Source organism: Microcoleus sp. K1-B1 (assembly GCF_036704705.1).
Taxonomy (GTDB): domain Bacteria; phylum Cyanobacteriota; class Cyanobacteriia; order Cyanobacteriales; family Microcoleaceae; genus Microcoleus.
On record NZ_JAUBSH010000017.1, the window covers coordinates 57672 to 101811 of the forward strand.

Here is a 44140-nt window from a genome sequence, read left to right on the forward strand (position 1 = left end):
TAGGTTTAAACACATTTTGCCAATTTTAGCCTAAATTTTATACTTTCTTTAGACGGAACAAATTTTTTTGCTCTTATTTGGACAAATTATGCGATCGCAACAGTTAAGTTTAATGAAAGATTTATTTCTATTTGCTAATTTTCAATAGTGATTTATTAACCTAATAGCATTTCTTCAAATATCTCCTAGTGGGGATACGGCAATGCCCAAAGCGTGTAAATTTAAGCCGAACATCTGCAAGTCCGCGAGTCCGCCAGGGGTTGAAACCCCTGGCTAATAGCGAAAGTCCTCTGAAGAGGACTAATAGATATCTCCAAAAAAGCCAGTATTGAACTGGCAAGATGCCTGTTCCAAAATAAGAGTTTTAAGGAGTTCTTCAGTCCTCTTGAGAGGACTTTAGCTTTGAGACAGGGAATTCATTCCCTGTCGGACTATCGGTTTTACCTGTTTGTTGAGACTAATGGACAAGCCCGTGTCCCTACCGATTTAACCGACTCCAGAAACGATCGCAAAACCCAGAACTGCGACAAACACAATCAGGGCATAAAATTGAGCGCGACCGCTCTCAAAGTATTTCAAACCTTCGCCACTAACCAAGGTGAGAAACCCTGTTAAGTTGACGACACCATCGACGACTCGCAAATCAACTTCCATGACTTGCCGCGCTAAACGGCGGCTGCCTTTGACAAAAAGAAAATCGTTGATATCGTCGAGATACCACTTGTTGAGGGAGAACTCGTAAAGCGGTTTGATTTTTTGGGCGATCGCACTTGGGTCAATTTTACGGCTCAAATACATCAGAGAAGCCAAAGTAATGCCCAGCAAAGCAATACCTACAGAGCTTCCGCCCATAATCAAAAATTCCGTCAAATTGAACTCAGCAGCGTGTTCCAAAACTTCTTCCAGAGACTCGCCTGGAGCGCGAACAAACTGCTCGAAATAATTGGCAAACGGCGTACCGAGAAAACCGATAAACACAGAAGGTACTGCCAGCAAGACTAACGGCAGAGCCATTGTCAGAGGAGATTCGTGAGGCAAATGGTCGTGCTCATCGTGACTGTCGCCAGTTGATGCCAATTCCTTAACGTTCATCGCTCCGGGGCCGAAAACAACACCGGGTTGCAGGAGTTGTCGCTTGATGGCGCTGTCATTGCCCCGGAATTCGCCCTCAAAGGTGCTGAAATACATTCGGAACATATAAAACGCGGTCATCCCGGCCGTCAGCCAGCTCACAGCCCACAAAGCGGGATTTGCTGCGAAGGCGCTGGCGAGGATTTCGTCTTTTGACCAAAAACCAGCAAACGGCGGAATTCCGCAGATTGCCAAATTTCCGATTAAAAAGCAAGAAGCGGTAATCGGCATATATTTCCGCAAGCCGCCCATGACTCGCATATCTTGAGCGAGTGCGGGGTTGTGGCCTACAACTGCTTCCATCCCGTGAATCACTGAACCTGAACACAGGAACAGCATTGCTTTGAAGTAAGCGTGAGTCATCAAGTGGAAAAGTCCGGCACTGTAAGCGCCGACGCCCATTGCCATCACCATGTAGCCGAGTTGGGAGATGGTGGAGTAGGCTAAGCCTTTTTTGATGTCATTTTGGGTAATCGCGATCGAAGCACCCATAAATGCCGTAAAACAGCCGGTACAGGCGATCAAATTCATGACTGCCGGCAACCCTTCAAACACTGGGTACATCCGAGCGATCAGGAAGACGCCGGCGGCTACCATTGTCGCGGCGTGGATTAAGGCCGAAATCGGTGTCGGGCCTTCCATTGCGTCTGGCAGCCAGACGTGGAGGGGGAATTGAGCGGATTTGGCGGCTGGCCCCAAAAATATCAGGACGCCGAAGATTGTCGCCAGAGTCGCCGAAAGAGCGCCGGATTCGACTAAGGAGTGCAGGCGTTCGCCCATCACCTCAAATTCAAAGCTGCCGGTGGCCCAGTAAATGCCGAGGATGCCCAGCAGTAGGCCGAAGTCGCCGACGCGGTTGGTGACAAAAGCTTTTTGGCAAGCGTCAGCAGCGGGTTTGCGATCGTACCAAAATCCGACTAGCAGGTACGAACACATACCTACGAGTTCCCAGAAAATGTAAATCTGAACTATGTTCGGGCTGACTACCAGACCTAACATAGACGCGCTGAAGATGCTGAGGTAGGCGTAAAAACGCACGTACCCGTCATCGTGAGCCATGTAGCCGTCGGTGTAAATCATCACCAAAAAGGCGACCGTAGTGACGATCGCCAGCATCACCGCCGTCAGCGGGTCGATGATATAGCCCATATTCAGCGAGAAGTCGCCAGCAGAAGCCCACTGAATACTGCGGGTGTAGGGTGCGTGGCCCTGTAGTTGACTCCACAGCAATGCGAAGGATAGTACCATTGACCCTCCGAGTGCGGACACGATTAATATCGCATTCGCTTGTCGGAGTTTGTTGGTTGCCTGGTTAAAGGTGATTAAGCCGAGACCTACTAGCATTGCGCCTGCCAGTGGCAGGACAGGAATCAGCCAAGCATATTGATAAAGCAGTTCCATGACTGATAGGTAGTTTAAAGTTTCTACTAGATATTGCCAAAACTGTAAACAATTGTGACACACGCCTGCGCGACCCGGCAGAAATACTTGTTGTAATTCTCAAGCGTTGTCGATCGACAACGCTTGAGAACTACTCCCTATTTTCCTGATCGAGCCGATCGATCTAGTTCGCCTTAAATCTATGCCCAAATATAGATTCACAAGTCGAGACCGTCTTGGACGGACAGAAATCAAGAAACCGGGTTTTTTAACCGATACCCTGGTATTCCACAATATATTTTTGTAAAAAACACTGTTTCTGTTTCTGTATTCAGGACTGCGAGATTTGGCGCTCAGGTGATTGATCGACAAATGAGGAATTGCTTCTGATTTCTACCTAAAAGCAGAATGGCTTCCAGCCGTTACCTGTTGGCTACTTCCTGAAGTTGCAGCCGTTGAGATGGGGAAGCTACGTGAGCCGCGAGCATCCACGAATCCAGAGTCCGCCGCAGTTCCTCGCGTCCTTGGTAGTCTTCAAATCTAAATCGAACTTTATCGCCCTCAAACAAAATCAGCGTGGGCAGAGTTGTCAGCCGATAAGTGTGGGCCAACTTGAAACATTGATCAGCATTCACCCCTACGAGCTTGACTTTTTCTGCCCACTGTGCCTCAAAAGTCTTAAGCGTGGGGTCGATCGCGCGGCACAAACCGCACCAAGGAGCCGAAAAGTGAACTAAAACGGGGGTAGAGGCTTGAAAAACCTCTTGTGCAAAAGTGCGTTCGCTAACCGACAACACCATGAGCCCTCAAAATTTAATAATTTTTTTTCTATCCTAGGGATCATGCTACCAGTATATGTTCCTAGTGACACGCATCAAAAAAGGATGAATTTCCCACAGCAGGCCCGTAAAAATGACTACACCTAGATAGGAAGGGCGCAGAAATTCAAGCAAATCAAGGGTTTGACGCTTTTGGAGGATTGCCAAAAAAGGCATGATTGAGGTTCTAGATTTGATGGTTTCAAAGGATTCTCCAAAACGAGCCTGAAGTCGTCTGTCGCCGTGCCACACTCCGAAGAGGTGGTGAAGTACCAAACCGATGGAAGTGACGAGGGTAAAGCTAGTGCCAATCCACAGGGTGTGGGCCACACACCAAATCACCTGTCCCACCATTTGCGGGTGACGGGTGATGCGAATAATGCCAGTTTCGTAGAGGTGAACTTGGGGCTTTTGGACGGCGGCAATTTCTAGGAGGTTGAAAGTTGCTGGGTACAGAAACAGAAAGGAAATTGCCGAAAGTATCCAAACTGCGGGTTTAACTCCGGGTAATCCCTGTACTTGCCAAAGCTGCACGCCGTCGTAGCGGTGGTTGAAAAAGTAGACAATCAGAATGACGGCTAGCGGCAAACTGACAAGGGCAAACAAAACCCGGTAAAGTCTCGGCCCGATCAGCTTTTCACCTTTGGGCCGGAGGGCTGCTAAACCGCTGTGGGCGATCGCAAAAACCAGTAACAGGCCCAGAATAACTAAGTGGGAGTCGAGCGCCAAGTCGATCGTCATTGCAAATATTAAGAAAAGTTATTGATTCTCGGCCAATTTGTGTCACAAAGTATCTATGGGAGCATTCAGCGGTTATCAGTCAGTTAACTGTTCACTGTTCGCTGTTGACTGTTGACTGTTCGCTGTTCGCTGTTGACTGTTCGCTGTTGACTGTTCGCTGTTTGCTGTTCGCTGCCTACAGTCAACCGTCAACCGTCAACTGACAACTGACAACTGACAACTGACAATTTAGATATATGTCTGACCTTCCTTTCACTTTAGACCAGTTACGCATTCTCAAGGCGATCGCCTCTGAAGGAAGCTTCAAACGCGCCGCGGACAGCCTCTATGTATCCCAGCCAGCAGTTAGCTTGCAGGTGCAAAACTTAGAGAGACAGTTGGACGTGCCGCTGTTTGACCGGGGGGGGCGGCGGGCGCAACTTACCGAAGCCGGACACCTGCTGCTGAGTTACGGCGAGAAAATTTTATCCCTTTGCCAGGAAACTTGTCGAGCTCTGGAAGACTTGCAAAATCTCCAAGGCGGTACTTTGATTGTCGGCGCTTCTCAAACAACAGGAACCTATTTGTTGCCCCGGATGATTGGGATGTTTCGCCAAAAGTACCCGGATGTAGCAGTACAGCTTCACGTTCACTCGACCCGCCGCACGGCGTGGAGTGTGGCAAACGGGCAAATCGATTTGGCAATTGTTGGCGGAGAAATTCCTACCGAACTTGTAGAAGCTTTAGAAATTGTTCCTTACGCTGAGGACGAACTGGCTCTGATTCTCCCTCCGTCTCACCCGATGGTACAACAAGAAACTATCCAAAAAGAAGACCTTTACAAATTGCAGTTTATATCGCTCGATTCGCAGTCTACGATCCGCAAAGTAATCGATCAGGTACTGACTCGCTGCGGCATTGACACGCGCCGCTTGAAAATAGAGATGGAACTAAATTCGATCGAAGCCATTAAAAATGCCGTTCAGTCGGGGCTGGGAGCTGCTTTTGTCTCGGTTTCGGCGATCGAAAAAGAGTTGCTCATGGGCGTCTTGCACAAATCTCAAATGGACGAAGTTTTGGTAACTCGCATTTTGTCGTTGATTTACAACCCCAACCGCTACCGTTCTAAAGCAGCAGAGGCTTTCAGCAATGAAATTTTGCCGCAGTTTGCTACTTATTCGACCATCCTGGAGAAGAAAGAACCCCCAGCGATCGATTTGGGATTCATAGAAATAGGAACTCCCAACTCGGCGGGAAGTTAATCTCTTAGGTCGCTGGCAGTTAGCAGTTCGCGGTTAGTTGAGAAATCGAAATCTGATTTAACCATCACTTTTTCTTCGTTCTTCCCTTTTCCTTCTTCCCTCTTCCTTCTTCCTTCTTTCCTCTTCCTTCTTCTGAGCAAACAAAAATGGAAGTTTACTGCACCCGACCGGGCTGCCCGCGCCCTCAAAACTATTTTCCCGACCTCGATGACAGTTCGCTGCTGAAAACCGTGCAGCAAAAGTTTTGCACGACTTGCGGGATGCCCCTAATTTTGGGCGGGCGCTATTTGCCCGTCAGGTTGTTGGGTCAAGGGGGTTTTGGGGCGGCATTTTTGGCCAGAGACCGCTATACTCCGGCGATGCGGCAGTGCGTTGCTAAACTTTTGCAGCCCTCGGTAAGTCTGACTCCGCCCCAGCTAAAAATCGCTCAAACTCTGTTTGAACGGGAAGCGGCTGTGCTGGAAGAACTGGGAAACGAACATTCCCAAATTCCGAGTTTGCTGGCTTTTTTTGAGCTTACTATTACGAGTTTGCAGCCGGGAAAAAACGATCAGTTTTTCTATCTGGTTCAAGAATTTATAGACGGTCAAAATTTGGAGGATGAACTAACTGTTAAAGGCAGGTTTTCGGAGGTGGAAACGGTGGAGGTGATGCGGGAAATTTTGAAGGTTCTCGATTTTGTGCACTCTCGCGGTTCGATTCACCGGGATATTAAACCTGCTAATATTATGCGGGGTAAAAACGGTCGGCTTTATTTATTAGATTTTGGGGCTGTTAAACAAGTAACACAAAGTGTTGGGAGTGCAAAAGCTTCGACTGGTATTTATTCTTTGGGTTACGCTCCCCCAGAACAGATGAGCGGGCAAGAAGTTTATCCGGCAACGGATTTGTATGCTTTGGCTGTGACTTGTATTACTTTGCTGAGTGGTTTGCAGCCGACGGAGCTTTTTGATAGTTACAGAAATGAGTGGAATTGGCATTCGCGGGTGCAGGTAAGTTCGCGTTTGGCTCACGTTCTCGATCGAATGTTATTATCAGCTCCCAGCCAGCGTTTTCAATCTGCGAGTGAGGTGGAAGCGGCTCTGATGTCTCGGCCTCAACAACCTTCTCAACCACCTACAGTCGTGGTGGCGCCGCCTCCCATACCTCTTCAACCAACTATGCCGCCTCCTGTACGGGTTCCTGCAACACCTCCTGGAGGGCTGCAACCTTCGCAGAGAAGGACTTTTTCGATTTGGGAGGTTTTGTCGGGGGCGGCGTTTACGGGTTTTGAGGGGGGGTTGCTGGCGATCGTCCTGACGAGTTTGCTGCCCTCTCCTGGCTTGAGGATCGGATTGTTGGGGATGATTGTGGCGGGTTTGATTTACGGGCAGTACCGCAGGGCGATCGAACAAACTGAGATGTTCGTGATTGGCGCTGGTACTCTGGCTTTACTGGTGTTTTTCCCGGCTTTGCGATCGGTGGCAAATATGATTTATCCTGGTGCTCCGATCACGGGCGTGTTGTTTGTGGGATGGTTGGGTGCTTTGGGTGCGATCGCGGGAACAGCTATTTTTCGATTGATCTATAAGTTACTTTCAAACGTTTTTTAATGTAATAGTCATCTCCAGAAAAGCCTGTTTTGAACAGGCAAGATGCCTGTTCCACAATAATTATGGGAGATGTTTTATTTAAAATGCAGACTCAGAAGTCTATCTACCCTAATTGGGTGATTGCTTGGGGCCCAGAAGCCCGATCGCACCCTGCAACTTGGGAAACGTCCGGTTTTGCCATAATCGGAGCTGAACCCACCTTCAGCCGCGATCGGCGATTTGTGCTGGTAGGTGACTGCTGCTTCGATCGCACTATTCTTCTCAAAGAACAGATTGACACAGATGGATTGACCGATTTGGCGATCGTCGGGCGGCTATGGGAACAGTACGGTACTAAAACACTGAGCTTACTGTCAGGACAATTTGCCCTTGCAGTGTGGGATAGAGACGAGCAAACCTTGTGTCTGGGGCGCGATCGCGTTGGAGCCAAAACCCTCTATTACACCAGTACAGGAACGACTCGCTGGATCGCGCCTCGACTGCGATCGCTCAATCCGTATCACGATCGAGAACTTGATTTAGTTGCTTTGCGCGACTACTTGTGCTGTGCCTTTGTACCCGGAGCACAAACGCTGTGGGAAGCCGTGCGAGAGTTGCGGCCCGGTAGCTATTTGTACTTACCGGATATTGAGGCGCAGAGATACTGGCAGCCACAGGAGCAAATTACTAACGCCGATCGCCCTTTGGAATGGCACAGTCAACAAGTGCGATCGCTTTTGGAACAACTGGTGCAGGAAGCGCTACCAGCGGGAGAACCAGTCGCAGCATATCTTTCGGGTGGTATTGATTCAAGTTGCGTCACGGCGATCGCCGCAAGGCTGCACGATCGTCCGGTACACACTTTCTCGATGCACTTTGGCGCTCAATATCCCAGCGAGATTGAATTTGCCAACATCGTTGCGGCACATTGTGGCACTGAGCACCATATTTTAGAAGTTTCGCCGCAGCAAATTTGGGAGTTGCTGCCGGAAACGCTGGCGGCGATGGATGATCCGGTGGGGGAAGGCTTGACGGTGCCCAATTTGCTGCTGGGGCGATCGGCAAAGCAATTCGCAGACGTGGTACTGAATGGCGAAGGCGGCGATCCGTGCTTTGGCGGGCCGAAAAATAAGCCGATGCTGCTGAATAGTTTGTATGGTTCGATTCAGGGTAAACCAGATCCGATCGCAGCTTACTTGACTTCGTTTCAAAAATGCTATGTGGATTTGCCACGTTTGCTGAAGCCGGAGGTTTGGGAAAAGGTGAAGAATGCGCCTTCCGTCTTTGCTGAGGAATTGCAACAGACAGAAACAACGTTTTTGAATCGGCTGATGCGGCTCAACATTGAGTTTAAAGGAGCCGATTACATTTTGACCAAGGTGAATAATCTCACCGCTGCGGCGGGATTGGAAGCTCGATCGCCTTTGTTTGATTCGCGGATGGTGGCACTGAGTTTGCAAATTCCGCCCGAATATAAGCTTTCGGGCGCGCAGGAAAAAGCGGTTCTCAAGGCTGCTGTGGCGGATTTGCTGCCCGATGTCATTGTCAACCGTCCGAAAAGCGGCATGGTGATGTCGATGCAGCAGTGGTTTTTGAGGGATTGGCAGCGGCAAGCGCGATCGTTGCTGCTGAATCGTCATGCGGCGATCGCGCCTTACCTCGATCGAACACTAATCCGCGAGTGGCTAAACTATCGTGGGGAAGTTTTTCCCCGCTATGGGCTGAAGCTGTGGCTGCTGGTGACGCTGGAAATTTGGTTACAAGTGAATCGCCGTTAGTTATCCCAGAAGTTGGTGAGTTCGATTAATTACAAACTTATGTAAAAAAAACAGACAAAATCTGGTTTTGGACAGCGGTTGACCACTTTCAACCAGGAATTTTAGGATGGTATTAGAGGAGCATATTGCTAAGACATTTGAACCATTATGGAACCAAGCAAGTGCAAGAAAATGCTACTTTTATGTAACTGATGGATGGTCTGTATATCCCATGTTTATTCCTGATGGGTATCAGATTATCAGTAAGACTTATATGACACGAGTAGAAGGGAAAATACAAGACTAAGACATTACGCAAGCCAGACTAGCTCGCAAGACTATTTGTTATTCTAAATGTGAGAAAATGCTCAAAAATTCTATTAAGTTATTAATACATTACTTAAAATCTCACGATATTCCCATTCCTGGGGCATTCATACCTTGATTCAGCAACGCCCAAGGGACGGGTCTACAGTCTTGTAGTGCTTCGTAGACGCTTGACCACTCACGCCGAAATAAGGGATTGAGGGCTAAATCTCCTCGCACATGAGACGTGGCGAGTCGTCATTAGACCTCTGGCAAAATAATTTTGTGCTATTATGTTATGTAAAATTTAGACAATTTTTCAATCTTGCAGGCTGGGCAAGTTTAAGGAGATGCCAATCAACCCAATAATTCAAAGTTTGACCTAAACTTGAGCAGACTTTTAAGGATAGATAGCACATATTTTTTTTGCAAGAGGTCTATTATCGCGTCTGCTAGTTCAAAGGTGGCATATGCAGGCATTGCCGAGACATTCATAAGCAAGTTGACGAAATTCCCGTAATTGTTCAAACAGAGATGGCAGGTAGATTTGAGATTTTTAGCTGAATTCTCCATCTTCTACCCTTACGCTGTCTGTTGAAACTATCGAAGACAGTTTTTTTTCTGTTGCAAGTCTCCGAGAACGTCAACGGTCGCTGGCCTCTATCTTATGGTTGAGCCTGATAGCTGGTCACCAGCGACCATTGCCGTTCTTGAGAACTCTTCGCTAGTCTCAGTGCGATCGCACTTTTTGACCTGCTTAGTCTAAACTCCAAGAGTTATGAAAGGGTTAATTCAATATCTTTATGAAATCAAATTAGATAAAGCTATTCTCTGGTGCTATCTAATTTGGTATATTGTAGTAGTTTGTTTTCATTTTGATCCTTCTGTTAAGATATGGATCAATTCAATTGGTATAAGTGCTGTAATCGGTACGGGTTTGATGCTAAGTGTTTCTTCTAGTAAAGGCAAAAGAGATCATTGGCAGGCATTCAGGTTATATCTCATGCCATTTTGTGTCTCCAGCTTCTCTGCCTTGATTAAAGATCAGGGATTTATCATCTTCATATCACCCAATATCACAGAAACAATAGTGTCCGTATCATGCTGTGGTCTATTTTTATTACTTATTTTAGTAGTCAAAATATTCAAGAATACAGTTATTTAGCGGGACTATAAAATTGGTAAAAGCAGCAGAATTATGACATTTTCGGTTGAAATTACCCCGATCGCCTTTAAGGGCGATCGAGCTTGTATAACTCTTACGCCCCGATGAAGCGATGGAATTGCTTATTGAAATCGCTTTCTTAGTTTCTAGTCCGATCGTTCTTTGAGTGCGATCGCTTTTTGGTTGGGCGATCGCCAACTTGTACTATACTGGCTTCTGTAAAGCAATTACCAAGATCCCCAGACGAATATCGGCGGTAAGCGGGGTGGTAAAATCGGTCGATCGCGCTGGCATTTTTTGCGCTCAAATCACTTTCTTTGGATTAATTGACGTTTTAAATTCTGCCTTCTACTTTCTCCCTTGGGGCTACACAAGCGGGGGGTAATGCCCTCCCTACGGTCAATTGTCAATAACCAATTATTAATTGTTAGGATTCCATGAGGAAGCCAAAAAGATATATCATAATCTTAACCGGATCATTTCTTCCCAGATATGTTCTACTGTTCTAATCCCAAGTGTTCTAATCCTTTCAATCCCGACAACTCTAAATTTTGTCAAAGTTGCGGCCAGTCCGACCTCACGCCTCTCTTCAGAAACCGCTACCGCGTGATTCGACTGTTGGGCGAAGGGGGATTTGGCAGAACTTATGAAGCGGTAGATACGGATCGCATGGACGATCCCTGCGTAATTAAGCAGTTTGTACCCCAATTTCAAGGAACCTCAGCACTTGAAAAAGCCGCACAATTGTTTAAGGAAGAAGCGAAACGACTTTACGAACTCGGTGAACATCCCCAAATTCCTCGATTAATTGCTTATTTTGAACAAGACAAGCGACTTTATTTAGTACAAGAGTTGATTGAGGGGCAAACTTTACTAGCAGAATTAACTCAGCAGGGCGTTTTTAGCGAAGAAAAAATTTGGCAGTTGTTGGCAGATGTACTGCCGATTTTGAAATTTGTGCACGATCGCCATGTCATTCACCGAGACATCAAACTTGAGAATATCATGCGGCGGCGCACCTCTGTTAGCTCATCCCTGCCAAAAGCCGGAAATTTTCGGAATTCAGCTTTCCGAAGGGGAGGGCGGGGAGAGTTAGTTTTGATAGATTTCGGCATTTCCAAACAAGTAACGGGTTCCCTGATGAGCAAAGTAGGCACGACGGTAGGAACGCCCGGATATTCGCCTGTAGAACAAATGCGCGGTCAAGTTTTCCCCGGCAGCGATTTGTACAGTTTGGGAATAACTTGCCTGAGACTGCTAACTCAATGTTTGCCAAAAGTTGACGGTTCCGATGACCTTTATGACCCGATCAAGGGCGGCTGGATGTGGAGAGAACGGTTGCCAGCCGGCACAAAAATCAGCAGCGAGTTGGCAAAGGTTTTAGATAAATTAATTCAAGATTATCTCAAAAATAGATATCAATCTGCTGATGAAGTAATCAAAGCTTTAAATCTTTATTCTTTACCTCCCCAACCCCATTGTGCCAATGGAGGAGAACTTGCTCTAAATTCTTTTCGGACAAAGGGAGGACAACTTGCCATCAATACCCCCCTCAATCAAAGCGGGCAAATAAATAGCAATATCTCTGTCAATCCCAGGGAAAAATTCCGCACCAATCCGCCTCAGAACAAGGCATCGCAGAGAAGTGCTGCTGTCAAAAGCACTTTTGAATTTCAGGTGGTGACAGTAGACAAGCGCGGGAAGCAAATTAATGTTAACAGCGGCCAAGCGCGTTTTTTTGAAGAACATCTCGGTAACAGTACACTGCTGGAAATGGTATCTGTTCCTGGCGGTACTTTCCTGATGGGTTCTCCAAACGATCGCGGTGACAGCGACGAAAAACCGCAGCACCTAGTAACTTTAGCATCTTTCTATATGGGCAAATTTCCCGTCACTCAGGCACAGTGGACAGCAGTTGCCGCGCTGCCGGAAATTCAAATATTTCTCAATCCCGATGCGGCCCGTTTTAAAGGTGCAAATCGACCTGTAGAAAATGTATCTTGGTACGAGGCTGTGGAGTTTTGCGATCGACTTTCTCGCAAAACTGGTAAGAATTATCGCTTGCCTAGCGAAGCCCAATGGGAATATGCTTGCCGGGGGCAAACTACGGGGCCGTTTCACTTTGGGGAAACGATTACCAGCGAGTTAGCCAATTACAACGGAAATTCTAATTACGCTGATGCGCCCAAGGGAGTTTATCGCTTTCAAACAACAGATGTTGGCAGTTTTAAACCTAATGCTTTTGGATTGTACGATTTCCACGGAAATGTTTGGGAATGGTGCGCGGATTCTTGGCACAATAATTATAACGGTGCGCCTGCGGATGGTAGCGTTTGGGAGTCTGACGCGGACTCTTCGCTGAGGTTGTTGCGGGGCGGTTCTTGGAACGATCATCCTCCGAATTGTCGCAGCGCGTGTCGCCTCAGATATCAGCCGGATTGCAAGGCTAGTATTGTGGGTTTTCGAGTAGCTGTTTGTTTTGAGTGATCAGAGTCCAAGGGCAATTATTTATCGCCTTCAAAAATCGCCCACCTTTGTAACTCTAGAAAAAATGACCCAAAATTTAGCACTATTAATTTCGCTAGCAATTGAAGTTCCAACTGTTCTGCTGTTAGCACAGCTTATGGAACCAAGACCTGACAAAAAGCTGCTCTTGCTGCTAATCTGCGCTGGCATTGCTACTCTTGTAACTCATCCCATAGCTTGGATCGGCTCCCAAATGCTGATTCCCTATTTGAGATTTCCAGAACGAGCAGGATCGATCGAAATCATTGTGACGATAGCGGAAGGGGCTTTCTACGCGCTAGTAGGTAAAATAGGCTGGCGGCAAGGACTTTTTCTGTCAGCAATTGCTAATGCCACCTCTTTCTTCGGCGGCTTGGCTATCTACCAACTGCTTTAACTTCGATGAACCCTGTTTCCGCAGGACAAACTATAGCCAGCAACAAAATGGGAATTTCTAACCAAGCATGAATAGCAGCTACCAACGAGTAAACGCTGCGAGTACCTGTAAAAGATTGAGTAAAAGCCACAAATAAAAGTGTTCCCAAGATAGCAACTGTCCCGCGAAACAGCCAGCCCCTTTGCCAAGGAAAGAAAGTACGAGCTTTTGCCCAACTCGCAGCATCATCCCAGTGAGGCAGTACGCCGAGAACAACCGCATAGTGCATACACTGAAGGAACACGGCGGCAGAGAAAGCTCGGTCGCCCATAGCTTCCCCGTGCAGCTCTGGAGGTACAAATACGCCCAAGTGAGAGGAAAGTGACCCTGCTTTCAGCAGCGAAACTGAGGGAGATAGCAGATGAAGTTGAGCTAAGGCGGCGTGTGGCAAGCCGGAAAGAATTAGCAGCGGTATGGTAACAAAAACTAGCAAACAGCAGCATAAAGCGCGCTGTCGCCGTTCGCCTCGTAGTCTTTCGGCGATGAAACCAACTGGTGTTAGGTTGTGCAAGATACTAAAAACCAACAGCAACATAGCAGGCGCGATCGCAATGCCTGCCGTCACTCCCGCCACCACTGCTATGCCAAAAGCACCCCACAGCCAACTACGCAAGGCGAGTTTAGGAACGACTAATCCTGCTAGGCACGCAACGCAAGTTAATTCTAAAGGTGCGATCTGCAAGCTAGAAATCAAGCCCAGCATAAAGCAGGTGCGGAAGCTAACAATTAGCAGCAGGAGCCAAATCATCCCCAAACGTAAGTTGTTTCCCAGGCGAGAATTAAAACGACCATCAACATAGCGCAATTCGGTGATGACGTGAGCTAGTCCAAACATTGCCAGGGCGAGCGTGTAAGTTGCTAGTGGCAAAGCAACTGATATCAGAGCGCAGGCTAGCACAAGCACAATTGCTGCTATTAGCACCAACTTATGTCTTGGCGGTAAGGTTTCCATCGTCTCCATGAGGTGCAAGGATTGCTATAGCAAGAACGGATAGCATTAAAGCGAAACTATTTAGGCAGCTTGCGCCATCTAAAAATTACTATAGCTGTTACGACGAGGCTGGAAAGCACTAAAAGCCCCAAAATAAACATTTGAGAATTACTGCTTTTCTCCCTTAATTCTAGATTGTTGTTACTGATAGAAACAATTTCCAATACATCCGTAATGTCCCCAACGAAGATGGCGGCGACAGATCGCGAGTGCTCAATTTGTAGTTTTGATGGAATTAAACGTCGATCTTTTTCATCAAATTTTTTAAGTTGTTCGGCGAGAATTTCTCCAGGTTTAACCGCTGATTTTGGCAGGGCGTAAACTTGGCTATACATCCGATATCCGCGGTCACCAAAACACAGATTTGGCTTGAGGATTCTATGACTATATGGGAGTGTCGGGTTCCGGTTAACAGAGCGGACGACAGCTATAAATAAATACTGAGGATATTTATTTAAGTTATCAATTTTAAAACAGGCATAAACTTTAGTATATCCTGGTGTCAGCACATCTGCACGCGCAGGCAAAGATAGTCCTAAAGATAAGACTAATGACAACAGTAAAAATGTCGATTTTATGGTTAATTTTTGCATGGCTTTTAGCTAGACTGAATAGATTAGGACTAAGGCAAAAAAACCGGTTTCTATGAAAAATCGTGGATACACCCTGTGTTGGATTGAGGAAGGAAACCCAACCTACAGTATCAACTAATACCAATTATGTATGAAGCTGCATAGAATCGGAAGCCTGAAATCTTTTCTGGTCAAGGATCTATTCTATGCAGCTTCACAGAAAATTGGTATTAGTTTTTCTTCTGTAGGTTGGGTTGGCAGCTCATGTACCTGAGAAAGGCTATACCGTTAAAGAAAAATATTACCTCAACCAGCCTTCTTTTGAGGAGCGACTATGCGTTCCACACTCATAGCAGCCACACTCAACGTCACCACAGCCATGCCGAGAATTGCCACAGGCTGCAACTTCTCATTGATAATTAGAAACCCGAAGAGTGCGGTCATTGCCGGCCCCAAAGTGCCAATTACTGACGCTAAGGCCGCCCCCGCGAACCGGATGGCAAAATTATTCAAAAGATAGCTAAACAGCGTCAGCACCCCTAAAACAACGCCTCCCACAATCAAACCAGGCCAAACATTTTGGTCTATTTTAGGAGAAAAATTTTCCGACAGTGGCACCCACAAACTCAGGGAGGAAAATACAAAAATCGCGGCGAAATTAACTAAACTAAAAGGAATTGGGTGCAGCTTGCCGGCGGCCATTTGCGTTAGCAATACGTAACCTGCAAAGGTAATCCCAGAAGCCAGTGCAGCCGTGACTCCCACCCCGACATTGCCGCCGCCCGGAGGTTGGACCGCAAAACTCGGCCACCCAACTAAAATCAAACCTGCGGTAATCCCCACTATCGCCAAAAAGCCGACTTTGCTAGGGCGAGAACCAAACAAAATCCAAGAACCTAGTACGGTGACGATCGGGTAAATAAAGAAAATCGTAATGGCAATCCCGGCTGGAATATTGCCGATCGCCAAATAAATCAAAACCTGAGACAAAAACAGAAAAAATGCGCTTCCTAAAACCTTACTCCACAAAGCTCGATCGCCCGACTCGAACAACCGCCTAATATCTTTCCACACAGAAGGATACAGAAATGTCGCCAATATCGGCATCAAAGCCATCACCACGATCAGCCGCATCAACAAAATCAACAAAGAATTTCCAAAACCTGGAGTCACCACCCCCGGAAATTCAAACAACCCAAAAACCACCCGAGGATTTTTGGCTTTAATCAAAATTCTTAAACAAACATTAAACAGCGACAATACCACCGCCGAAGACAAAGCCAGCACCAAACCTGTCTGTACTTGAGAAGATGCTTTAACAGTTGCAGCAGGCGCTGAAGAAGGCTGTGGCACTGTTTCTCGCGGCGTTTCCACAGGTGTTGGCTGCAGAAGTTGCGGGCGGACAGAATTAAGAGAATTAGTTGATTCCTCGACATAGGAATCTTGAGCATCGAAAGGATTTTCAAGATATGCTTCTTCTTCTTCGAGTTCTTCCCTGATGCGGTTTACGAGATTTTGTAACAGCTCTTCCCCTTGCAGTTCCAGGGTTTTCATGTTGTTGAGCCGCACGGAAAGCTCGCTCTCGTAACTGGTTAAATCTTGTTCCAGCATCTGGAAACTGCGATCGATCCTTTCATCCAGTGCCGCCAACAACTGCGAGGCCCGTTCGTCGTAGTTGCTCGGTGGCAAGGGTATCGGAAACTCGCCACTGGGAATAGGGCTGCTGAGAGAATTTCCCGAATTAGCACTGAGTTCGTTGAACCGCTGCACCAACAAATCCTGCAAATTGTGAGCCAAAACTTGAGCCAACTGCTTCAGCCACAATTGCTGCTGCTGAATGTATCGCCCCGACAGAGATTCCATTTGCTGAGACTGCAATTTGCGATATTGCTCCCGGAGGTCTTCAATATCTTCAATCAGGTGATTTTTTTCAGTTTGCAGCCGAGTAATGTCTTGATTTAACTGGCCTTTGACATTTTCATGCAAAGCGTCCAGTTCTTGCATTACTGAGTGAAGGACTTCTTCTGCTGATTGTGCATCCTCTGGCTCGCCCTTTGACGAGTATACGTTCCGCTGCGCCATTAGCCTATAACCTCTAATTTAAACTGCACGTTCACTGTTCTTAAGTATTTTGCCAAATCAGACCGCAAGTTCTAGTGAGTGGCTCTAAAAGATTGCGGACACTGTTGAATCAATAGTAGTCGCTAAGCTACAAATGTGAGAAAATTGCGTGAAGCAAAGCTATCCCGCTCTTAATCCCCCCAACAACACTTTGTGCAATTAGAAATCATCAGAAAAATGGGTAGAAACTCCGTCCTAAAAGGACGGCTTTACATTTTTGATTTACTACCGCCTTGGGACTGGTTGGCTCGGTGTGCTTTTGTGTTGCACTTTCAACGGGACAATTACCGCCTCAAACTTCCCAGCCCTGTACGCATAGTGTTTTGCTCTTTCGAGCCTCCCTTGCGGGGTAAAGTTAGCTTCGCCAAGGTTTAATGAGCTTGTTAGGCCCGTAGCACTGTCTCAGTGACCTTAAGACTGTTTAACTACCAGCGACAGAGCAGGGAACTAGCTTCGCATTCTCCTGGTGTCGTGACTCAAAAAACGTAGCCAGTTAAGACTTAGGCTGGTCAGAACGGCTTGGTAGATTTCTCCTTCAAGCCTCATGCCTTTAGGCTGAGGTTCCTGACACTACACCTTGACCTCTCCACGAATTGCTCCCGGTAATTCTCGCATATAACTCACCCGATTGCACCCGACTCACAAACCTAAGAGCCCGTTCCGCGACTAAATTTGATTGGGGGGTGGCACTCCTAGCCCCTCAATGGATAACTTGATGCTGCGGCCAGAAATCCGGTTTCTTTTGCCCGCCTTTCTGCCGCACTCCCACACCCAGGTTTATGATTTTAAAAGTTCCGCTCTTTTGCTCGCGAAAGTTTTAAGAGGCGATCGCACCCTCAAAAATCCACCCCGCGCCATCAAAAAATTAACACATCCCATCCCCGAAGAGCAACAGATATGGCATCCGAAATTTATGACAATTCCTTGACAAATGATATAGAAAAACTGAATATTTCTTCAGAATCCGAAGTGTTTGTCTTTCCGGCATCATTTGCCCAGCAGCGCTTGTGGTTTCTCGACCAATTCGCACCGGAAAACCCTTTCTATAATGTAGTAACAGCCCTGCGCTTAACTGGTTCCCTCAACTTAACAGCCTTAGAGCAAACCTTCAACGAAATAGTGCAGCGCCACGAAACTTTGCGAACCACTTTTGCAGCGGTATCAGGTCAACCAGTGCAGATAATTTCTCCCGCTTTCAATACTCAGTTAAAAGTATTAGATCTGCAAAATTTGCCGCCAGAACAACGGCAAACAGAAGCAAAGAAACTCTCCGCAGCAGAATCTCTTCGCCCTTTCAATTTATCCACCGGGCCGCTGATGCGAGTCACCATCCTGCGGCTGACAGAAACCGAGCATATTCTATTGGTAAATATGCACCACATAGCCTCCGATGATTGGTCGATCGGTGTGCTAATTCGAGAAATAGAAGCTATCTATACAGCTTTGATAAATCAACAGCCATCTCCTCTGCCAGAATTATCACTTCAATATGCCGACTTTGCCGAGTGGCAGCGCGAATGGCTGCAAGGTGAAGTATTAGAAACTCAGCTAGCTTATTGGCGGCAGCAATTGCACGGGATTTCGGTGTTAAATTTGCCGACAGATCGCCCTGCACCAGCTAGGCAAAATTATCGCGGAAAAACTCAATATTTAGAACTGCCAAAAAACTTGAAGGAGGCACTTGTAGCGCTCTCGCAGCGAGAAGGAGCGACTTTATTTATGACATTGCTCGCAGCATTTCAAACATTACTTTACCGCTACTCGCAACAAGAAGATATTGTAGTAGGTTCGCCGATCGCCAATCGCAACCGCAGCGAAATCGAATCATTAATCGGTTTTTTTGTCAATACTTTAGTGCTGCGAACAGACTGTTCGGGAAACCCGATATTTCGAGATTTTTTGGGCCGGGTGCGGGAAGTAACCCTGGGAGCTTATGCTCACCAAGATTTGCCTTTTGAGAAGCTCGTCGAGGAATTGCACCCCGAGCGATCGTTGAATCGCCACCCGTTATTTCAGGTGGTATTCGGGCTGCAAAATGGGCCGGTGGACGAGCTAGAATTGCCAGGATTAAAGTTGAGTTCTTTTCATTTGGAGACTCAAACAACGCGCTTTGATTTAGAGCTGCATTTGTGGGAAGCTTCGGATAAGTTTAGGAACAGATACGGCGAACAGTGGGAAGATTCGGAAGGCATCCGAGGCTTAGCTGTGTACAATACGGATTTATTTGATGAAGTTACGATCGCCCGAATGCTGAGGCATTTTAAAACGCTGCTGGAAAGCATTGTCGCTAATCCAGAACAAAGAATCGCTAACTTACCTTTATTGAGCGAGGATGAAGTGAATCAATTATTCAGAGAATGGAACGATACTCGGACAGATTATCCTCAAAATAAGTGCATTCATCAGTTATTTGAGGAGCGGGCCCAGCAGCATCTGGAGGATGTCGCCCTAACTTTCGACAGCCAGCACCTGACTTACAGAGAACTCAACAGTCGCAGCAACCAACTGGCGCGCTACCTACAAAAAAAGGGCGTGGGGGCGGAGGTTTTAGTGGGGCTTTGTGCAGAGCGATCGATCGACCTAATTGTCGGGATGTTGGCTATACTGAAAGCGGGAGGAGCTTACCTACCGTTAGATCCGAGCTATCCGCGCGATCGGCTAAACTTGATGCTGGAAGATGCTCAAGTTAAAGTCTTGCTAATTCAGGATAAATTGATTGAGAATTTCCGAGACTTCTCAAACTCGGTGATTTACTTCGATCGCGACTGGGAAGACATAGCCAAAGAAAGCGCCGAAAATCCCGCCAACACCGCAACAGCAGACAACCTAGCTTACGTTATTTACACATCTGGATCAACAGGAAAACCCAAGGGAGTTGCTGTCACCCACAAAGCAGTAAATCGGCTGGTACTCAACACCAACTATATAAAAATAGAACCTACCGATAAAATTGCCCAAGCATCAAACGCTTCATTCGATGCAGCCACATTCGAGATTTGGGGAGCCTTGCTTAACGGCGCTCAACTCGTGGGAATTAGCACAAATATTACCCTTTCGCCTCACGATTTAGCCTTAGAACTGCGCCAAGAAGGCATCACAGTTTTGTTTTTAACAACTGCCTTATTTCAACAAATTGCGAGAGTTTTACCCCAAGCTTTTGATTCGCTGCGCTGCTTGCTGTTTGGCGGAGAAGCGGTCGATATGAGATGGGTTAAAAAACTTCTCAAACAAAAGCCAACCACTCAATTAATTCACGTTTACGGGCCTACAGAAAATACCACATTTTCGGCTTATTATTGCGTGCAAGACGTACCCGAAACCGCAACATCTATCCCCATCGGCCGCCCGATCGCCAACACGCAAATTTATCTCCTCGATGCGGATTTGCAGCCTGTGGCGATCGGTGTTATGGGTCAATTGTACGTCGGCGGTGACGGATTGGCGAAAGGCTACCTCAACCAGCCGGATTTAACTGCTGCTGCATTCATTCCTAATCCTTTTAGCAATAAATCTGGTTCTAGGCTTTATAAAACAGGTGATTTAGGTCGCTATTGGGCTGACGGCAACATCGAGTTTTTAGGCCGCGTTGACGACCAAGTAAAAATTCGCGGCTACCGCATCGAGTTGGGAGAAATTGAAGCGGCTTTGTGCCAGCATCCACAAGTGCGCGAAGCAGTAGTAATTGTGAGAGAAGACATCCCCGACGATAAACATTTGGTAGCTTATGTTATTCCTGACGGCATTAATGAGAAATTAGAAATTCCCAATCTAAAATCAAGTCACCTGCGCCAATTTTTGAAAGAAAAGTTACCAGGATATATGGTTCCTGCAACTTATGCAGTGTTGGAGAATATGCCGCTGACTCCTAATGGCAAAGTAGACCGCCGCGCCTTGCCTGATATAGATACAGACAGCGAGGATATAACAGAAAATTATGTAGGGCCTCGGACTGATCTCGAAAAGGCTATCGGGAAAATTTGGGCTAAAGTTTTGGGAAAACAGCAGGTTAGTATCTACGATAATTTCTTTGAACTAGGCGGGCATTCCCTACTAGCAACTCAGTTAATTTCTCGCATCCGAGACGCTTTGCAAGTCGAGTTATCGGTCAGCAGTTTGTTTGAGGCTCCGACTGTGGCGAGTCTGGCAAAATACATTGAAACAATGCGCTGGGCTGCGAAAGGTTTGGATACTTTCAGAACCGACGACAATGAACGAGAAGATGTGGAATTTTAAGGCCTTACATAATTGGGGGAGGATTTTAATTGTTTTGTGGAATTGGCATCTGCCTGTCGGTAGAAATTACCGCAATGGGAACTGATATTCAAGCCTGCTTCACGAGGAGATTTATACCTGTTACTTGCTAACCTTTTAGGATCGCGAATTAAATAATTTACACTCTTGAAAGTGGGGAGTAGGGGTTGGGCTTATAGCCCGCCCTTTCTGGACGGGCGGGACGCCCATCCCACAAGAACCATCAAAATTCTAAGTTATTTAATTCTCATTCCTTAGAGGCTGAGGCGGCTTATATACTTGCAAAACTGCTTGCGGGGCATTATAAATAAGGGAGAAAATCTTCTCTCAACAGCCACTCATCCAGAAAATCAGAAACGATGTCCAACCCAGCGTCTGACCGTCTTAAACAAAATTCTGAAAAAATTATGGGGATGTGGGAGAAGCGGGCGCGTGAGGAAGTCGGTGCATCAACGCATCAAAATTCTCTTGTCTTGCAAGATTCCCTACCTCTGTACTTAAACCAACTGGTAGATGAACTCTCAAGCAGAATTGTCAGGACACCAGCCCGAGTCACAGCCGACGAGGTAGAAAGTACGCGGATTGGCAAGCTGCATGGGCATGAACGGGCGGGGTATGCTGACTACTCTATGACTCACCTAATTTTCGAGTATCACCTCCTCCGTCAAGTAATATTTCAAGTTTTAGAAGAAGAAGCACCTTTAGGAGTGGAGGATAGAGACATTATTATCGGCTCCATTGAGCAAGCCGTTAATGACGCCGCCACTCAATTCTCCGAAACGCTGCGAGATATTCAAGAACTATTTATGGTGACGCTAACTCACGATCTCAGAAATCCCATCAATGTCGTAAAAATGGGAACTCAACTAACTCTGCGGCGGCTTGAACGAGAAGACAGCCATATGGAGGTGGCGACGAGGATGCTGGGTGCGATCAATCGGCTGGATTCGATGATTCAAAATCTGCTTGATGCGAGTCGGCTGCGGGCAGGGCAGAGCTTAAAGATTGAATTTGAAGAATGCGATTTTGAGATGCTAGTCCAAGAGGTAGTACAAGATTTGAGCTTCGCGTATGGAGAGCGGTTTATTGTAGTCTCTGATTCTGATATGAGGACTTTTTGCAGCCGTAAAGAAATACGGCGGGTGATTGAAAATTTAGCAATTAACGCTGTGAAATATGGTGCGCCTAATACGCCGATTACACTCACGCTCCAGCAAACTGAAACGCAGATCAGCCTTACTATTCATAATGAAGGCGATCCGATCGCCCTAGACGCTCAATCCATCCTATTTCAACAATTTCGTCGAACCATCTGTGCCGAGGAGCAAACCGGCTGGGGATTAGGATTATTTTTATCAAAGAGTATTATTGAAGCCCATAAAGGGACACTTGCGGTTGAAAGTGCAGAGGGCAAGGGGACAAGCTTTATTATCACTTTATCAAAGATTCTTCTTTAGTTCGGGACATTAAAACTAAGAAGAAAAATAGGGTATCCCCAGCCAGAACCTACAGAATTTTAACTCACATTTTTAGTCAGGAAATTTCAGTGCAAAATGCTCTGACAGCTTCTGCAAACTGCTGGTTATGCTCGATTAATGCCATGTGTCCTCCTCGCTTTATAGTAACTAGCTCTGCTTGAGGTAATTCTGCTTTCATTCGCAGGCTAGCTGGGGGGGTAGTGGCAATATCTGAATCGCCGCAGATCACCAACACTGGAATGTCAATCGATCGCAAAGTTTTTGTTTCATCATATTTGAGCATTCCCAGTGTGCCGCGAGCGAGAACGCCGGGAGAACCCAAGGCTGATAAGAAAGCGGAGAACTCTAATTGACCGCGCGTTTCAGTGCCTTTAAATCCCGATAATTCTACACTGATGTGCAGTGAACCATTGAGATAGCTCAGCCAAGTCATTCCCCACATAATCGGTTCAAGAGCTATGGTGAGGTAGAGCAGAGGTTGAAGCAGAGGCTTTTGCAAAGCGCGTAATAAACCGCTAAAAATAGCGGTTTTGACGGGATTAGTATAAGTGGTATCTACCAGAATTAAACCAGCTACTCGACTACCGAGAAGTTCTGGAAAAAGCCGACTGAATGTTAGAGAAATCATGCCGCCCATGCTGTGTCCGAGTAGGATAACAGGTTTAGTTCCTGCTATGGCAATGACGGCTTCGAGATCGCGGGCAAATTTTTCTAGGGAGTAGTCGCTGTTTTTTGGTCGAGTGGATTTTCCCAAACCTGGAAGATCCCAAACAATCACTCGGAAGCGATCGCTTAATTGCCGTTTCGCGTAATACCAAACCATACTATTCGGCCCCCAACCATGGGAGAGAATAATCGGCTGTCCGTCCTCTGGGCCGTAGAATTCTACTTGTAAAATAGTGCCATCAGGCCTCTCTACTCGCTGAACCGTACCCGTCCGCGTCGGCTTCGGTTCGTCAGCACCGGGGCGGCGGAACAGCGGCAAACTGATAAAGCGGCCACCAACAGACCAAAGAAGCATCAAGACTCCGCTGATTAAGTAGGAAATCCCTACAAGTGCGCCGATGTACCATTCGTAAATAATGTATATACCTCCGCCAAGTACCCCGACGGACAGCAGTCCCACCAGCCATAGGAACAGGAAATTGAAGGGCATGAACGGCATAAGCTGAAACCTTGGGTAGGATTTTGGTTGCGGATTCAAACAGAATCATACTCAGGTTAGGCCACAGTAAGCAAGCGATCCGTTAAGCTCTTAATTTGTGCGCTGGTGGAATTTCTTTTATATTTGCAAAAGTAATCACAGGATGACTCAAAATGCCAGAGCCAAAAATATCGAGTTCATCGCCAAATGCCAGAGATTCTGTCACGGTTGAGTTAGTTGAGTTTTTATCTTACCTTCGCAGTCTAGATATTAATATTTTTGTTGAGGGCGAGATCCTGCGCTGCAACGCTCCTGAAGGAATTATTACACCCGAACTACGAGCCCAAATTTCTCATAAAAAAGCCGAAATAATTTCATTTTTAAAAGCAGCTAATCGTACTTCTAGTTTCACTTTTACACCGATTGTTCCTATGGGGCGGGACGGAAATCTACCGCTTTCCTTTGCACAGCAGCGCTTGTGGTTTCTCGACCAATTAGTACCTAACAATCCTTTTTATAATGTTCCCGCAGCCTTGCGTTTGACAGGTTCGCTCAATTTTTCGGCGCTGCAACAAACCTTCAATGAAATTGTGCGCCGCCACGAAGCTTTACGCACGACTTTAGCAGTAGTTTCGGGGCAACCTGTTCAGAGAATAGCTGCTGCTTTCCACATCCCGATTAATGTAGTGGACTTGCGAAACTTGCCAAAGGAATCTCGACAAACTGAAGCAAACAGGCTCACCACTGAGGAAGCTCAACGCTCTTTCAATTTGTCCAATGACTTGTTGCTGCGAGTCACATTATTGCAGTTAGATGATGCCGAATATTTACTAATGCTGAATATGCACCACATTGTCTCCGATGGTTGGTCTATCGGAGTGCTAATTCAGGAATTAGGCGCACTTTACACGGCATTTGCTAGCGAAAAATCTTCGCCTTTACCGGCTTTGTCGATCCAGTATGCTGATTTTGCAAAATGGCAGCGCGAATGGCTGCAAGGGGAAGTTTTAGAAACGCAGCTTGCTTACTGGCGGCAGCAGTTAAACGGTATTTCTATGCTAAATTTGCCTGCAGATCGACCCAGGCCAGCAATTCAAAGTTACCGAGGCAAAAGGCAATTTTTGCAACTGCCAAAACAACTGAGCGAGGCTTTAGAAACGTTGAGCCAGCGCGAAGAAGTGACGCTGTTTATGACAATGCTGGCCGCTTTTAAAACGTTGCTTTACCATTACGCCCAGCAAGAAGATATTGTTGTAGGTTCGCCGATCGCCAATCGCAACCGCAGTGAAATTGAAGCATTAATCGGTTTTTTTGTCAACAGTTTGGTGCTGCGTACAGATTTGTCGGGAAATCCAACTTTTCGGGAACTTTTAAACCGAGTCAAAGAGGTAGCATTAGGAGCTTACGCTCACCAAGATTTGCCGTTTGAGAAGTTAGTAGAAGAACTTCACCCCGATCGCGCGTTGAACCAAAATCCCTTATTTCAGGTGGCGTTTGCGCTGCAAAACGCGCCGGGGAATCAGTTAGAATTGCCAGAATTAACACTCAGCCCGCAGCAGTTAGATGTGGGTACAGCGCGGTTTGATTTGGAGTTTCATTTGTGGGAGCGATCGCCCAACAGTTCGGGAAGCAACCAATCGCCCAGCAATAAGCTGTGGGTTGATAGCTCGGAGGGTATCAGCGGCATGGTTATTTACAGCGCCGATTTATTTGATGAAGCTACGATTACCCGCCTGATAGGGCATTTTCAAACCTTGTTAGAAAGCATTGTGACAAATCCCGAAGAGCGAATTGCCAAGTTGCAATATTTAAGCGCAAAAGAGCGCGATCACTTGTTAGTTGAATGCAACAATACTCAGGCGGATTATCCGCAAGATTTGTGCATCCATCAGCTATTTGAAATGCAGGCGGATCGGACACCGGATGCGGTGGCGCTGGTATTTGGAGAGGAGCAAGTCACCTATCGAGAGCTAAATCTCCGCAGCAACCAACTAGCACGTTATCTGCAAAAAATGGGGGTTGGGGCGGAAGTTTTAGTCGGGCTTTGCTGCGGGCGATCCTTCGATCTGATCGTGGGGATGTTGGGTATCCTGAAAGCGGGAGGAGCTTACTTAATTGTAGATCCGAGCTATCCTGGTGAGCGATCGAGTTTTATGCTAAAAGATGCTCAAGTGTCAGTATTGCTTACCCGCCAGGGAATAAATTCCCTGTCTAATAGCGAAAGTCGTCTAAAGATGACTGAAGGAGGACAAGTTTCCAGTCGGCTGAAGCCGACTTCAGCTATGAGCCAGGGAATTTATTCCCTGGTGGATGATGGCGAAGTGCAAAATTTAGAAACACAGTCAGATGATAAAATTCACCATCCAAGGGTTGTTTTTCTAGACACAGACTGGGAGATGATTTCCCAAGAAATTGCCGACAATCCAACCAGCGCAGTCACAGCAGAAAATCTGGTTTACGCGATTTACACCTCCGGCTCCACGGGAAAGCCGAAAGGAGTTGAAATTGAGCACGGGAGCTTGTTAAATCTCGTTTTTTGGCATCAAAGAGAGTTTGGGGTGTCAGCGGGCGATCGGGCAACGCAAATTGCTGCGATCGGCTTTGATGCTTGCGGGTGGGAAATTTGGCCTTATCTCGCCGCCGGATCTAGCATCTACTTTCCAGAAGATGACATCAGACGAGATCCTGAAAAACTGCAAAACTGGTTAGTATCAAACGCCATTACAATTAGCTTTTTGCCAACACCTTTAGCCGAGAAAGTTTTGCTATTAGATTGGCCTCAAACAACAGCGTTGCGAATCTTGCTCGCAGGCGGCGAAAAACTGCAACAACATCCTTTAAAATCCCATCCATTTAAGCTAGTAAATAATTACGGCCCAACCGAGAACACCGTCGTCACAACTTCCGGTTATATTCCTGTAACAGAGCAAACAGACATCGCCCCGACAATTGGCCGCCCCATTGCTAACACTCAAATCTACATATTAGACAAATATTTGCAGCCAGTGGCGATCGGCGTTGTTGGCGAATTGTACATCGGCGGAAACGGACTCGCTCGCGGCTACCTCAACCGCCCCGATTTAACCGCACAAAGCTTTATTGTCAATCCTTTTAAACCAAATTCAGACACCATTCTCAATGACTTGTTTAGGAACAGGCAAGATGCCTGTTCCACAAGAGATGAATTTTATTGTGGAACAGGCATCTTGCCTGTTCTCGATAATGGTGCAACATCTGAGTTTAAACCAAATTCAGGAGAGCGAATTTACAAAACCGGCGACTTAGTGCGCTACAGAGCCGATCGCAACCTTGAATTTTTAGGACGCATTGACGAACAAGTAAAAATTCGCGGTTTCCGCATCGAATTAGGAGAAATCGAGACACTATTAACTCAACATCCGGCCGTGCAGCAAACTGTAGCAATAGCTTCGGAAGATGGACAAGGAGATAAACGTTTAGTAGCTTATATTGCCCTGAATCCTGAATATAGCGTTGCCCGCGAAAAAAACCAAATAATGCAATTGCAGGACGAACAGGTTTTGCAGTGGCAAATGCTCTACAATGAAACTTACGATCGACCTGCAGTTGACTCAGATCCAACATTTAATATTGTCGGCTGGAATAGCAGTTATACTAATCGGCCAATCCCAGCAGAACAGATGCGCGACTGGGCGAAAAATCAAGCCGCCCAAATTTTAGCTTTGCAGCCGAGCAGAGTGTTAGAAATTGGCTGCGGCACGGGTTTGTTGCTGTTCCAAATTGCGCCTCGCTGCACTCAATATTGCGGAACCGACTTTTCCCCTATTTCGCTCAACTATATTCGGCAGCACTTGGCAAATCAAGAGTTAGCTAATGTAACGCTGCTTCAGAAAATGGCGACTGATTTTGAAGGACTAGAGACAGCAGCTTTTGACGCGGTGATTCTCAACTCTGTCGTGCAATATTTCCCGAATATCGACTATCTCGTGCAGGTGCTAGAAGGTGCGGTGAAAGCAACTGCACCTGGTGGCTTTATATTCATCGGAGATGTCCGCAGCTTGCCGCTGCTGGCAGCTTTTCACGCTTCGGTACAACTGTATCAAGCCGAACCTTCTCTCTCTGGCGAACAGTTGCAGCAGCGAGTACAAATGCAAATTTTTCAAGAAACAGAGTTAGTTATTGAACCAGATTTTTTTAGCGCATTAAAGCACCGCTTTCCGCAGATTGGCGGCGTAGAGATTCAATTGATTCGCGGTAGTTATCACAATGAGTTAACTGATTTTCGGTACAATGCTATTCTGCATATTGCGTCGGAAACAGATCCCCCCAACCCCCCTTATGAAGGGGGGCTAAGAAGTGTCTCTAACTTTTATGACAAAACAGAGCTTCAGAACCCCCCTTTTCAAGGGGGGCAGGGGGGATCAAAACGGCTGGATTGGTTGGATGAAAATCAAAATCTGACTGTTACCAAGGTGCAACAAATATTATTGCAAAATCAACTCGATGTTTTAAGAATTGCTAATGTGCCTAATGCGCGGGTAACGGCAGCAGTTAAGGCGGCAGAGTTGCTGTCTGTTGTCGATAAATTTCCAACAGCAGGTCAGTTGCAGAAAGCTGTGGAAAAAGTCGAGGGTTTAGGATTAGATCCCGAAGCTTGGTATGCTTGGGAAGTTCCGTATAATGTTAATATTAGTTGGTCTAATTCCGACGGTCAAGGGCGCTACGATGTAGTGTTTGCACGGGGCGAAATTAGAGATTTTGTGCGAGAAGCCCGAAGCGATAACTTGCGTCCTTGGCGCTCTTATGCTAACAATCCTTTACAATCTAAAGCAGCGCGTAAATTAGTGCCGCAGTTGCAGGCTTTTCTAGCAGAAAAACTGCCGGAATATATGGTTCCGTCGGCTTTTGTGGTGCTGGAGTCGCTACCTGTGACGGCTAACGGAAAGGTCGATCGGCTCGCTTTGCCTGCACCGGAGCCGATTAAGTTAGAATGGGCTGGCGGTTATGTTGCGCCTCATACTTCTATTGAGGAAGTTTTAGTGAAAATTTGGGCTGAGGTTTTGGGGATAAAGCGAGTGGGTATCCGGGACAATTTCTTTGAATTAGGAGGCCATTCGCTGCTGGCGACTCAGCTTGTTTCTAGAGTGCGAGATGCTTGCGGGGTTGAGTTGCCTTTGCGCAGCGTGTTTGAAGCGCCGACAATTGCAGAATTATCTAAGATTGTTGAGAGTTTAAAGGACAGCAGTGCTAAAATTAAAGTACCAGCCTTAGTTCCCGTCTCTCGCGAGAGCCGCAGGCTCAAATTATCCTCCCTCAACCAAGAAAGCAAAGACAGAGGATGAAAACTATATTGTCCTTTTAAAAAAATACACCCAATGAGTTCATACGCTTTCTGGAACAATAAAGGTGGTGTCGGCAAAAGCTTCCTTTGCTTTGTCGCTGCTTCTGAATATGCTCACCGTCACCCCGATTCTGATGTCTACGTAATTGATCTATGTCCGCAAGCGAATGTTTCAGAAACTCTATTTGGTGGATATCTCACTAGCCCAGAGGCAATACGTTCTTTGAACACTAAGACTCCGCGTGCGACGGTAGCCGGATACCTTGAAGCACGCCTGAACTCCCCTTTTAGAATGATTGACGACGTATCACCCTACCTGTGTGAACCTAAACAATTCAATCCGAACATACCAGAAAATTTGAGGCTCATATGTGGGGACAATCTCCTCGAAATAATCTCTGAAGCAATCCGACAGACATCCCAACTTTCGATACCAATTGATGCTTGGAAACAGGTGCTAACTTGGGTACATGATCTGACAGTTGCTCTTCGCAAACTAAGTGGCGATCGAGACACCCTCTTCGTCATTGACTGTAACCCTAGTTTTGCAATTTATACACAGCTTGCTTTAGTTGCCGCAGAAGGCGTTGTTGTGCCATTTACAGCCGATGATAGTTCGCGTCGTGCCATAGAGAATGTCGTTGCACTTCTCTATGGTATCACCGATCAACATACAGCACCATACGCACGAATCAGCTTTGCAAAACGTGCCAAGGAAGATGGTGTACCTGTACCAAAGTTACATACTTTCGTGAGCAACCGGGTAACTTTATACGAAGGAAAGGCTAGCAAGGCATTTGAAGCTGTAAATAAAACTATTAAGCAGACGATGGATAATATATATAAGAAGCATCGTCATATTTTTGCTAACCCCAAAGAATTTCCCAGTAATAGCTTTATCGAGATCCCATCTCCGAGTAACAGCTTTATTGAAATCCCTGATTATCATAGTGCCTGTGTTGTTGCTGCTACAACTGGCACCCCGTTGCATAAGCTAACACCTGGACCAAAGAACATCGTAGGTGAGCGCGTGCAATTGAATCCAGGTCCATTGGACAGATACAGGGAAGCCCTTGCACAGTTCGTAAACTGTCTCTAGGAGCATCGCCGTGGCGTCACCAGCAGCATTGAGGTACAAGAGCGCGTCCAATACGGCTAGAACACTTCGCGAAACAGCTACAGATCCCCGCTTGCAACCAATATCGCGCAGCCAAACTCAAGTCTACTATCACTCCGCTCTAGCTGCATTTGTTGCTGTGTGGGATGCTTACATAAACGAACTCGTTCGCAATTTTTTCGCTGCAACTGCAAATCCTTTAGATCCCAAATTTCATGCCGTACATTCTATTGCTAGAGATGCGGCGGAACGCGCACTTGAAAGATTTAATACACCAAACGCGGAAAACACGCGAAACCTTCTGATTCAAAACACTGGTTACGATCCTATTGGCGATTGGGTTTGGTCTGCAAGAAGCCTGAGCGGATTAGCCGTTCGGCAGAAGCTAAATGAGATTTTAAGAGTGCGGCACAGTTTTGCACATGGTTTTGCTATTCCCGCGCTTTCTTGGACTCAAACAGCAACCGGAAAAGTTCGGCTTACGGCTAAAGCGATAGACGATGTTGATGTGTTTTTTACACATCTTGTGAATGTTACCGACCTCGGCATGAAGCAGCATATCGAAACGAGTTATAGTCTAGTATTGCCTTGGTAAAGATTTTAATCAAAGAGATGAAATCTTCTCTATGTAATATCTGTAGGCTACTTTGTACGCGCTTTCCTTTGAGGCTTGCCTGATAATTTGATATGACTCAGTATCTTTCCGACAATTCCCTCCCGGCTGGTGAAGGAAAGCTTAATCTTCCCGAAGAAACAGAAGTTTTCGTCTTCCCGGCATCCTTTGCTCAGCAGCGGCTTTGGTTCCTCAATCAATTAGCACCGGGTAATCCTTTCTATAATGTTTCAACAGCGCTCCGCTTAACTGGTTCGCTCAACTTAATATCTTTAGAGCAAACCTTCAATGAAATTGTGCAGCGGCATGAAACTTTACGCACTACTTTTACGCTTTGGGAAGGGGAACTCGTACAAGTTATTGCTCCCATTTTAACCGTATCTCTTCCCACAATCGACTTACAAAATCTTTCGCCAACTCAGCAGGAAACTGCCGCGCTGCAACTTGCAACCGATGCAGCACAATGCCCTTTCGATTTAGCCGCCGGGCCGTTATTTAAAGTAACGCTGTTACAACTGAGTGAAACAGAATATATATTGTTGCTGAATTTACATCATATTGTGGCTGATGGTTGGTCGATTGGAGTGCTAATTCGAGAGCTGGGAACGCTCTACACCGCATTTGTAAAAAATGAACGTGAAGCGAAGCTATCCCGAAGGGAATCGCACTTACCAGCACTGCCCGTGCAGTACGCCGACTTCGCAGAGTGGCAGCACCAATGGTTGCAGGGCGAAGTATTAGAAACGCAGTTAGCTTATTGGCGGCAGCAGTTAAACGGAATTACCGCACTCAATCTACCAACTGACAGGCAAAGACCAGCCGTTCCATCCTACCGGGGGGCTAAACAATTTATAACACTATCACCTGCTTTGAGCGAGGCGCTAAAGTCATTGAGCCAGCAAGAAAGCGCGACTTTATTTATTACTCTACTAGCCGCTTTTCAAACTTTACTGTACCGCTATACAGGACAAGTAGATATTGCAGTAGGAACGCCGATCGCCAATCGCAACCTGAGCGAAATAGAAGCATTAATCGGTTTTTTTGTCAACAGTTTGGTGCTGCGTGCAGATTTATCAGGAAACCCAACTTTTCGGGAACTATTGCATCGGGTAAAAAACGTCGCAATGGCAGCCTACGCTCACCAAGATTTGCCCTTCGAGAAGTTGGTTGAGGAATTGCACCCCGATCGCGAGTTGAGCCGCAACCCCCTATTTCAAGTTAGTTTTAGCCTGCAAAACACTCCTGTAGCAGCGCTAGAATTGCCGGGAATCGTTGGAGAGGCGATCGACTTTGACGCGGGAACCGCCAAGCTAGATTTAGAGTGCCACTTGTGGGAAAATGCAGGAAGTATTCAAGGGCAATTTGTCTACAGCACAGATTTATTTGATAGCGACACAATTGCGCGGATGGCGGGACATTTCCAAACGCTGCTCGAAGCCATTGTTGCCAATCCCAAACAGCACCTCAGCGACTTGGCTTTGCTGACAGCGCCAGAATACCAGCAATTATTAATCGATTGGAATGACACTCAGAGAGATTATCCGCAAAACCAGTGTTTCCATCAGCTATTTGAAGAGCGAGTCGCGCGTGATCCCCATGCAGTCGCCGCCGTCTTTGAAAACCAGCAGTTAACCTACCGCCAACTCAACAGCCGAGCCAACCAACTTGCACGTTACTTGCAGCAATTGGGAGCAGCACCAGAAGTTTTAGTGGGCCTTTGTGTAGAACGTTCCTTAGATGCGATCGTCGGATTGCTAGGCATTATCAAAGCAGGCGCAGCCTACCTGCCTTTAGATCCAACTTATCCTCAAGAGCGCCTTAACTTCATGTTAGAAGATGCTCAGGTGTCGATTTTGGTAACTCAGCAGCACTTAGCCCAAAACTTGACGCAGCCGGAAAATTACGGAGTTTTTTCAGTAGTGTGTTTGGACTCCCACAGAGAAATTATCGCCCGACAAAGCCCAGAAAACCCAACTACAAATATCCTACCAGAAAACCTAGCCTACGTCATTTACACATCTGGTTCAACCGGAAAACCCAAAGGCGTTCTAATCGAACATCGGGGACTCTACAACTTAGCCCTAGCTCAACTTGAAGTTTTTAACTTAAAGTCAAATCACCGCATTTTGCAATTTGCATCCCTGAGTTTTGATGCCTCAATCTTTGAGATTGTCATGGCCTTGGGAACCGGAGCAACACTTTACTCAGCAAAGAAAGAATCTTTGTTGCCAGGACAAACATTAATCCAATTTTTGCAGGACAATGCTATTACCCACGCTACCCTCCCGCCCTCGCTGCTAGCTGTCCTTTCAAACGCCGAACTTCCTGCACTGCAAACAATCATCTGTGCTGGCGAATCTTGTTCCCCGGATATTGTTAAACGCTGGGCTTCGGGGCGCAGATTTTTTAACGCTTACGGCCCTACAGAAGCGACAGTCTGGTCAAGTTTTGCCGAAATTAGCCATTCCCTGCCCGATAGCTTCGCTTCACGCAAAAAACTGCCTATCGGCCGCCCAATAGCTAACACTCAACTCTATATTTTAGATAAAAATTTACAGCCTGTACCCGTTGGAATTCCCGGTGAATTGTACATCGGCGGCAGCGGATTGGCGCGAGGCTACCTGAACCGCCCCGAATTAACCGCCCAGCGATTTATTGCTAATCCGTTTAGCCAGAAAGTAGGAGAACGAATTTATAAAACTGGTGACTTAGCGCGCTATTTTCCCGACGGCAATATTGAGTTTTTAGGCCGTACTGACGAACAGGTAAAAATTCGCGGTTATCGAATAGAATTGGGAGAAATTGAAGCGCTGCTAGTTCAGCATCCAGCAGTCAAAGAAACAGCGGCGGTTGCTGTGGATGATTTGTCGGGCAACAAACGCCTAGTTGCTTATGTCGTCCCCAATCACAATCAGACGCTTAATCCCGGTGAAATACGCAATTTTCTCAAACAACAACTGCCCAATTACATGATTCCCAGTGCTTTTGTGGCGATGGATTCTCTGCCCCTAACTCCCAATGGCAAAATCGACCGCCTGCGCCTACCTGCACCGGGAAATCTAACTAGCAATTCAATAGATAAAAGCTGCATTGCACCTCGCACACCAACCGAGTCAACCCTCGCCCAAATTTGGGCCACAATCCTCAACGTAGAGTGCGTTGGCATTGGCGATAACTTCTTCGATTTGGGTGGAGATTCCCTGCTGGCAATCCGCCTCATCAATGAGATTAACCAGCAATTTCAGCGCGAATTGCCGCTGTCTGCTCTTTTTTTAAATCCGACAATTGAAGGTTTAGCCGATTCGCTATCTTCAGAAACAAATTCTCTGGAATGGTCGCCTTTAGTTGCAATTAAGCCTCGCGGTAAAAATTCCCCGTTCTTCTGCGTCCATCCCATCTTTGGCGTCGTATTTCCTTATGTCGAGTTAGCCTTTGGGCTAGGAGAAAATCAACCGTTTTACGGGCTGCAACCAAAGGGTATTGACGGCGAAAGTTCTCCGTTAACTAGCATAGAAGACATGGCGGCTGACTACATCGCAGCCTTGCGTACCGTTCAACCAAAAGGGCCTTATTTTTTAGGAGGCTGGTCTTTTGGAGGTTTGGTTGCTTTTGAGATGGCTCAACAGTTGCTCGCAGCGGGGGATGAAGTGGCTTTACTTGCTGTGCTGGATACTTTAGCGCCGATTTCTGCTAACAAACCTTCTTTTTGGGACGCTTGCAAGTTTATTATGACTACTGTTTCGCGCTCTATCTGGCCTTTTGTAGTAGATTATTTTCGCTTAGTGGCTGCGGAAAATGTTCAAAGTGGCGGTATTGCGGCCAAATTCCCGAAATTAAATAAGATGCTTAATTTGGCAGCTAATTTTTTGCATCGCTGGAATTGGAAACAGGCTGTTATGGTTAGCATCCTATCTCAGGAGTCAAAAGAACGGAGCTGGCGCGAGCTGGCAATTCCCTCAATGTTTACTGTATTTCAGGCTAACAGTCAAGCAACTCTCAGCTATGTACCGAAAATTTATCCGCAGCGAATTACTCTGTTTAGATCAAGGGAAAAGCTAAGCATGAGTAATCAAGATCCGACTCTTGGCTGGAGTGAATTAACCGCCCAAAAAGTAGAGGTGATTAGGGTTCCTGGGAATCACCTGACTATGCTGAGAAAGCCTAACGTTGAGGTGCTGGCTCAAAAGCTGAAGCATTGCTTGGAGGAGGAATTAATTGATTGAGCGGCCCGCGTGCTTGTGTGTCGAAACCGGGTTTGATGTGGGAAATTACTATTAGACATCTCCAATAATTCTTGTGGAACAGGCATCCTGCCTGTTCAAAGCTTGCTTTTCTGGAGATGTCTATTAGTGATGAAGAAGTGACTACTCTGATGTCCGGTAAAATCACCGTTATCACGTTTGTAGGATATAAAAAAATTGCGATCGCCCGAAGAACACTTTTTGCAACTAGAAATCATCATGCAGCGCCACGCTGCAGCACTCGAAGCTGAAGTCAGAGCTTTGCAAGCCGCTGACGAAACCGCCCAGTGGCCTCCTGACTGGAAGCGTTGCTATAATTGGCGTTTCGCTCAAATTTTCGCGTCTTTGAAGATTTTTCGCAACTGGGGTGCAGATGCTGCGGCTTGGAAACTTTTGCCTTCGCGAGTTTATCCCAACCGAGGCAATCAGAAGGATTAGTTAACTGTTGACGGTTGACTGTTCTGAAATGCCTCAATCTAAAATCTAAAATCTAAAATTGCCCAATGGATTGCGCGATGCTGAAGATGATAGCACCCAAACCTGCTGCGATCGGAATTGTCACCAGCCAAGCCGAACCAATTGACAGCAAAGTTTCCAAGCGTACTGTTTTCCAAGCTTTGATCAGCCCGACTCCGACGACTGCACCGACTAAAGCGTGGGATGTGGAAACTGGCAAACCGAAGCGGGATGCTAACAAGACTGTGGTGGCTGTGGCTAATTCCGCGCAAAATCCGCCGCTTGGTTGGAGTTCGATGATCTTTTCGCCGACTGTGGCAATTACATTTTTGCCCCAGATGGTTAAACCGATGACTATTCCGGCGCCTCCGATGACTAAAATCCACAGGGGAACGCTGAAATCTTCTGAGGGAAAGGAACCTGTGCGCCGGATGTAGGCGATCGCAGCTAGGGGAGCAACTGCATTTCCTACGTCGTTGGAACCGTGGGAAAATGCTACAAAACAGGCGCTTATGACTTGAAATCTCGCCATTTGTTGCTCGATGGGAGAGTGGCGGGGAGGGGGAGAGGGGGAGAGGGGGAGAGTGGGAGATTGGGAAAATATTCCCTCTTTCTTATTCCTTGCATCCGTTACATCCGTTACATCCGTTACAAAATCCGCTGCCGAACCTTCTTCATTCTCAACTGATTCTAATTTTTTCCAGCTATTGAGTGTCAGGCCGATCGCCCCCATACTCCCGATGCCAATGACAATATCGTGAATTGGAAGATTCCAGCCAAATCGATCGTGCGCGGCGGCGATCGCCCCTGTCTGCACCAAAGCAACATCCACAATAGACGGCAGTACAATTATCCCAAATACGCTCAGCATTGCTGCACTCAGCCAAGGTATCCACTCGCGCATTTGAGATAGAGGATCTGGCCGATCGAGAATCGAATACTTCACCACACTGTAAAATAGTGCGGCTAAAGCACCGCTAGCAACAGGTGTCGCTACCCAAGTTAGGGAGATGGTGCCGATGGTTCGCCAATCAACTGCATTAATTCCGGCTGCAACACAGCTAAAACCCGCGATCGCGCCCACCACTGCATGGGATGAAGAAACAGGCAAACCTCGACTGGTAGCGATTTGCAGCCACAAGCCGCAAGCTATCAGCACTGACACCATCCCGATTAAAAATACTTGCGGTTTGGCCGCGAACACTTGTGCATTCACAACTCCTGTTGCCAGAGTTTCGGAAACTCCTTGGCCGAACAGCACGGCGCCGGAAAACTCCAGTATGCCTGCAACAATTATTGCCTGCCGCAGCGTTAGCGCCTTCGAGCCTACGGATGTCCCCATCGAGTTAGCGACATCGTTGGCCCCCAAGTTGGCGGCGACGTACAAGGCGAGTGCGGCCATTGCCCCTAGTTGCAGAAATACGACCCCAGAGGTATCTAACATAGAAATTTTTTGACATAAAACGGGCATTTCGATATATGATAAGGGATTGTGAGTTTTGGTAAATCCGATGAAAGGCGCAGAAATAATCCGTTCTATCGAAACGGCAGAAATAGATAGAGTCAAGCAAGAACTCAATAAACAAGTTCCCGAAATTTACGTCGGCGACACAGTGCGAGTCGGCGTGAAAATTAGAGAGGGTAACAAAGAACGGGTTCAGCCCTACGAAGGGACTGTGATTGCCATGCGTAACGGCGGGATTAATGAAACAATCACCGTCCGCCGCGTGTTTCAGGGCGTCGGAGTGGAACGGGTGTTTTTGATTCACTCGCCCCGCATCGCCACGATCCAAGTGATGCGTCGCGGGAAAGTCCGCAGAGCAAAACTTTACTACCTGCGCGATCGGGTGGGCAAAGCTACTCGCGTCAAACAGCGGTTCGATCGCTCCCTGTAGGAATGCACCCAGCTTTCCCTTGGTTCATGGTTCATGGGAAATTGAAAAATTTCAAAAAAAAGTTTCCCATTTACGAGCGCACTGTGTTAAAATAGAAATCTAGAGGTTAAGCGAATTTCAGCAACCTCACCTGTGCGCTCTTAGTTCAGTTGGTAGAACGCAGGTCTCCAAAACCTGATGTCGGGGGTTCAAGTCCTCCAGGGCGCGCTGAATCACCAAACTTTAAATTCTGCCCGAAAGCGCCCGGACTATTGGCTGGCAACAGTCAAAACCGCAAACTTTCGGGTAGAATTAATTTTTGTGGGCGGTTCGCAAAAAATGCCATCAACAAATGCTCGGTGTGGCTTCTTGATCATCGGTTTCGGCGATCGGCATTTACGCCGTTGATTGGTTGGGCTTGTAAAAAAGTCGTGGCTTTAGATTGGAGATTTGGGACTTGGGCGTAAGTGGTTAGTGTCACAAAATCTGAGAGCCGCGGGCCACTCACACCATCTAAAATCTAAAATCTAAAATCTAAAATCGCAAGGGGGATTGAATCGTGGCGAAAAAAGACGAAGCTCAAGAAACTCAAGAAATAACGGCGCCTGGGTTTGACCCTGCGGGTTTTTTTAAGGAAACTAGAGAAGAACTCGACAAAGTGGTTTGGCCCAGCAGGCAGCAGCTAATCAGCGAGTCTTTGGCCGTGCTTTTGATGGTAATCCTCTCAGCAAGCCTGATCTATTTGGTGGATAACTTCTTTAACTGGGGCGCGGGAAAGGTGTTTGGGCCATGACTTTTGCATCAGAAGAATCAGAGTATTCCACAGAAGCGACGGGACAGGCAGCATCGCCAGATGTGCCGGAGATTGATGCTCGCTGGTATGCTGTTCAAGTTGCCTCTGGCTGCGAGAAGCGGGTGAAGGCAAACTTGGATCAGCGGATTCAAACTTTGGATGTTGCCGATCGCATCGTTCAAGTGGAAATTCCGCAAACTCCGGCGATCAAAGTCGGCAAAGACGGTTCCAGGCGACAGTCAGATGAAAAAATCTTTCCCGGCTACGTACTCATCCGTATGTTTATGGACGAGGATACGTGGCAGGTGATCAAGAATACCCCGAATGTAATTAATTTTGTCGGGGCAGAGCAAAAACGCCGCTACGGGCGCGGCAGGGGTCACGTCAAACCGCTACCTCTGAGTCATTCGGAAGTAGAACGGATCTTCAGAAACGCTCAGGAATCAGAACCAGTTGTCAAAGTATCGATGTCTACTGGAGACCACGTTGTGGTACTTTCCGGGCCATTTAAGGATTTTGAAGGTGATGTGATTGAAGTTAGCCCGGAACGAAACAAGCTCAAAGTTTTACTCTCGATTTTTGGGCGCGATACGCCTGTAGAATTGGAGTTCAATCAGGTTCAGAAACAGAACTAACTAATGGCAAAGAAAGTTGTTGCAGTAATTAAGTTGGCGATTACGGCGGGAAAAGCCAACCCAGCTCCTCCGATCGGCCCAGCTCTGGGTCAGCACGGCGTCAATATTATGATGTTTTGCAAGGAGTACAATGCTAGAACCGCAGACCAAGCAGGTTTGGTGGTTCCGGTAGAAATTTCGGTTTTTGAAGACCGCAGTTTTACATTTATTCTCAAAACTCCGCCGGCGTCGGTTTTGATTCAAAAAGCCGCTGGCATTGCTAAGGGTTCGGGAGAACCTAACCGCAAGCAAGTAGGGACGATTACACAGGCTCAGTTACGAGAAATCGCTGAAACCAAAATGCCTGACCTCAATGCTAATGATGTTGAGGCTGCTATGAAAATTGTGGCAGGAACGGCTAAAAATATGGGCGTGGCGATCGCGGATTGAAGGAAGAAGGAAGAAGGAAGAAGGAAGAGTTTTCCTAGTCCAAGTTCCAAATTGCTAATCCAAAATTCTTGATTTTGAAGGTAAAATCTTCAATCCAAAATCCAAAATCCAAAATCCAAAATCGATCGGTTCAGGGGGAGAAGCAAAGCTTCGCTAGTAACCGAAAACTGGTAGATTTTAAGATTGTCCGATAGGTTCAATCTAAAATCTAAAATCTAAAATCTAAAATCGACTGACCCCAGGAGATAACAATGGCAAAGAAAGTATCGCGAAGACTGCAAGAACTTCAAAAGAAAGTTGAAGACAGACCTTATCTACCGCTGGAAGCTCTGCAACTTTTGAAAGAAACAGCAACCGCTAAGTTTGGCGAAGCTGCTGAAGCTCACATCCGTTTGGGAATTGACCCGAAATATACTGACCAACAGTTGCGGACAACTGTATCGCTACCAAAAGGAACTGGTCAAGTAGTCAGAATTGCGGTGATTGCTAAGGGCGAAAAAGTTAAAGAAGCTCTAAATGCCGGCGCGGATATTGCTGGTTCTGAAGAGTTGATCGATGAAATTCAGAAGGGCATGATGGACTTCGATTGCCTGATTGCTACCCCAGACGTGATGCCGTTGGTGGCAAAATTGGGTCGGTTGTTGGGCCCGCGCGGTTTGATGCCTTCTCCGAAAGGTGGCACGGTGACGACTGACATTGCTCAGGCGATCAACGAGTTTAAAGGTGGTAAACTAGAATTCCGTGCCGATCGAACTGGCATCGTTCATGTTATGTTTGGCAAGGCAGCTTTCTCAGCGGAAGATTTGCTCGTCAACCTTCATGCTTTGCAAGAAACAGTTGACCGCAACCGTCCTTCTGGTGCTAAAGGTCGCTACTGGCGCAGTTTGTACGTATCCGCAACAATGGGCCCGTCGATCGAAGTCGATATCAGTGCTCTGCGCGATACGAAAATTGACGCTGCCTAGTACAGAATTAAGCAGAACGCAGAAGGTAAAAGACAGCTTCGGCTGTCTGTGTAAATCTCTCACAAGACTTACTCCAGACCTCTGCTAATGTCTGCCTTCTGGTGATAGCCTAATCAAAAATCAATAAGCTGAAGACCGCAGGTGCCGACCGCTTAATTTCCTGCCGAGGCTGAAGAAATAAAAACTCAAGACTCAAAGATTAGAAATTTTCTATTTTTAATTCTGACTTGTTAATTTTTAATTCTCTGCCCCGGCTCTAAGGTCGGGGTTTTTGGTGGGCAGTTTTCGATCCTAAAAGGAGGTGAAATAAGTATGGGCAAAAGTTTAGCAGTAAAAAATGAGATTATTGCAGACCTCAAGCAAACCTTGAGCGAATCTCAACTGGCGATCGTGATTGACTACACGGGCTTAACTGTTGCTGAAATCACAGATTTGCGTCGGCGTTTGCGTCCGAAAGGCAGCAGTTGCCAAGTGGCAAAAAACACGCTGATGCGAATTGCTGTTGAAGGCAACGAAACCTGGCAGCCGATACAAGAATTGCTGACAGGTACGTCGGCGTTTCTGTTCGTGCAAGAAGATATTGGCGGCGCGATTAAAGCTTACCAAGAATTCCAAAAAGTCTCTAAGAAGACAGAACTTCGCGGCGGCGTAATGGAAGGACGGGTACTGAAAGAAGCTGATGTTAAAGCATTAGCTGATCTGCCGTCGAAAGAACAACTCATGGCTCAAATTGCTGGCGCTATCAACGGTGTCGCAACCAAGCTGGCTGTGGGTATCAATCAAGTTCCTACTTCGATCGCTCGCGGTCTTAAAGCTTATGCTGAAAAAGACGGCGATTCAGCAGAAGTAGCAGCAGAAGCAGAAGCACAACCTGAAGCAGAAAGCGTATCTGCTTAGTCATTAGTCATTAGTCATTAGTCATCAGTCATTAGTGTTAATTCACAGGCTGAAGACTGGAGACGACAAACTAATGATGGAGGAGCAATCCCAAATCCCAAATCCCAAATCTACAATCGAACTAGGAGTTTAACGAATGTCTACTGCAACTGACGAAATCTTGGAAAAACTTAAGTCTCTGACTTTGCTCGAAGCTTCTGAATTGGTCAAGCAAATTGAAGAAGCTTTCGGCGTCAGCGCTGCTGCTCCTGTCGGCGGCATGATGATGATGCCCGGTACAGGTGGTGGAGCCGCTGCTGAACCCGTAGAAGAGCAAACCGAATTTACTGTCATGCTCGAAGAAGTTCCTGCTGACAAGAAAATCGCAATTCTGAAGGAAGTCCGCGCAATTACCGGTCTGGGCCTGAAGGAAGCAAAAGATTTGGTAGAAGCCGCACCGAAAGCAGTTAAGGAAGCTATTGCTAAGGAAGCTGCTGAAGAAATGAAGAAACAGCTTGAAGCTGTGGGCGCAAAGATTGCTATCAAGTAGTCAGAGAATGTAGTTGATATCAATTCCGGTGACACCGGAATGATGGTTAACTGTTGACTGTTGACTGTTGACTGTTAACTGTTAACTGTTAACTGTTAACTGTTGACTGTTAACTGTTGACTGTTAACTGTTAACTATTCCCTAAAATTAATCGCGCGATAGTTACACCTGTCGCGCGATTAATTATTTTTGGTGTAGGGAAACGGCTTTGCTGTGTCCTCTTAGATTTTAGAGGCGGCTTCCATTTGTCGCACTACTGTTAAAGCTGAATAGGAAACGCCGGCAGTTCCTTCTCCGGGATGGGTGGAGTCACCTACTAACCACAAATTTTTAATTGGTGTGCGATTGGCAAATCCGAAGGGCCCGAAAGTTGGTATTCGCTGCCCGATGCCACCCACAACGCCTCTATCTCTCGCCGTGTAGCGGGCAAAGGTGCGGGGTGTGGCGGCTTCTTGGTGTACGATCGACTCTGGCGTCAAATTGAAATATTCGCTCAAACGGGCGATCGCCCCGACCGTATATTTTTGCTTCAATCCTTCATAATCAACCGAATTCCACCACATTCGAGTATCAGTAAATGACGAAGCGATAATTGTCGCCATTCCCTCCGGTGCTCGGCCATCACCCGGATGGCTGACAGAAACAAATAATGAATTATTCTCCCCAATCTCGCCTTCGTAATCGTAGAGAAACTGAAGGTGCGGCGGACAATTTGCCGGAATTGCGCTTTCATGCACTCCCAAATATATGACAAATGCACCGGATGCGGGCGGCAATTTATCAACTCGATATTTGTAGCCGGCCATTTGGTTTGGGAGTTGGTTTGTTGTCTCTGAAGTCTCTAATTTAACGGAGAAATTATCTGTTGAATTTCCGACAACCGGCTCGCCTGACAACAATTTTACTAGATTTTGCGCTGTCACGTTGGCAACAATGCGATCGGCAGTTTCTGTCCAAACTTCGCCTGTTTTTTGATTGCGAATCACTGTACCGGTCGCTTTGCCGTTGGCGGTGACAATACTTTCAACTGTGTGCCGCAACAGGACTTTGCCGCCGTCTCGTTCGATCGCCCCTACAAGTCGATCGCTCAACACCTGCATACTTCCTTGTAAATGATACAATCCCTGCGGCTCTTGCGAAACTCCTAAAGCCGTCGCCGCGTAAAGTAGCGCCGTTTCTTCGGTATCAACTTGAGAATACAATTTTAACTGCAAATCCAGAAAAGTTTTCAAGCGCAAATTGTCGCCCAACCCACACAGCCGCAAAGCATCTCCCACTGTCATAAAAGTGAAAGGCAAAGTAATTAGAGTATCGGGGCGAACTGCTTGAATTAATTGCCAGAAATCCCAGAGATTTCTGGGCGGTAAAACTGGATCGCGCCCCTGAAAGTTCCAGCTAGCTTTGAACAATGCAGACAATAATTGCCAAAAAGGTTCGCTTCCAGGAAACTGCCGCTGCCTTTCTTCCTGCCACTTTTGCGGATCTCGCCACACGCTAATCGGTGCGGTTTCTCCCGGCAAAAACACCGCACAAGCGGGATCGCAGGGTGTCGCTGCGGGAAGTTCTATGTCTAATTCTGAGAAAATTCGGTGGTGAATGCCTCCGGGTTCCAATCCTGCAACCTGCGTGGCGCCGACATCGAAGGTAAAGCCTTTGCGTTTGAAGGTGGAAGCGCATCCTCCGGGGACGATCGCCTGTTCTAAGACTAGCACTTTGTATCCTCTGCGGGCTAGCAGGGCTGCTGCTGTCAGCCCGCCGATGCCGCCTCCAATTACCGTGACGCGGCCCTTAGTGTCTGCTGGATTGGATTTGCTCTCAGGGGTGCGATCGGCTCTCATAATTTATTTATTGTAATATTTCTTAATAGTATGCTCATATTTTGCAATAAAAAGCTCTTGTAGCGACAGGTGGAAATCTATCGCTACAAGAGGAAGGAGACCGAATTTAGAGGACGTTTTGTTTTAGGGATAAGGTGCTCCGGGCGCACCCGGAGCGTTAGACAGTGGCGTGTTGATGAGAGAATCACTGACGGCGCCACTTGTTGAGATAAGCTTCGCCAATGCCAGCCACAGCCTGCATTTGAGCTAGCTGTTCCCGTAAAGCTTTGATGGTTCTTAGCTGTTCTTGAGACTGTTGCTGCAAAGCGTCGTAATTTCGCTGTATCGCCGCACTCTGGCTCGATTCATTTTCCAGATATTGCAACTTGCTCAGTTTAACTTGGAAGTCGCCGATCGCACTTGACTTTTCTGCTAACTCGTGCTGCAAAGATTCGTAACTCGACTTCGACACGGTTTCCTGGAATTGGCTTTCGAGATTTTGCTTTTCGGTGGCGAATTGCTGCTGCAAAGATTCCACAGCGCTGGATTTTTCGGCGAGTTGCTGCTGCAAAGATTCCAGAGCACTGGATTTTTCCCCTAGCTGTTGCTGAAACTCGTGTTCCCGGTGTTCTTTTTCAGCGAGTTGCTGCTGCAAAGATTCCAGAGCACTGGATTTTTCGCCTAGCTGTTGCTGCAAAGATTCCAAAGCACTGGATTTTTCGCCTAGCTGTTGCTGAAACTCGTGTTCCCGGTGTTCTCTTTCGGCGAATTGCTGCTGCAAAGATTCCAGAGCACTGGATTTTTCGCCTAGCTGTTGCTGCAAAGATTCCAAAGCACTGGATTTTT

31 protein-coding genes, 1 tRNA gene, 2 pseudogenes and 1 other annotated feature are annotated in these 44140 nt (G+C 46.8%); of the genes and pseudogenes, 23 read left to right on the top strand and 11 right to left on the bottom strand.

Annotation, left to right across the window (positions count from 1 at the left end; genetic code table 11):
* Window positions 1–486 precede the first annotated feature (486 nt).
* The 3 genes from QUA83_RS09040 to QUA83_RS09050 all read right to left on the bottom strand — a co-directional run bounded on the left by QUA83_RS09040 (window position 487) and on the right by QUA83_RS09050 (window position 4070).
* Window positions 487–2532, bottom strand: coding sequence for an NAD(P)H-quinone oxidoreductase subunit 5 (locus QUA83_RS09040; protein WP_333292628.1), 2046 nt, complete (start codon window positions 2530–2532; stop codon window positions 487–489).
* A gap of 401 nt (window positions 2533–2933) precedes the next feature.
* Entirely contained in the window at window positions 2934–3311 is a 378-nt protein-coding gene (locus QUA83_RS09045; protein WP_333292629.1) for a thioredoxin family protein, read from the bottom strand.
* A gap of 45 nt (window positions 3312–3356) precedes the next feature.
* Window positions 3357–4070, bottom strand: coding sequence for an NnrU family protein (locus QUA83_RS09050; protein ID WP_333095535.1), 714 nt, complete (start codon window positions 4068–4070; stop codon window positions 3357–3359).
* A 236-nt stretch (window positions 4071–4306) separates the two neighbouring features.
* Here QUA83_RS09050 and QUA83_RS09055 point away from each other — a divergent pair, with 236 nt between their 5' ends.
* From QUA83_RS09055 to QUA83_RS09070, 4 genes and pseudogenes are all read left to right on the top strand, one after another.
* On the top strand, window positions 4307–5311 hold the full coding sequence (locus QUA83_RS09055; RefSeq protein WP_333292631.1) for a LysR family transcriptional regulator: 1005 nt from the start codon (window positions 4307–4309) through the stop codon (window positions 5309–5311).
* A gap of 146 nt (window positions 5312–5457) precedes the next feature.
* Entirely contained in the window at window positions 5458–6903 is a 1446-nt protein-coding gene (locus QUA83_RS09060; RefSeq protein ID WP_333292633.1) for a serine/threonine-protein kinase, read from the top strand.
* Between the two features lie 29 nt (window positions 6904–6932).
* Entirely contained in the window at window positions 6933–8660 is a 1728-nt protein-coding gene (locus QUA83_RS09065; RefSeq protein WP_333292635.1) for an asparagine synthase-related protein, read from the top strand.
* A pseudogene (locus QUA83_RS09070) lies at window positions 8660–9084 on the top strand (IS1 family transposase); the annotation flags it as partial. The gene QUA83_RS09065 and the pseudogene QUA83_RS09070, both read left to right, overlap by 1 nt.
* 1165 nt (window positions 9085–10249) lie before the next feature.
* On the opposite strand, the gene QUA83_RS09075 reads toward QUA83_RS09070, so the two are convergent.
* Entirely contained in the window at window positions 10250–10417 is a 168-nt protein-coding gene (locus QUA83_RS09075) for a hypothetical protein (protein ID WP_333292637.1), read from the bottom strand.
* Window positions 10418–10602: 185 nt separating this feature from the next.
* Here QUA83_RS09075 and QUA83_RS09080 point away from each other — a divergent pair, with 185 nt between their 5' ends.
* Window positions 10603–12597, top strand: coding sequence for a bifunctional serine/threonine-protein kinase/formylglycine-generating enzyme family protein (locus QUA83_RS09080; RefSeq protein ID WP_333292639.1), 1995 nt, complete (start codon window positions 10603–10605; stop codon window positions 12595–12597).
* A 64-nt stretch (window positions 12598–12661) separates the two neighbouring features.
* Window positions 12662–13012, top strand: coding sequence for a hypothetical protein (locus tag QUA83_RS09085; RefSeq protein ID WP_333292640.1), 351 nt, complete (start codon window positions 12662–12664; stop codon window positions 13010–13012).
* On the opposite strand, the gene QUA83_RS09090 is transcribed toward QUA83_RS09085, so the two are convergent.
* The 3 genes from QUA83_RS09090 to QUA83_RS09100 form a co-directional block, all read right to left on the bottom strand.
* Entirely contained in the window at window positions 12993–14003 is a 1011-nt protein-coding gene (locus QUA83_RS09090) for a hypothetical protein (RefSeq protein ID WP_333292642.1), read from the bottom strand. The genes QUA83_RS09085 and QUA83_RS09090 overlap by 20 nt on opposite strands.
* Before the next feature lie 56 nt (window positions 14004–14059).
* On the bottom strand, window positions 14060–14635 hold the full coding sequence (locus QUA83_RS09095; RefSeq protein WP_333292644.1) for a hypothetical protein: 576 nt from the start codon (window positions 14633–14635) through the stop codon (window positions 14060–14062).
* A 285-nt stretch (window positions 14636–14920) separates the two neighbouring features.
* The gene (locus tag QUA83_RS09100; RefSeq protein WP_333292646.1) at window positions 14921–16696 is read right to left on the bottom strand and encodes an EamA family transporter; all 1776 of its coding nucleotides are present in this window, start codon (window positions 16694–16696) and stop codon (window positions 14921–14923) included.
* 742 nt (window positions 16697–17438) lie between these two features.
* On the opposite strand from QUA83_RS09100, the gene QUA83_RS09105 reads away from it, so the two are divergent.
* The 3 genes from QUA83_RS09105 to QUA83_RS09115 all read left to right on the top strand — a co-directional run bounded on the left by QUA83_RS09105 (window position 17439) and on the right by QUA83_RS09115 (window position 22443).
* A complete protein-coding gene (locus tag QUA83_RS09105) occupies window positions 17439–17663 on the top strand; it encodes a hypothetical protein (RefSeq protein ID WP_333292648.1) in 225 nt (74 codons plus the stop codon).
* Window positions 17633–20968: an amino acid adenylation domain-containing protein gene (locus tag QUA83_RS09110; RefSeq protein WP_333292649.1), complete on the top strand. Its 3336-nt coding sequence runs from the start codon at window positions 17633–17635 to the stop codon at window positions 20966–20968. Before QUA83_RS09105 ends, QUA83_RS09110 begins: the two co-directional genes overlap by 31 nt.
* A 377-nt stretch (window positions 20969–21345) precedes the next feature.
* Window positions 21346–22443, top strand: coding sequence for a HAMP domain-containing sensor histidine kinase (locus QUA83_RS09115; protein ID WP_333292650.1), 1098 nt, complete (start codon window positions 21346–21348; stop codon window positions 22441–22443).
* Between the two features lie 76 nt (window positions 22444–22519).
* On the opposite strand, the gene QUA83_RS09120 is transcribed toward QUA83_RS09115, so the two are convergent.
* On the bottom strand, window positions 22520–23620 hold the full coding sequence (locus QUA83_RS09120; RefSeq protein WP_333292651.1) for an alpha/beta hydrolase: 1101 nt from the start codon (window positions 23618–23620) through the stop codon (window positions 22520–22522).
* 161 nt (window positions 23621–23781) lie between these two features.
* On the opposite strand from QUA83_RS09120, the gene QUA83_RS09125 reads away from it, so the two are divergent.
* The 5 genes from QUA83_RS09125 (at window position 23782) to QUA83_RS09145 (ending at window position 35337) form a co-directional block, all read left to right on the top strand.
* Window positions 23782–28929, top strand: a complete 5148-nt coding sequence (locus QUA83_RS09125) for a condensation domain-containing protein (RefSeq protein WP_333292652.1) — start codon at window positions 23782–23784, stop codon at window positions 28927–28929.
* Window positions 28930–28962: 33 nt separating this feature from the next.
* Window positions 28963–30027, top strand: coding sequence for a ParA family protein (locus tag QUA83_RS09130; protein WP_333292654.1), 1065 nt, complete (start codon window positions 28963–28965; stop codon window positions 30025–30027).
* Window positions 30028–30037: 10 nt separating this feature from the next.
* Window positions 30038–30640: a HEPN domain-containing protein gene (locus QUA83_RS09135; protein WP_333292655.1), complete on the top strand. Its 603-nt coding sequence runs from the start codon at window positions 30038–30040 to the stop codon at window positions 30638–30640.
* 92 nt (window positions 30641–30732) lie between these two features.
* Window positions 30733–34881: an amino acid adenylation domain-containing protein gene (locus tag QUA83_RS09140; RefSeq protein ID WP_333292657.1), complete on the top strand. Its 4149-nt coding sequence runs from the start codon at window positions 30733–30735 to the stop codon at window positions 34879–34881.
* Window positions 34882–35076: 195 nt separating this feature from the next.
* Entirely contained in the window at window positions 35077–35337 is a 261-nt protein-coding gene (locus QUA83_RS09145) for a hypothetical protein (protein WP_333292659.1), read from the top strand.
* 52 nt (window positions 35338–35389) lie between these two features.
* Here the strand turns inward: QUA83_RS09145 and QUA83_RS09150 are convergent, their stop codons facing one another.
* On the bottom strand, window positions 35390–36826 hold the full coding sequence (locus QUA83_RS09150) for an inorganic phosphate transporter (protein WP_445301766.1): 1437 nt from the start codon (window positions 36824–36826) through the stop codon (window positions 35390–35392).
* 40 nt (window positions 36827–36866) lie between these two features.
* Here QUA83_RS09150 and rplS point away from each other — a divergent pair, with 40 nt between their 5' ends.
* The 9 genes from rplS to rplL all read left to right on the top strand — a co-directional run bounded on the left by rplS (window position 36867) and on the right by rplL (window position 41477).
* Complete coding sequence (gene rplS, locus QUA83_RS09155) at window positions 36867–37250, top strand: 50S ribosomal protein L19 (protein ID WP_333037136.1); 384 nt, start codon at window positions 36867–36869, stop codon at window positions 37248–37250.
* 134 nt (window positions 37251–37384) lie between these two features.
* A tRNA-Trp gene (locus QUA83_RS09160) sits at window positions 37385–37457 on the top strand.
* Window positions 37428–37637 carry a hypothetical protein gene (locus tag QUA83_RS09165; RefSeq protein ID WP_333292663.1) on the top strand — a complete coding sequence of 70 codons (210 nt, stop codon included), beginning with the start codon at window positions 37428–37430 and terminating at the stop codon, window positions 37635–37637. Before QUA83_RS09160 ends, QUA83_RS09165 begins: the two co-directional genes overlap by 30 nt.
* Window positions 37638–37788: 151 nt before the next feature.
* On the top strand, window positions 37789–38022 hold the full coding sequence (gene secE, locus QUA83_RS09170; protein ID WP_333054360.1) for a preprotein translocase subunit SecE: 234 nt from the start codon (window positions 37789–37791) through the stop codon (window positions 38020–38022).
* The gene (gene nusG, locus QUA83_RS09175) at window positions 38019–38657 is read left to right on the top strand and encodes a transcription termination/antitermination protein NusG (RefSeq protein ID WP_242721257.1); all 639 of its coding nucleotides are present in this window, start codon (window positions 38019–38021) and stop codon (window positions 38655–38657) included. The genes secE and nusG overlap by 4 nt, the downstream gene beginning before the upstream one ends.
* 3 nt (window positions 38658–38660) lie before the next feature.
* On the top strand, window positions 38661–39086 hold the full coding sequence (gene rplK, locus QUA83_RS09180) for a 50S ribosomal protein L11 (RefSeq protein ID WP_006635588.1): 426 nt from the start codon (window positions 38661–38663) through the stop codon (window positions 39084–39086).
* A gap of 251 nt (window positions 39087–39337) precedes the next feature.
* Window positions 39338–40051, top strand: coding sequence for a 50S ribosomal protein L1 (rplA, locus tag QUA83_RS09185; RefSeq protein WP_333080351.1), 714 nt, complete (start codon window positions 39338–39340; stop codon window positions 40049–40051).
* A 110-nt stretch (window positions 40052–40161) separates the two neighbouring features.
* Window positions 40162–40334, top strand: a sequence feature (ribosomal protein L10 leader region).
* Window positions 40335–40363: 29 nt separating this feature from the next.
* The gene (gene rplJ / locus QUA83_RS09190; protein WP_333166846.1) at window positions 40364–40948 is read left to right on the top strand and encodes a 50S ribosomal protein L10; all 585 of its coding nucleotides are present in this window, start codon (window positions 40364–40366) and stop codon (window positions 40946–40948) included.
* Between the two features lie 136 nt (window positions 40949–41084).
* On the top strand, window positions 41085–41477 hold the full coding sequence (gene rplL / locus QUA83_RS09195; protein ID WP_333292665.1) for a 50S ribosomal protein L7/L12: 393 nt from the start codon (window positions 41085–41087) through the stop codon (window positions 41475–41477).
* A gap of 221 nt (window positions 41478–41698) precedes the next feature.
* Here rplL and crtD read toward each other — a convergent pair whose 3' ends face one another.
* Both crtD and QUA83_RS09205 read right to left on the bottom strand, forming a co-directional pair.
* Window positions 41699–43315 (bottom strand): C-3',4' desaturase CrtD, encoded by a 1617-nt coding sequence (crtD, locus tag QUA83_RS09200; protein WP_333292667.1) that lies wholly within the window; start codon window positions 43313–43315, stop codon window positions 41699–41701.
* Window positions 43316–43499: 184 nt separating this feature from the next.
* Window positions 43500–44140, bottom strand: a pseudogene (locus QUA83_RS09205) (CopG family transcriptional regulator); the annotation flags it as partial.

Excerpts from the sequence above, each read along its gene's own strand:
- QUA83_RS09040 (WP_333292628.1), bottom strand. The coding sequence starts at position 2,532 with ATGGAACTGCTTTATCAATATGCTTGGCTGATTCCTGTCCTGCCACTG.
- QUA83_RS09045 (WP_333292629.1), bottom strand. The coding sequence starts at position 3,311 with ATGGTGTTGTCGGTTAGCGAACGCACTTTTGCACAAGAGGTTTTTCAA.
- QUA83_RS09050 (WP_333095535.1), bottom strand. The coding sequence starts at position 4,070 with ATGACGATCGACTTGGCGCTCGACTCCCACTTAGTTATTCTGGGCCTG.
- QUA83_RS09055 (WP_333292631.1), top strand. The coding sequence starts at position 4,307 with ATGTCTGACCTTCCTTTCACTTTAGACCAGTTACGCATTCTCAAGGCG.
- QUA83_RS09060 (WP_333292633.1), top strand. The coding sequence starts at position 5,458 with ATGGAAGTTTACTGCACCCGACCGGGCTGCCCGCGCCCTCAAAACTAT.
- QUA83_RS09080 (WP_333292639.1), top strand. The coding sequence starts at position 10,603 with ATGTTCTACTGTTCTAATCCCAAGTGTTCTAATCCTTTCAATCCCGAC.
- QUA83_RS09085 (WP_333292640.1), top strand. The coding sequence starts at position 12,662 with ATGACCCAAAATTTAGCACTATTAATTTCGCTAGCAATTGAAGTTCCA.
- QUA83_RS09090 (WP_333292642.1), bottom strand. The coding sequence starts at position 14,003 with ATGGAAACCTTACCGCCAAGACATAAGTTGGTGCTAATAGCAGCAATT.
- QUA83_RS09095 (WP_333292644.1), bottom strand. The coding sequence starts at position 14,635 with ATGCAAAAATTAACCATAAAATCGACATTTTTACTGTTGTCATTAGTC.
- QUA83_RS09100 (WP_333292646.1), bottom strand. The coding sequence starts at position 16,696 with ATGGCGCAGCGGAACGTATACTCGTCAAAGGGCGAGCCAGAGGATGCA.
- QUA83_RS09105 (WP_333292648.1), top strand. The coding sequence starts at position 17,439 with ATGGATAACTTGATGCTGCGGCCAGAAATCCGGTTTCTTTTGCCCGCC.
- QUA83_RS09110 (WP_333292649.1), top strand. The coding sequence starts at position 17,633 with ATGGCATCCGAAATTTATGACAATTCCTTGACAAATGATATAGAAAAA.
- QUA83_RS09115 (WP_333292650.1), top strand. The coding sequence starts at position 21,346 with ATGTCCAACCCAGCGTCTGACCGTCTTAAACAAAATTCTGAAAAAATT.
- QUA83_RS09120 (WP_333292651.1), bottom strand. The coding sequence starts at position 23,620 with ATGCCCTTCAATTTCCTGTTCCTATGGCTGGTGGGACTGCTGTCCGTC.
- QUA83_RS09125 (WP_333292652.1), top strand. The coding sequence starts at position 23,782 with ATGCCAGAGCCAAAAATATCGAGTTCATCGCCAAATGCCAGAGATTCT.
- QUA83_RS09130 (WP_333292654.1), top strand. The coding sequence starts at position 28,963 with ATGAGTTCATACGCTTTCTGGAACAATAAAGGTGGTGTCGGCAAAAGC.
- QUA83_RS09140 (WP_333292657.1), top strand. The coding sequence starts at position 30,733 with ATGACTCAGTATCTTTCCGACAATTCCCTCCCGGCTGGTGAAGGAAAG.
- QUA83_RS09150 (WP_445301766.1), bottom strand. The coding sequence starts at position 36,826 with ATGCCCGTTTTATGTCAAAAAATTTCTATGTTAGATACCTCTGGGGTC.
- rplS (WP_333037136.1), top strand. The coding sequence starts at position 36,867 with ATGAAAGGCGCAGAAATAATCCGTTCTATCGAAACGGCAGAAATAGAT.
- QUA83_RS09165 (WP_333292663.1), top strand. The coding sequence starts at position 37,428 with ATGTCGGGGGTTCAAGTCCTCCAGGGCGCGCTGAATCACCAAACTTTA.
- nusG (WP_242721257.1), top strand. The coding sequence starts at position 38,019 with ATGACTTTTGCATCAGAAGAATCAGAGTATTCCACAGAAGCGACGGGA.
- rplK (WP_006635588.1), top strand. The coding sequence starts at position 38,661 with ATGGCAAAGAAAGTTGTTGCAGTAATTAAGTTGGCGATTACGGCGGGA.
- rplA (WP_333080351.1), top strand. The coding sequence starts at position 39,338 with ATGGCAAAGAAAGTATCGCGAAGACTGCAAGAACTTCAAAAGAAAGTT.
- rplJ (WP_333166846.1), top strand. The coding sequence starts at position 40,364 with ATGGGCAAAAGTTTAGCAGTAAAAAATGAGATTATTGCAGACCTCAAG.
- rplL (WP_333292665.1), top strand. The coding sequence starts at position 41,085 with ATGTCTACTGCAACTGACGAAATCTTGGAAAAACTTAAGTCTCTGACT.
- crtD (WP_333292667.1), bottom strand. The coding sequence starts at position 43,315 with ATGAGAGCCGATCGCACCCCTGAGAGCAAATCCAATCCAGCAGACACT.